General features: G+C 58.8%; 51 protein-coding genes and 2 tRNA genes (1 of these 53 running past the window's edge). 28 read left to right on the top strand and 25 right to left on the bottom strand.

What is annotated here, in order from left to right:
- From LKD23_RS07305 to LKD23_RS07275, 7 genes are all read right to left on the bottom strand, one after another.
- Positions 1-659, bottom strand: partial view of an SLC13 family permease gene (locus tag LKD23_RS07305; protein WP_227621075.1) — the 5' portion only. Its footprint begins 610 nt before the window's first position; 659 of the gene's 1,269 nt are visible here — the first part of the coding sequence; its start codon is at positions 657-659; its stop codon lies beyond the left edge, outside the window.
- Positions 660-1,087: 428 nt separating this feature from the next.
- A complete protein-coding gene (locus LKD23_RS07300; protein WP_143406171.1) occupies positions 1,088-1,708 on the bottom strand; it encodes a DUF1847 domain-containing protein in 621 nt (206 codons plus the stop codon).
- Between the two features lie 19 nt (positions 1,709-1,727).
- Entirely contained in the window at positions 1,728-2,372 is a 645-nt protein-coding gene (locus LKD23_RS07295) for a GntR family transcriptional regulator (RefSeq protein ID WP_227621074.1), read from the bottom strand.
- Positions 2,350-2,928, bottom strand: a complete 579-nt coding sequence (locus tag LKD23_RS07290; protein ID WP_227621073.1) for a GntR family transcriptional regulator — start codon at positions 2,926-2,928, stop codon at positions 2,350-2,352. The genes LKD23_RS07295 and LKD23_RS07290 overlap by 23 nt, the downstream gene beginning before the upstream one ends.
- 202 nt (positions 2,929-3,130) lie before the next feature.
- The gene (locus tag LKD23_RS07285) at positions 3,131-3,379 is read right to left on the bottom strand and encodes a DUF6061 family protein (RefSeq protein WP_227621072.1); all 249 of its coding nucleotides are present in this window, start codon (positions 3,377-3,379) and stop codon (positions 3,131-3,133) included.
- A gap of 559 nt (positions 3,380-3,938) precedes the next feature.
- Positions 3,939-4,154 (bottom strand): hypothetical protein, encoded by a 216-nt coding sequence (locus LKD23_RS07280; RefSeq protein WP_255668168.1) that lies wholly within the window; start codon positions 4,152-4,154, stop codon positions 3,939-3,941.
- 651 nt (positions 4,155-4,805) lie between these two features.
- Positions 4,806-6,071 (bottom strand): plasmid recombination protein, encoded by a 1,266-nt coding sequence (locus tag LKD23_RS07275; RefSeq protein ID WP_227621071.1) that lies wholly within the window; start codon positions 6,069-6,071, stop codon positions 4,806-4,808.
- A gap of 15 nt (positions 6,072-6,086) precedes the next feature.
- Here LKD23_RS07275 and LKD23_RS07270 point away from each other — a divergent pair, with 15 nt between their 5' ends.
- Positions 6,087-6,485: a sigma factor gene (locus tag LKD23_RS07270; RefSeq protein ID WP_227621070.1), complete on the top strand. Its 399-nt coding sequence runs from the start codon at positions 6,087-6,089 to the stop codon at positions 6,483-6,485.
- A gap of 53 nt (positions 6,486-6,538) precedes the next feature.
- Here LKD23_RS07270 and LKD23_RS07265 read toward each other — a convergent pair whose 3' ends face one another.
- Entirely contained in the window at positions 6,539-7,450 is a 912-nt protein-coding gene (locus tag LKD23_RS07265; protein ID WP_129872974.1) for a helix-turn-helix transcriptional regulator, read from the bottom strand.
- Positions 7,451-7,790: 340 nt separating this feature from the next.
- Between LKD23_RS07265 and LKD23_RS07260 the strand changes: the two genes are divergently transcribed.
- From LKD23_RS07260 to LKD23_RS07240, 5 genes are all read left to right on the top strand, one after another.
- Complete coding sequence (locus tag LKD23_RS07260) at positions 7,791-8,822, top strand: TRAP transporter substrate-binding protein (RefSeq protein WP_227621069.1); 1,032 nt, start codon at positions 7,791-7,793, stop codon at positions 8,820-8,822.
- A gap of 18 nt (positions 8,823-8,840) precedes the next feature.
- Complete coding sequence (locus LKD23_RS07255) at positions 8,841-9,350, top strand: TRAP transporter small permease (protein WP_005920182.1); 510 nt, start codon at positions 8,841-8,843, stop codon at positions 9,348-9,350.
- A 20-nt stretch (positions 9,351-9,370) separates the two neighbouring features.
- Entirely contained in the window at positions 9,371-10,672 is a 1,302-nt protein-coding gene (locus tag LKD23_RS07250) for a TRAP transporter large permease (RefSeq protein ID WP_005920183.1), read from the top strand.
- A 24-nt stretch (positions 10,673-10,696) separates the two neighbouring features.
- Positions 10,697-12,070 (top strand): glycoside hydrolase family 28 protein, encoded by a 1,374-nt coding sequence (locus tag LKD23_RS07245; protein ID WP_117930083.1) that lies wholly within the window; start codon positions 10,697-10,699, stop codon positions 12,068-12,070.
- A 92-nt stretch (positions 12,071-12,162) separates the two neighbouring features.
- Positions 12,163-13,332 carry an MFS transporter gene (locus LKD23_RS07240; protein ID WP_227621068.1) on the top strand — a complete coding sequence of 390 codons (1,170 nt, stop codon included), beginning with the start codon at positions 12,163-12,165 and terminating at the stop codon, positions 13,330-13,332.
- Positions 13,333-13,446: 114 nt separating this feature from the next.
- On the opposite strand, the gene LKD23_RS07235 is transcribed toward LKD23_RS07240, so the two are convergent.
- Positions 13,447-13,914 carry a MerR family transcriptional regulator gene (locus LKD23_RS07235; protein WP_227621067.1) on the bottom strand — a complete coding sequence of 156 codons (468 nt, stop codon included), beginning with the start codon at positions 13,912-13,914 and terminating at the stop codon, positions 13,447-13,449.
- 117 nt (positions 13,915-14,031) lie between these two features.
- Here LKD23_RS07235 and LKD23_RS07230 point away from each other — a divergent pair, with 117 nt between their 5' ends.
- From LKD23_RS07230 to LKD23_RS07175, 12 genes are all read left to right on the top strand, one after another.
- Entirely contained in the window at positions 14,032-14,571 is a 540-nt protein-coding gene (locus tag LKD23_RS07230; protein WP_207698025.1) for a flavodoxin family protein, read from the top strand.
- Entirely contained in the window at positions 14,571-15,323 is a 753-nt protein-coding gene (locus tag LKD23_RS07225; RefSeq protein WP_227621066.1) for a carboxymuconolactone decarboxylase family protein, read from the top strand. Before LKD23_RS07230 ends, LKD23_RS07225 begins: the two co-directional genes overlap by 1 nt.
- A gap of 410 nt (positions 15,324-15,733) precedes the next feature.
- On the top strand, positions 15,734-17,380 hold the full coding sequence (locus tag LKD23_RS07220; protein WP_227621065.1) for an efflux RND transporter periplasmic adaptor subunit: 1,647 nt from the start codon (positions 15,734-15,736) through the stop codon (positions 17,378-17,380).
- Positions 17,377-18,135, top strand: a complete 759-nt coding sequence (locus LKD23_RS07215) for an ABC transporter ATP-binding protein (protein WP_227621064.1) — start codon at positions 17,377-17,379, stop codon at positions 18,133-18,135. The genes LKD23_RS07220 and LKD23_RS07215 overlap by 4 nt, the downstream gene beginning before the upstream one ends.
- Entirely contained in the window at positions 18,132-19,334 is a 1,203-nt protein-coding gene (locus tag LKD23_RS07210) for an ABC transporter permease (RefSeq protein ID WP_227621063.1), read from the top strand. The genes LKD23_RS07215 and LKD23_RS07210 overlap by 4 nt, the downstream gene beginning before the upstream one ends.
- 169 nt (positions 19,335-19,503) lie before the next feature.
- Positions 19,504-21,651, top strand: coding sequence for an S-layer homology domain-containing protein (locus LKD23_RS07205; RefSeq protein ID WP_227621062.1), 2,148 nt, complete (start codon positions 19,504-19,506; stop codon positions 21,649-21,651).
- Positions 21,652-21,828: 177 nt separating this feature from the next.
- On the top strand, positions 21,829-22,539 hold the full coding sequence (locus LKD23_RS07200) for a LytR/AlgR family response regulator transcription factor (RefSeq protein WP_227621061.1): 711 nt from the start codon (positions 21,829-21,831) through the stop codon (positions 22,537-22,539).
- Positions 22,536-23,816, top strand: coding sequence for a GHKL domain-containing protein (locus tag LKD23_RS07195; protein WP_227621060.1), 1,281 nt, complete (start codon positions 22,536-22,538; stop codon positions 23,814-23,816). The genes LKD23_RS07200 and LKD23_RS07195 overlap by 4 nt, the downstream gene beginning before the upstream one ends.
- A gap of 249 nt (positions 23,817-24,065) precedes the next feature.
- Positions 24,066-27,011, top strand: coding sequence for a glycoside hydrolase family 3 N-terminal domain-containing protein (locus LKD23_RS07190; protein WP_227621059.1), 2,946 nt, complete (start codon positions 24,066-24,068; stop codon positions 27,009-27,011).
- 105 nt (positions 27,012-27,116) lie between these two features.
- Positions 27,117-29,540: a glycoside hydrolase family 3 C-terminal domain-containing protein gene (locus LKD23_RS07185; protein ID WP_227621058.1), complete on the top strand. Its 2,424-nt coding sequence runs from the start codon at positions 27,117-27,119 to the stop codon at positions 29,538-29,540.
- Positions 29,541-29,555: 15 nt separating this feature from the next.
- Entirely contained in the window at positions 29,556-30,107 is a 552-nt protein-coding gene (locus tag LKD23_RS07180) for a GtrA family protein (protein WP_227621057.1), read from the top strand.
- A gap of 216 nt (positions 30,108-30,323) precedes the next feature.
- On the top strand, positions 30,324-31,847 hold the full coding sequence (locus LKD23_RS07175) for a sodium/proline symporter (RefSeq protein WP_349138518.1): 1,524 nt from the start codon (positions 30,324-30,326) through the stop codon (positions 31,845-31,847).
- Positions 31,848-31,900: 53 nt separating this feature from the next.
- Here the strand turns inward: LKD23_RS07175 and LKD23_RS07170 are convergent, their stop codons facing one another.
- Both LKD23_RS07170 and pckA read right to left on the bottom strand, forming a co-directional pair.
- A complete protein-coding gene (locus tag LKD23_RS07170) occupies positions 31,901-33,526 on the bottom strand; it encodes an ABC transporter ATP-binding protein (protein WP_227621055.1) in 1,626 nt (541 codons plus the stop codon).
- Between the two features lie 423 nt (positions 33,527-33,949).
- A complete protein-coding gene (gene pckA / locus LKD23_RS07165; RefSeq protein WP_227621054.1) occupies positions 33,950-35,554 on the bottom strand; it encodes a phosphoenolpyruvate carboxykinase (ATP) in 1,605 nt (534 codons plus the stop codon).
- A gap of 487 nt (positions 35,555-36,041) precedes the next feature.
- On the opposite strand from pckA, the gene LKD23_RS07160 reads away from it, so the two are divergent.
- The 4 genes from LKD23_RS07160 to trpS all read left to right on the top strand — a co-directional run bounded on the left by LKD23_RS07160 (position 36,042) and on the right by trpS (position 38,215).
- Complete coding sequence (locus tag LKD23_RS07160) at positions 36,042-36,665, top strand: hypothetical protein (RefSeq protein ID WP_227621053.1); 624 nt, start codon at positions 36,042-36,044, stop codon at positions 36,663-36,665.
- Between the two features lie 105 nt (positions 36,666-36,770).
- Positions 36,771-36,845: transfer RNA gene (locus LKD23_RS07155), tRNA-Glu, on the top strand.
- A 40-nt stretch (positions 36,846-36,885) separates the two neighbouring features.
- Positions 36,886-36,962 (top strand) — tRNA-Asn (locus tag LKD23_RS07150).
- 191 nt (positions 36,963-37,153) lie between these two features.
- Positions 37,154-38,215 carry a tryptophan--tRNA ligase gene (gene trpS / locus LKD23_RS07145; RefSeq protein WP_227621052.1) on the top strand — a complete coding sequence of 354 codons (1,062 nt, stop codon included), beginning with the start codon at positions 37,154-37,156 and terminating at the stop codon, positions 38,213-38,215.
- A 66-nt stretch (positions 38,216-38,281) separates the two neighbouring features.
- On the opposite strand, the gene thrS is transcribed toward trpS, so the two are convergent.
- The 5 genes from thrS to LKD23_RS07120 form a co-directional block, all read right to left on the bottom strand.
- Positions 38,282-40,066: a threonine--tRNA ligase gene (gene thrS, locus LKD23_RS07140; RefSeq protein WP_227621051.1), complete on the bottom strand. Its 1,785-nt coding sequence runs from the start codon at positions 40,064-40,066 to the stop codon at positions 38,282-38,284.
- A 438-nt stretch (positions 40,067-40,504) separates the two neighbouring features.
- Entirely contained in the window at positions 40,505-41,776 is a 1,272-nt protein-coding gene (locus LKD23_RS07135; RefSeq protein ID WP_227621050.1) for a chloride channel protein, read from the bottom strand.
- 201 nt (positions 41,777-41,977) lie between these two features.
- Positions 41,978-43,720, bottom strand: a complete 1,743-nt coding sequence (locus LKD23_RS07130; RefSeq protein WP_227621049.1) for an ammonium transporter — start codon at positions 43,718-43,720, stop codon at positions 41,978-41,980.
- A gap of 315 nt (positions 43,721-44,035) precedes the next feature.
- A complete protein-coding gene (locus LKD23_RS07125) occupies positions 44,036-44,404 on the bottom strand; it encodes a DUF1622 domain-containing protein (RefSeq protein WP_227621048.1) in 369 nt (122 codons plus the stop codon).
- 14 nt (positions 44,405-44,418) lie between these two features.
- On the bottom strand, positions 44,419-45,057 hold the full coding sequence (locus tag LKD23_RS07120; protein WP_227621047.1) for an RpiB/LacA/LacB family sugar-phosphate isomerase: 639 nt from the start codon (positions 45,055-45,057) through the stop codon (positions 44,419-44,421).
- Positions 45,058-45,353: 296 nt separating this feature from the next.
- Between LKD23_RS07120 and LKD23_RS07115 the strand changes: the two genes are divergently transcribed.
- Both LKD23_RS07115 and LKD23_RS07110 read left to right on the top strand, forming a co-directional pair.
- Positions 45,354-45,599 carry a hypothetical protein gene (locus LKD23_RS07115; protein WP_227621046.1) on the top strand — a complete coding sequence of 82 codons (246 nt, stop codon included), beginning with the start codon at positions 45,354-45,356 and terminating at the stop codon, positions 45,597-45,599.
- A 683-nt stretch (positions 45,600-46,282) separates the two neighbouring features.
- A complete protein-coding gene (locus LKD23_RS07110; RefSeq protein WP_227621045.1) occupies positions 46,283-46,567 on the top strand; it encodes a helix-turn-helix domain-containing protein in 285 nt (94 codons plus the stop codon).
- Positions 46,568-46,664: 97 nt separating this feature from the next.
- Here the strand turns inward: LKD23_RS07110 and LKD23_RS07105 are convergent, their stop codons facing one another.
- From LKD23_RS07105 to LKD23_RS12880, 3 genes are all read right to left on the bottom strand, one after another.
- Complete coding sequence (locus tag LKD23_RS07105; RefSeq protein WP_227621044.1) at positions 46,665-47,474, bottom strand: gluconate 5-dehydrogenase; 810 nt, start codon at positions 47,472-47,474, stop codon at positions 46,665-46,667.
- A 273-nt stretch (positions 47,475-47,747) separates the two neighbouring features.
- Positions 47,748-48,521 (bottom strand): SDR family NAD(P)-dependent oxidoreductase, encoded by a 774-nt coding sequence (locus tag LKD23_RS07100; RefSeq protein WP_227621043.1) that lies wholly within the window; start codon positions 48,519-48,521, stop codon positions 47,748-47,750.
- A gap of 9 nt (positions 48,522-48,530) precedes the next feature.
- A complete protein-coding gene (locus LKD23_RS12880; RefSeq protein WP_255668161.1) occupies positions 48,531-48,662 on the bottom strand; it encodes a hypothetical protein in 132 nt (43 codons plus the stop codon).
- A gap of 153 nt (positions 48,663-48,815) precedes the next feature.
- On the opposite strand from LKD23_RS12880, the gene LKD23_RS07095 reads away from it, so the two are divergent.
- Positions 48,816-49,736, top strand: coding sequence for a nucleotidyltransferase family protein (locus LKD23_RS07095; RefSeq protein ID WP_227621042.1), 921 nt, complete (start codon positions 48,816-48,818; stop codon positions 49,734-49,736).
- 47 nt (positions 49,737-49,783) lie between these two features.
- Here LKD23_RS07095 and LKD23_RS07090 read toward each other — a convergent pair whose 3' ends face one another.
- Genes LKD23_RS07090 through LKD23_RS07075 form a run of 4 tightly spaced genes read right to left on the bottom strand, consistent with a single transcriptional unit; the run spans position 49,784 to position 53,042 of the window.
- The gene (locus LKD23_RS07090) at positions 49,784-50,869 is read right to left on the bottom strand and encodes a putative ABC transporter permease (protein WP_227621041.1); all 1,086 of its coding nucleotides are present in this window, start codon (positions 50,867-50,869) and stop codon (positions 49,784-49,786) included.
- Between the two features lie 14 nt (positions 50,870-50,883).
- Positions 50,884-51,063: a DUF6472 family protein gene (locus tag LKD23_RS07085; protein ID WP_227621040.1), complete on the bottom strand. Its 180-nt coding sequence runs from the start codon at positions 51,061-51,063 to the stop codon at positions 50,884-50,886.
- Positions 51,056-51,820: a tRNA (guanosine(46)-N7)-methyltransferase TrmB gene (gene trmB, locus LKD23_RS07080; RefSeq protein WP_227621039.1), complete on the bottom strand. Its 765-nt coding sequence runs from the start codon at positions 51,818-51,820 to the stop codon at positions 51,056-51,058. Before trmB ends, LKD23_RS07085 begins: the two co-directional genes overlap by 8 nt.
- Before the next feature lie 37 nt (positions 51,821-51,857).
- Positions 51,858-53,042, bottom strand: coding sequence for an alanyl-tRNA editing protein (locus LKD23_RS07075; RefSeq protein ID WP_227621038.1), 1,185 nt, complete (start codon positions 53,040-53,042; stop codon positions 51,858-51,860).
- Between the two features lie 399 nt (positions 53,043-53,441).
- Here LKD23_RS07075 and malQ point away from each other — a divergent pair, with 399 nt between their 5' ends.
- The 3 genes from malQ (at position 53,442) to LKD23_RS07060 (ending at position 56,466) form a co-directional block, all read left to right on the top strand.
- A complete protein-coding gene (gene malQ, locus LKD23_RS07070) occupies positions 53,442-55,019 on the top strand; it encodes a 4-alpha-glucanotransferase (protein ID WP_227621037.1) in 1,578 nt (525 codons plus the stop codon).
- A gap of 154 nt (positions 55,020-55,173) precedes the next feature.
- Complete coding sequence (locus LKD23_RS07065; RefSeq protein WP_227621036.1) at positions 55,174-55,971, top strand: GGDEF domain-containing protein; 798 nt, start codon at positions 55,174-55,176, stop codon at positions 55,969-55,971.
- A gap of 54 nt (positions 55,972-56,025) precedes the next feature.
- Complete coding sequence (locus tag LKD23_RS07060; protein ID WP_227621035.1) at positions 56,026-56,466, top strand: hypothetical protein; 441 nt, start codon at positions 56,026-56,028, stop codon at positions 56,464-56,466.
- A 78-nt stretch (positions 56,467-56,544) separates the two neighbouring features.
- Here the strand turns inward: LKD23_RS07060 and LKD23_RS07055 are convergent, their stop codons facing one another.
- A complete protein-coding gene (locus LKD23_RS07055) occupies positions 56,545-57,228 on the bottom strand; it encodes a 5'-methylthioadenosine/adenosylhomocysteine nucleosidase (RefSeq protein ID WP_227621034.1) in 684 nt (227 codons plus the stop codon).
- A 199-nt stretch (positions 57,229-57,427) separates the two neighbouring features.
- Positions 57,428-57,671 (bottom strand): hypothetical protein (locus LKD23_RS07050; RefSeq protein ID WP_227621033.1); only part of this gene is annotated, 244 nt, incomplete at its 5' end.

Below are 57,671 nucleotides of genomic sequence, written 5' to 3'. Positions count from 1 at the left end.
TTGGGAACATTGCTGAAGTCCTGCTCGCCGCTGAAGGAGTCATCATCGGAGACGGGGTGGTTGGGCAGCAGCTTCATGCCAAGGGTGGCATAGAAGAGGATGCCGACGGCGAGGATGGGCAGGCCCACGATAGCGTACTCGAAGAAGCCGAAGGACATCCCGATCTCACCCAGAGCGCTCTGGGCGATGAGGTTGCCCGGTGCGCCGATGAGGGAAAGGTTGCCGCCCATGGCCGCTGCAAATACCAGCGGCATCAGCAGCTTGGAGCGGGCATAGCCGGACTTTGCCGCAATGCCGATGACCACGGGGATCAGGACGGCGGCGGTGCCGGTGTTGGAGAGCACACCGCTCATCAGGCCAACGATGACCATGATAGCCACGATGAGGCTGCGTTCGGATCTGGCAAAGTGGGTGACGATGCCGCCGATCTTGTTGGCCATACCTGTTTCAAACAGGGCACCGCCGACGATGAACATGGCGACGAACAGGATGACGTTGCTGTCGATGAAGCCCGCAAAAGCAGTCTTGATGTCCAGAACGCCGGTGACGACCAGACCGATACAGACGATCATGGACGTTACGCCGAGGGGGATCTTCTCAAACACGAACATGACGACCGCGAAGAGAAGAAAGAGTAGGGTGATGGTTGCTGCTGACATACCGGGGAATCCTCCTTTGATGAAATATAATGTATCCATTTTATCAGAGCAAAACAGCCCTGACTTTCGGAACGCCCCAGCTGCACCTCATTGTGCAGAGTCTTTGCCGCCGTGCTGTGCCCTCACAGCCCTTCTTTGTTCTGGAAGGATCTGCCCGGAACCTTAGAATTCCGAGAGTCTCGGCAGCGTCTTTTTTGAATTTTTATATCTAATCTTTGATAATGTATCCACTTGACGACACGAGAATACACCCAAAACAAAGAATTGTCAATCCCTTTTTTCGAGTTTTGTCGCATTGCACGGATTATGTACCAATTTTTGTGCACGCCAGACAAACAGTAGGATACAAGAAGACCCTACGCTACCGCTTTCTGCAAAAAAACGCGCGTTCTCCATCTGTTTTGGAGAACGCACGGTTTATCCTTCTTTTATTCCAGCCGCTTTTTGAAATACCCCTCGGCACAGTAAATGGCACCGCAGGGATTATGCGCCAGAACGCGATCCTTGGCCACCAGCGTTGTGACCATGGCGTCCGAATACTTATAAAACATCGAGTCGTGTCCCACACAAAGTCCGACCTCAATGTTGAAATCGGTGTGCTGTTCGTTCAGAAGCTTTGCCTGTGCGATGGGGTTGCACATGGCCTCAAATTCGCCGGGGTGGATCTTGACCTCTTCCGGGATGCCCACTTCTTCTTTGGAGATGCCACCGGTCTTGCAGATGACCGACACCACCTCAAACCCCTGCGCACGGAGCAGGTCGGCCACGATGCGGGCTTCTTTCCGCAGACCTTTGCAGAATGCAAGACCCAGCTTGTGGTAGCCCATCCGCTTGCAGAACTCCACCGTCTCCTTCAGGCGGGGCCATTGACAGTAGCCAAGCCCCTCAATGGCCGAACAGTTGACGTAGAAATCGTGATTCTCGGGCAGATCATAGCCGGCGCGGGCGGCCTCCATCACCGAAGCATTCCGCATAGGGCAGTTTTTGGGCATCTTTTCTGGCGCGTTGTTGGCGCAGGCCAGAACCGTACAGTTCGCACAGGTATACACTGTCTTGTCCTCCTTGATCTCATAAATAATAGGTCAGCGCATCGTCCATGCTGCGCAGGATGTGCTTTTCCATTTCAGCCCGTGAGGCCATCGCATCCCGTGCTTCCAGCGCTGCATAGATCTTTTTATGCTCGCTCTGGGAGTTGAGGGCATAGTCCAACTCGCTCATTTCCACACCAACGGACAGACCGTTCCACAGCTCCGAGAGAAGATTGCGCATTTTTTCATTGCCGGAAGCTTCCCAGATCTCAAAATGGAAGGACTGGTTGTAGTCAGTATAATTTCCGGCCTGCTGATGAGAAAGAGCCTCCTCAGCAGTATCCACGCAGTTTTTGATCTTGGACAGGTCAGCGTTGTTCTGGCAGCAGAGCATACAGGCGGTGCCTTCCAGCGCAGCGCGCAGCTGGTAGTGCTCCCGAATCGTTTTTTCCGTCACGCCCAGCACAATGGCACACTTGTTTTGCTTGACTTCCAGCAGACCGTCACGGGCAAGGATCTGAAAGGCCTCCCGCACCGGCGTGACCGACACGCCGAGTTCCTGTGCGGTGTTTTCCAGCGTGAGTTCTGCGCCCTCCGGGATACTTTTTGAGATAATGGCTTTCCGCAAAGCGGAAGCTACCCGCTCGCGGGCAGGCAGCAGCTTAATGGGTTTCAGTCCCAGCATATTGACTCCTTATCGTTAAAATCAGATGCAGCAGTTCTTCTTCATAGGCATTCCATGCATCCGGCACATCAGGGGAGCCCTGACGGTCCAGCATCAGCAGGCGGGCAAGCCGGTCGTTCACCGGCGTAGGACGTGCGCTCACGGCAAAGGCAATGTAGGTCTCCTGGATGCTCTCCAGCAGCTTGCGATGCAGCGGATATGGCAGGACGGTCCGCAGGGTACGGTGCTGCAGCATCTCGCCGCCTGCCAACATCGCATCCTGCGGCAGCGTACGCATGGCCTGCCGTTCCAGCTGCGCACCTAACGCCAGAATCTGCCGCAGGGCATCTTCGTTCAAATCAGCAGCTTTTACATGGTTGTTGGGCAGGCGGATGATAAGACCCTGATATTCAAGGATCATCAAGGCCTCCCGCACCGGCATCCGAGAGACACCGAGACTCTCTGCCAGTTCATTCTGGGTCATTTCAGTGCCCGCCGGGATCTGCCCAGATAAAATGGCCTGCTGCAGGGCTTCCACCACACCGCCGTTTTTCTTCTGGATGCCGATATATTCCATAGAACCCTCCGTGCAAATGTCTTTTTTATATTGTATCCAATTTTGAAGTGAAAAGCAAGACTTCCTTCATGACAAACAAAAATATCCGGCAGATTCTTTATGAAAAATCTGCCGGATATAGACCAGATGCCCTTGGGGCGTTCCATTCTGAAAAATTGCAGGGCAAATGCAAGCTGTGTTAACTGTTATGTAACCTTGTCAATCAATCTTCCATTCTTCCATGGTCGCAGCCAAGTGACAGGTAGTGCTCAATCTCCCCTCTCAGCACAAGCTGTGCATATTCCAGCGGCTTATTGTACAGCAGCCAGTCCAGCTCTGCCCGCTGTGCCGGGGTGTTGCCGTACTCGTTCTCGACAGCGATGCAGTCGATGGCAAGGGTAGTGCCATCCTCGAACCGGGCTTCCACCCGGTTGGTGTCCATGTTGTAGCGGCAGGAAAGCAGTTTGTTCATAAGGAAACCTCTTTCTATATTAAGGTGATGTCTGTTCGATTGTCCAAATCCCTGCCATGAATCATAGTTGTGAATGTACATTTGATGCTTGGTCTAAACAGGCAAGATTTCAGCTGCTGTTTTGGGCTCGAACCTGACCGGTTTCCCGGCTTTGCATAAAAACTTAATGCCTGTTTAAGGGGCTGATTTTGGCTCTGCACATTTTTGCACACCGGAACAGCTGGATAACGGATGCAAGAGGGAATAACAGATGCAAAGGATGCAGCAGATGCAAAACTCAAATTTACGATAAAGCGATAAAAACAACGAATCTGCGTAATTCTAGAAATTGACAATTGTTGCACGTTGGTTTCTCTTAATCAGTGGGCCTAGGGTTCGAGTCCCTGGAGGTGCGCTCATAAAAGAGCGTTAAATCGTAAGATTTGACGCTCTTTTTCGTTTATGTACCCCGAAAAATCGGGGTCTGCACGGTCAGGGCACGGTTTTTGCACGGTTGGCTTTTTCGTAGGAATCCTTTGCATGGGCTGGAATTACTTTGAAATGCGTGGTAAATTTTGCATCAAGTCAACAGAGCCAGACGGAGCTGCGCCTTTACTTCGGGGTCTGCATTCTTCAGAAGCTCCAGCAGAGCGGTCATAGAGATGGTCGGTTCGCCTTCGGCGGGTACAGCCTGCGGGCTGGGGCTTTCCTGTTTGGCGTAGAAACCTTCCTCAAACTTCTTGCCCAGTTCTACACGGGAGGACTGCTGGATATGAGCGTAGGTGTTCATCAGCATATCTGCCGTAGCATGTCCTGTGGTGCCTTGAACGGCCTTCACATCGCCGCCGGAAATCATCAGCTGATAGGTGGCACTGGAATGCCGCAGGCCGTGGAATACGATACGCGGGAACTCTGGGTGTGCATCCTACCACTTGAGGAACTTTTTGCGGATCAGCACGGAAGGTTCCGATGCCATCCGTAGCATCAAAGTCGAGATCCTCTGGGGTCAGACCTACGATCTCGCCCTCTCGCAGTGCGCCCACCAATGTGAGGTGGACTGCCAGATGCAAGATGGGGTCCTCCATGCTGTCCAGTGCCGCTCGCATTTCCTCAACTGTCCAGATGGTGCGCTCCTGCGTGGACTTCTTGGGGCTGTCCACGGGAACAGGGCTTTTGACAAGGATGCCCTACTCTACGGCATACTGGAAGGCTGTACCCAGCAGCCGATGCATTTCGTGGATGGTGGTGCCGGAAAGGAACCGCTGCTTCTGCTTTTCGGAGACTTGACGGCATTGGTTTGAGTGACCACTTCCATTGTAGTGGGATTCGAGTCCTTTTGCAAGAACTTTTTCGTATAATCGGAAGATTGCACAGGGACGGTCATAGAATTACGGTCAAAATCCATAAGCATTTCTCCTTGTATTGTCATATCATCTAAAAATTCAGCTTAAAGTTCTACATCCTGCCCACGCTTGCGGTTTCGCTGCGGCGCATTCACAGTGCGCTCCTGCTTGGGGGCAAGAATTTTTTCCAGAAAGCTGCGCACCAGTTCAGGCGCACGGTGGAGCGCGTCCAGATAGGGCTTCACTTCATACCAGAGTTCATGATACTTTTGACCCCAATGAGCAGCTTCCTTCTTGGCGGTGGAAAGTTCTTCTTTCAGGCGGAGGTTCTCCACGTCCATCATATAGCCGTGGTCGGCTTGCTTTTTCAGCTTGGAAAATTCTTCTTCGGTCAGCGAGTAGTTACCGAGAAAGGTGCGCTTGCCGATATAATCCAGATCGCGCGCATGAATGAGGGCTTCTTTCGTGAGCGTGGCCTTTTTCTGCACAGCAGCAAGTTCCTTCTCCTTTTTGGAGAGGGTCTGACTGGTTTTGGCAAGCGACTGCGCCTTTTGGTCGGCTTGGGCGGTCAGGCTGTCCAGCCGCTCCTGCTCCCGCTGGACTTTGAACTGGGTGACGGTCAGGTGTTCTTCGGTGCTGCCACGCTCGCCGCGCTCCACATCGGTGTACCCGGCAGCGCGCATATAGTTGAAGAAATCGTCTTGCAGGACACTGTACGACTTCTTCAGGACTGGCTTGCCGTTCTTTTGCAGGACGGGCTTTCCGGCATCGTCCAGCAGAGGTTTGGATGCCCACTTCTTGCTCCGGCTGACCTGCATGACGGTCTCCTTGACGGTGCCGACCAGTGCCTTGTCTTTGCAGCGTTTCGACCACAGGATCTGCTTTTCCACCACAGGAACATAGACCACATGGAGGTGGTAATGGTAAACTTCCCGGCCTAGTACTTCGGTCATGGCACGGTTGATCTCATCGGCGTGCATGACGGCGGAGAGGATATACTGCTCACCGCCTATGATTTGCACAGCAGCTTTGTAGGCATCCGCATAGAACTGCTTGGCAAACTCGTAGCCGCCGTGGTTGTCGAAATAGGCAGAGTTGACATCAAAAATCAGCTCGCAATAATGGGTGGCATCCGGCTTCAGGCCGCGCGTGGAGATAGTTCCGTTAGCTTCCAGTTGGGCGAACAGGTCGGTATAACTGGCGGCAGGTTTCTTGAAATGGACGTTCCATGCAGCGCGCTGGGGGATAATATCGGGGTTCCGATAGCTGTCCTTTTCACGCTCATTGTGCTGCTGAGTGTTGCCAACGGCCTTGTCCGAAACGGCGAGATTTCGGGCACTGGTGCGGTCAATACCATCATTTCTTGCCAAGGGCATGCAACCGCGTTGGACAGCCTGATCGACAACAACAAGTCCTTTATCGGCAAGGTGGCAAATGACCTTTTCCGCAGCATGAATCTGGCACAGGCTGGCCTGAACCTTGACACAGACGATTTGAAACAAGCGGGCAATCTGGGCTTATGGAAAGCTGTGCCGAAGTTCGATGCAGCACGCGGCATGAAGTTCCTGACCTATGCGGCTCCTGCACTCCGCAACGCCATGATGGACATGGTGCGGGATGCCTTTACCGCTTTTGAGCAGCGGATGTTGACGGAGGGTAAGGACGGCGTCTGTTACCAGCGTGTTTTGCTGGATGATGTTCTGCCGGGAGAGGAACAGCTGCGGTGCATCGAAGCCATAGCCGACCCTTATGCCATGCAGCCGCAGAGCATTGTGGTGGTTTGACTGAAAAACAAAGGCTGCAATTTTATAAAAATGACGGAAATCAGCGGAACATATCAGGATTCTGTGCTCTGGTGGTCGATATCAAGGGATAATCCGCCAACTTCACCGTGGATGGCCTTCATGTGGTAAGCGACATATTCGCGCGGATTGACACCGTAATTCTTTTTAAAGGAGCGGTAAAAAGCGTTATAATCAGAAAAACCGCATTTGGCCGGGATGGAAGAGATCGGTTCTTTTTTCATGAGCAGCCGTTTAGCTTCCAGCAGCCGCTGCTGGATGACATACTGGTAAAAACTGATCTGCATATTCTGCTTGAACATGTGGGAAAAATTGTATTTATCGATGAAAAGCGCCTTTGCGACCGTGTCCAGTGAAAGATCGCCGCTGAGGTTCAGATCGATATAATGCAGGGCGTTGCTCAGGACGCTTGGCTTCTGCGCCTTGGCAAAAACGTGCTCCCGATTATATAAGGAACGGTTGATGCCAATGAGGATGCGGAGGATATCGGCCATGCCCTCGCTGTGGTAACACAGGCTTTCCTCCCGGTAAGCGTGGGTCAGGGCTTCAAACTGCCCGAACCGGGCGCGGGAACTGTCCACGCTATCCCGAATCAAAAATGTTTTTGCATGACCCGGACGGAGAAAGTAATCGATGTCCGGGTCGATTTTTTTCATGGTATCAAAAGCCGGAGGGCTGAGCCACAACACATACCGCTCGTAGGGGATCTCAAAGTCCCGGAAGATGGGATGGTGCATAATGGCAGGTGGGATGATCAGCAGGTCTCCCGGCTTGAGCCGGAACATTTTGTCGTGGACAACATAATCCGCATTTCCGCTGACAAAGAGAAAAATCTCATAGAACTCATGGTAATGAGAAGCGACCGGAGGATAGCTGGCGTCCTTGTAATGGTCGATTTCAAAATCCGGTTCGGCCATATAATGTTTATCGGTTTTGATGACTTTCACAGAAAAATACCTCCGGTCAAAAAATTCTTTTGGGCTAGTTCATCATAACATGATGTACCAATATATGCAATATTTTGACCAATAAATGCCAACAATTTTGCAAAAAAGGCTGGATTATACCAAGAAATGCAAGGTTTTTACCAAAAAAGGCCTATACATTACAACGTGTTTGCGATATTTTTATTGACAGAAAGCCTGTTGCACATGGCAGAACGGAAATGGTAGGGAATGCGCAGCCTGAAGCCCTTTGCGGAAGGGATAAGTTTCACTCTGACCGACAGGAGCTCAAAACCGGTTTTGTACGCAGTCAATCAAACAAAGAAAACTGGAGATGTCAATCATGATAGGAACAAGACGTATTACTCGCCGCAGCTTTCTGGCTGCTGCAGGTCTTGCTGCCGTAGGCGCAAGCCTGTCGCTCACCGGATGCGGCGGCTCGGTTTCAGACGGCCTGAGCTCCAAGCATCTGCTGGTGGCACACAGCCACAGCGAAGCGCACCCGGTCAATGTTGGACTGCAGAAGATGACGGAAGTTGCTTCTGCTGAATCCGACCTGACCTTCAGCGTTTACCCCAATGGTCAGCTGGGCGACAACGCAGCAATGATCCAGCTGGTCAAGGCTGGTGTTCTGGATATTGCAAAGGTCTCCGCTTCCAGCATGGAGCAGTTCAACAGCGCATACGCCATCTTCTCGATGCCGTATGTGTTCGAGAGCACCGAGCAGTATTTTGCCGTTATGAACCAGAGCGAAGCGGTGCAGGAGATCTTCAAGAGCACCTACGATCAGGGCTTCTTTGCCATCGGCTGGTTCGATTCCGGCTCCCGCAGCATCTACACCACCAAAGACGGCCCCTGTGAAGGCCCCGCAGACCTGAAGGGTCTGAAGATCCGCACCCAGGACAGCCCCACGTCCATTGCCATGATCCGTGCCATGGGCGGCAGTGCAACGCCCATGTCCAGCGGCGAGACCTACACCGGTCTGCAGCAGGGCATTATTGACGGCGCAGAGAACAACGAGACAGTTCTGGTGCAGGACGGCCACGGTGAAGTCTGCAAGAGCTACACCTACACCCAGCACCAGATGGTGCCCGATATCGTGATCATCTCCACCGAGACTTGGGAAAGTCTGGACGAGGCCGAGCAGAGTGCCATCGTAAACGGCATGACGCAGGGCAACGAAGCACACGAGGCCGTATGGCAGGATCTGGTGCAGGAGAACATCGACGGCGCCAAGGAGATGGGCGTCCAGTTCTACACCATCGACAAGACGGCCTTTATCGAGGCCACCCAGTCCCTGCGCGACGAGTTCTGTGCCAAGAGCGCCGACAATGCCCGTTATTACGAGGACTTCCTGTCCTATGTACAGGCTTGATGAGGAGGGGAGCATACCATGTTGATCGTTAAATTCCGCGGCCTGATCGATAAGATCATTCAGGTCCTCAGCACCATTATCATGGGTGTCATGGTCATTGCTGTCTGCTGGCAGGTCATCACCCGCTACATCCTGAACAACCCCAGCACCGTGACCGAAGAAGCGCTGCGGTATCTGCTGATCTGGGTGACCATGGTGGGCGGTGCTTACGCATACGGCCGCCGCAAGCATCTGGCAATCACCGCGCTGAGCAAGCGTCTGTCCTTCAAGGGCCAGAAGATTCTGGATATCTTTGTGCAGGCTATGGTCATCCTGTTCTGCGTTGTTGTCATGATCGGCGGCGGCACGCGCCTTGTCAACACCGCTGCGGATCAGCTGAGCGCTGCGCTGCAGCTGCCCATGCCCCTGATCTACGCCAGCGTCCCTGTGGGTGCCATCCTGTTCATCTTCTACGCGCTCATCTTCATCGGTGAGGATCTGCGCGATATGAAGCAGGGCCCCAAGGCAGAGTCTGCCAAAGAAGCATAAAAAAGGAGGACGAACCTAAAATGGGTACTTTTCAAGTCGGTCTGCTCCTGATCGGCACGTTTGCGCTGCTGCTGGCGCTGAGCGTCCCGGTCTCGGTCAGTATCATCATTTCGTCGGTCGTGACCATGGCCTCCACCCTGTCTCTGGATCTGGGCACTTTCGTTGCCAGCCAGCGCATGGTGGGCGGCGTTGACAGCTTCTCGCTGCTGGCTGTCCCGTTCTACATCCTTTGCGGTGTTCTGATGAACACCGGCGGCATTGCACAGAAACTGATCGATTTCGCAAAAATTCTGGTCGGCCGCATCCCCGGTGGTCTGGCGCACACCAATATTCTGGGCAACACGCTGTTCGGCTCTCTGTCCGGTTCCTCCGTTGCAGCTTCCGTTGCCATCGGCGGCGTTCTGATCCCCATGGAGGAGAAGGAAGGCTACGATAAAAAGTTTGCTGCTGCCGTCAACATCGCTTCCGCACCTACCGGTCTGATCATTCCTCCTTCCGGCATCCTGATCATCTATCCGGTGCTGGCTGGCTGCTCTGTGGTGGGCATGATCATGTCCGGCTACATCCCCGGCCTGATGTGGGCACTGGCCTGTATGGTGGTGGCGTATGTCATCGCAAAGAAGAACCACTATCCCACTGCTGGTAAGGTTCCGGCTTCCGTTTTCTTCAAGTACTTCGTGGACGCCATCCCCAGCCTGCTGCTGATCGTCATCATCGTCGGCGGCGTTATGTCCGGCATCTTCACTGCAACGGAGTCCGCTGCAGTGGCTGTTGCCTACACCCTGTTCCTGTCCATCGTTGTTTACCGCAGCATCAAGATCAAGGATCTGCCCAAGATCCTGCTGGACGCCTGCGAGACCACCGCTGTCATCATGTTCCTGATCGCCGGCTCCAACGTCATGAGCTTTGTTATGAGCTTCACCGGCCTGCCCAGCGCCATCGGCAACGCACTGATCAGCGTTTCCAGCAACAAGTACGTCATCCTGCTCATCATCAACCTTGTCCTGCTGGTGGTTGGCTGCTTCATGGACATCACCCCGGCTGTCCTGATCTTCACCCCGATCTTCCTGCCCGTTGTCCAGTCCTTCGGTATGGACCCCATCCACTTCGGTATCATGATGGTCATGAACCTCGGTATCGGCAACATCACCCCGCCCGTTGGCAGCGCACTGTTCAGCGGCTGCTCGGTAGCAGATATGGACATGGAGGACATGATCAAACCGATCCTGCCGTTCTATGCCGCGATCTTTGTAGCGCTGATGCTGGTAGCCTATGTGCCTTGGTTCTCCATGGCTCTGCCCACCCTGTTCGGCGCAGTCTGATAATGCGAAAAGGAGCAAGTTTTCATGGTTTATTCAGTCACCAAGTATGGCGCTGTCGGCGATGGCGCAACCAATGATGCCGCTGCAATCCAGTCTGCCATTGATGCCTGCAACGCAGCAGGCGGCGGCCGCGTTGTACTGGAGGGCGGTCATACCTACTATTCCAGTTCTATCGAGCTGAAAAGCAACGTAGAGCTGCATCTGGAACAGGGTGCCCTTCTGAAAGCGCACTCCGATATCTCCACCTATTTCAACCCCAACGGCGATGATGCTTCCGTGGCAGCAGTTTCCGGCGCAAAGGCCGTGGACCGCCCGGTGGCAAAGCCGGCCTACACCTTTATTCACGCCAAGGACGCAGACAACTTCTCCATCACGGGTCAGGGCGCAGTGGACGGCAATGTTTATGCCTTTATGAAGCGGGCAAGCCGTTACTACTTCAACGGTGATTTCTACCCCCGTCCCACCATGGTGTATGTGGAGCACTGCAACCACATCTCGTTCCATGACGTGACACTGCAGAACTCTCCGTTCTGGACGCTGCACCCTGCCGGATGCAACGATGTGCTGATCTCCAACATCCGGGTGCTGAACCCGCTGGACTGCACCAATTCCGACGGTATCGATCCGGATCACTCCACCAACGTGCGGATCATCGGCTGCCATGTCCAGTGTGCAGATGACTGCATCTGCCTCAAGACCACGGCGGGCAATAACGAGTACGGCCCCACCAAGAACGTCATCATCTCCAACTGCACGCTGACCTCTACCAGTGCCGCGATCAAAATCGGCACAGAGGGCGTGGCAGATTTCGAGAATATTCTGGTGGATAACTGCATCATCACCGGAACCAACCGCGGCCTGTCCATCCAGATCCGTGACGGCGGCTGTGTGCGGAACGTGAGCTTCTCCAACATCATGATCGAGACCCGCCGTTTTGCCGAGTGCTGGTGGGGCTGCGCGGAACCCATCGTGATGACGACCCACGACCGGAACGCCAACACCCACAGCGGCAGCATCGAGAATGTCCGCTTCTTCAACGTCACCTGCAAGGGTGAGAACGGTGTGTTCCTCTCCGGCAACGAGGAGAATCACATCAAGAATGTTCTGTTTGAAAATGTCAACGTCTGTCTGGAAGCTACCAGCAAGTGGGAGCGCGGAATGTACGACCTGCGTCCCATTCCGCCTGAAAAGGAAGGTATGCTGCATCAGAAGAGTGCAGCCATGTTCCTGCGCTGGGTAGATGGTGTCACCGTCCGGAACTCCACGCTGGGCTTTGCAGGCGAGGACCGTTCGGACTTCGCACAGGCGCTTCTTACTCAGAACTGCACCAACGTGCAGACCATGGGTCTGACTGCTGAGGCTGCCGCCCCGGAGTACCAGAGCATCGAGCTGGGCTGAGCCGCCTATCAATAATGAGCAAGCCGCCGCATCGGCGCTGGCCCCTTTTGCCGGGTCGGGCCGGGCGGCGGCTTCTTTTGAGGGATAAACCAATGAACAAGAAAAAGAACATCATCACGTTTGCCGCGTTCCTGATTCTGATGGTGGGTCTGGGCGCGAACGATGCCATGCGGGGCATTTTTTCCACCATCTTCTCTGCCCACTTCCAGCTGAGTACCGCCCAGTTGTCCCAAATCGTCACCGTAAGCTACATCGGTAACCTCGTGTTTCTGGCCGTCGGCGGCTTCGGGGTGGATATTCTGGGCCGTCGCAAGGCTATGCTGCTGTATACCTTTTTGTGGAGCGGGGCCATGCTGCTGTTCGCCACTACAGATTCCTATTTGCTGCTGTTGGTGGGGATGTTCTTCGCCATGGGTACGTCCACGCTGCTGAACACCAACATGAACCTGATCACCACCGGTATGTTTGCCGCTGCCCCCGGCTTTTTTGTGAACTTCCTGTTCTTCATTCAGGGCATCGGCACCAGCGGCAGCCAGAGCATCATTGGCAACTGGGCTACGGATATTTCCAGCTGGCACACCGTGGCGTGGGGGCTGCTGGCCATTGGCGCAGTGGCCATGGTGCTGTTCGTGCTGTTCCCCATGCCGGAGGTGCAGGAGCAGAAAACCGGGGACAAGGCATCCCCCAAGGAGATCATGGCCTGCCCGGCATTTCTGCCGCTGGTGCTGATCATCGGGCTGTACTTCATTGCAGAACATGGCATTATGAACTGGCTGGTGAGCTATGCCACCAATGCACTGGAAGTGCCCATGGGACAGGCGGCAAACTTTACCGCTGTTTTCTTTGGCTGTGTGATGGTGGGGCGTCTGGTGCTGAGCAGTCTGGTGGATAAGCTTGGCATCTACCGCTGCCTGCGGCTCTTCGCCACCAGCTCCGCCGTGCTGTACACGGTGGGCGTGCTGCTGGGGGCACCGGGCCTGTGGCTCTTGGCGGTCAGCGGCCTGCTGTTCTCCATCCTGTATCCGACCCTTGTCATGCTGATCCCGCGATACTGGCCTAGCCATGCGGCTTCCTCTGCATCGGGTTTAGTGCTGAGTGTGGCTTCGCTGGCGGACATTCTCTTCAACGCCGTGTTTGGCAGCTTGGTGGACGCCGTAGGTTACCGGACTTCCTTCCTCATCATGCCTGCCTGCATGGTGGGATGCACGGCCCTTCTGTGGGGGTTCTTTGCAAAGGCAAAGAAGCTGGAATGGTGTGATTAACGGACGGATACGGTCACTCAAACCAATGCCGTCAAGTTTGAAAACCGTAACCGGGAGCCATGGGTTAGAAGATTAAGAGAAATGCCGTTCCAAAAGCAACTGGAACGGCATTTCTTATTTTTCGATATTCGGCATCTTCTGTCCCCGAAGCTCCTGCCGGATGGCACGGAACTGCTCCGGCACATCCGCATCGGTCATCGCACCGGGGACATCCACTGTCCCAGCGGCTTTGGCGGCTTCATAGAACCAGCATTTATACTCCACGGTCTCCAGCGTGTGCTGTAACTGCTGGATCTGCTGGGTGAGTACCTCCCGCTGATGCCGGAACATTTCCAGCCGGGTGTCAATGGTGTCGTCTCCCTGCATGGAAAGCTCAATATACTGCCGGATATCCTTGATGGACATTCCGGCTTTTTTCATGCAGCGGATGACCTGCAGCCACTCGAAGTCGTTTTCCCGGAACATCCGAATGCCGCCGGAGGAACGCTCCACAAAGGGAAGTAACCCTTCTTTGTCGTAGTAGCGCAGGGTGGAGGCAGGTACGCCCAGCGTTTGTGCCATTTCGCCTACGGTATAGATCATCTGAAACCTCCGTTTTTTCAAAAAGCCCTTGACTTAAAGTGCGCTTTAAGTTGTATGATAAAATCAAACTTTATCAACATCATAATGCGGATGCACTTTGCTGTCAAGGAGGTCCCTATGAGCAAGAAGGTATTGATTTTGTCTGGCAGTCCCCGGAAGGGCGGTAACTCTGATATTCTATGCGATGAATTTCTGCGTGGAGCGCAGGATGCCGGGCACAAAGCAGAAAAGATCCGGGTCGCTGAGAAAAAGGTGGCTCCCTGTTCCGGCTGCTACTACTGCAGCACCCACGGTGGAGCCTGCGTCCACAAGGATGATATGGCAGACATCCTGCAAAAGATGATCGATGCCGATGTCATTGTGCTGGCAAGTCCGGTATATTTCTACTCCATCAGTGCCCAGTTGAAGGCAGTGATCGACCGTACCGTGGCACGGTGGCTTGAGGTCAAAGACAAGGAATTCTACTACATCACCACCATGGCAGACGAGGAAAAAGCCTCTGCGGACACTACGCTGGCCTGCTTCCGGGGCTATGCAGACTGCGTGGAAGGAGCCGTGGAAAAGGGAGTCCTTGTAGCAGGTGGTGTTTACGAGCCGGGTGCGGTGCGAAACACCTCTGCAATGGCACAGGCTTACGAGATGGGGAGGAACGTATAATGGCAGTGAAACAGACAGCAGGGCGGGATGCTCTGGGCGAATTTGCACCAAAATTTGCAGAACTTAACGATGAGGTACTATTCGGGCAGGTGTGGAGCCGAGAGGATAAACTCTCCCTCCGGGACCGCAGCCTTGTGACGGTGGTAGCACTGATGGCGCAGGGACTGACGGACTCCTCGTTTCGGTATCACCTGACGGCAGCGAAAAACAACGGCATTACCCGGACTGAGATTGCAGAGATCCTGACCCATGCGGCATTTTATGCAGGCTGGCCCAAGGCGTGGGCGGCTTTCCGCATGGCAAAGGAAGTCTGGGCAGAGGACGCTGCGGAGGATGCCAAAGCACAGCACCAGAGTGAAATGGTGTTCCCCATCGGCGCGCCCAACGACGGTTTTGCACAATATTTCAGCGGAAAAAGCTATCTGGCACCCCTGTCCACCGCACAGGCTGGCATTTACAACGTCACCTTTGAACCGGGCTGCCGGAACAACTGGCACATCCACCATGCCGCAAAGGGTGGCGGGCAGATCCTTGTCTGCGTGGCAGGCCGGGGCTACTATCAGGAATGGGGCAAAGTGCCACGGGAGCTGCATCCGGGCGATGTGGTGAACATTCCCCCGGAGGTCAAGCACTGGCACGGTGCTGCACCCGATTGCTGGTTCTCTCATCTGGCCGTGGAAGTGCCCGGCGAAGGCACCTCTAACGAGTGGTGCGAGCCGGTGGCGGAGAAAACCTATGGGATACTGCGGTAACCTCTACGATATGTACAACAGGGAGTTCCCCGGCGGGAGCTTCCTGTTTTTCATTTCCTGCAAGATGAGCCTGTTCCGCCTGCCATGCGGCTGTCTGTAAGCAGACGTAAAAAACAGCAAGGCTCCCGCCCGGAGGATCTGCCCCGGGTGGGAGCCTTTATTTCCCGGGATATTCAGGACAGTGGAAAAATTTTCAAAAAAGTTGCAAATCGTGCAGGAAATCTTCCTTGTAGTCCGTTTTATAAGATGGTATCATGACATTGATTTGCGCAGCTGACCCGGAGCAGGAACTCGCAGGTGGGATGATTTTTGCGGGTGCGGCGGGAAGGGCGCAGAGCGATGAACGCAGGAGGAATGCATTCTTCTTTTTCACAGGTCTACAGGAAAAATCACAGGAGGTCAGGCTTTTCATGCTAGGTTTCAACAAAAAGACACAGGACGCCTCTCCGCAGGAGAATACCGGCGGGGAAAATAAGGTGCTCCACTTTATCAGGACCCACAAAAAGCGCTGCATCGCGGCGGTCGTGGCCGTGGCAGTGCTGGCGGTGGTGGTCATCCCCCGCAGGAGCCGCAGTGCATCGGCAGACATGGCGTATGTGCAGGAGGCGCTGGGACGCCGCGACATCGTGAACGTCTACGACGGCAGCGGAACCATCAATGCCGCCGATTCCTACACCGTCAAGTCCCTCGTCACCGGCACGGTGCTCACCGCCGACTTCGAGCTGGGCGACACCATCCAGAAGGGCGATGTCCTCTACGTCATCGACAGCTCGGATGTGGAGGGCGACCTCGAGAGCGCACAGCTTTCGGTGTCTCAGGCCCAGCGCAGCTACGATGACGCGGCCGACGCCCGGAACGTCCGCACGAAGATCAGCGGCGAGGTCAGCTCCTTTGCCGTGGCCGCGGGCGATGCGGTGCAGGCCGGTCAGACCGTCGCCACTGTCCGCGACACCTCTGTGATGCTGCTGGCCGTGGATTTCCCCGCCGCCGAGGCCCAGAGCTTCGCCGTCGGTCAGGCCGCGCAGGTCATGCCGGACACCACCTTTGAGGTGCTGAACGGCACCATCCGCTCGGTATCGGGCGCAGACCCCTCCGGTGACGCCAGCCTCATGACCTGCACCGTCACCATCGCGGTGCCCAACACGGGCAGCCTGACCACCGCGCAGGCCGCAGTGGCGCAGGTGAACGGCGTCAGCTCCCTCAACTCGGCCCACTTTGCCTACCAGCGCGAGGAGACCGTCGTGGCCGCTGCCTCCGGCACCGTGTCCGAGCTTTGCGTCAGGGAGGGCAGCACCGTCCGTCAGGACGACGTGCTCCTCCGCATCACCGGCAAGGATCTGGACAAGCAGGCCCAGAACGCCGCCGACAATCTTCGCTCCGCCGAGCTGCGGATGTCTTCCGCAGAGCGGAACATCAGCCACTACACTATCGATGCGCCCATCAGCGGCACCATCGTGGACAAAAAGGTCAAAGCCGGCGATAAGCTCAGCGCCAACGACGCAGCCATGCAGAACCTCTGCACCATCTACGATATGAGCTATCTGGAACTGAAGCTCAACGTGGATGAGTTGAAGATCCGCTCGCTCAAGGTCGGGCAGGAGGTGGAGATCACCGCCGACGCCGTCCCGGGCGAGACCTACAAGGGCACCATCAGCAGCATCCTCGTGGCCGGAACCACTGCCAACGGCTCCACCAGCTACCCCGTCACCGTCCGCATCGACGAGATGGGCGATCTGCTGCCCGGCATGAATGCCTCGGCCAAGATCACCACCGCCAGCGTCAAGGATGTTCTGGCCCTGCCCAACGCCGCCCTCGTCCGGGGCAGCTATGTGCTGGTGACGAAGGATTCGCCCAGCGCTGCAAATGCCGAGGCCTCCATGACCGCCCCTGACGGCTATGTTTACGTCAAAGTGACCACCGGCATCAGCGACGATGATTACATCGAGGTGAAGAGCGGCCTGCAGGAGGGCGACACTATCGCTTACGACACCTCGACGGTCAGCGCGACCGACTTCTACAGCAACATGATGGTGTCTGCCGAAGGAGGCGACGAATGAGCGCCCTGATCGAGTTTGACGAGGTCTGCAAATACTACCAGATGGGTGACACCCTCGTCAAAGCGGCAGACCACATCTCCATGAAGATAGACCGGGGCGAGTTCGTGGCCATCGTGGGCCAGTCCGGCTCCGGCAAATCCACCTGTATGAACATCATCGGCTGTCTGGATGTGCCCACCCACGGCCGGTATCTGCTGGACGGCAGCGACGTCGGCAAGATGAACCGCCGTGAGCTGGCGGCCATCCGGAACGAGAAGCTGGGCTTCATCTTCCAGCAGTATAATCTGCTGCCCAAGCTGACCCTGCTGGAAAACGTGGAAGTCCCCCTCATCTACGCAGGCGTGGGCGGCAGCGAGCGCCGCCGCCGCGCCATCGCAGCGCTGGAACAGGTGGGTCTGGGCAGCAAGCTCCGGAACAAGCCCAACCAGCTCTCCGGCGGCCAGCAGCAGCGTGTGTCCATCGCCCGCGCCCTTGTCCGCAACCCGCCCATCATTCTGGCCGACGAGCCGACGGGTGCGCTGGACTCCCATACCGGCCGGGAGGTGCTGGGGATGCTTCAGGAGCTGCACAAACAGGGACACACCGTGGTCCTCATCACCCACGACAACTCCATCGCCGTGCAGGCAGAGCGCATCATCCGGTTGGAGGACGGTGTCGTCGTCTACGACGGCGATGCCCACGCCCCCGAGGCGGTCGTGCAGCCGAACCTCATGATGTCGGCCCCGAAAGCCGGAGAGGAGGGAACGCACGCATGATAAAGGAGACCTTCAAGCAGGCCATCCAGAACGTGTGGAGCAACAAAGTCCGCACCTTCCTCACCATGCTGGGCATCATCATCGGCGTTATGGCCGTCATCGTCATCGTCGGCCTCGGCAACGGCATGACCCACATGATGCAGGACTTCTACTCCGATATGGGCAGCGATATTCTGTCGGTCAACGTCATGACCGCCAGCACCCGCACGGTGGAGGTCAGCGATGTGTATAACATCATCAACCAGAAGCCGGAGTATTACAGGGGCCTTTCGCCCATCGCCAGCGCCGGGACAGACCCGCTGCGGGTGGCAGGGGAGAAGTACCGCCGCACCAACATCAGCGGCGTCAATGAGGATTATCTGACCATCAACAACTATAAGGTGGCCAAGGGCCGGGGCATCCAGTACGCCGACCTGATGGACAACAAGAACATCTGCGTCATCGGCGACTATGTGGACCGCAAGATCTTCGGCGGCAACGGCCTCGGCAGCACCCTCAAGGTGGGTGCAAACGAGTTTCGCATCGTGGGCGTGCTGGAAGGCCGCTCCAAGCCCGCCGCCCAGTACGAGGGCGGCAACGACGACGTTGTCCTTGTCCCCTACACCACCCTGCTGAGCCTCAGCAGCGGAAGCAGCGTCAGCCAGTATTACGTCGTGCTGCAGGATGCAGACCACTCGGACGAGGCACAGGAGTTTTTGCAGTCGCGGCTCAAGAAGCTGGTCAGTAAGGATGACTACGTCTTCGTCATGAGCCTGAGTGCGGCAATGTCGCAGATGTCCTCTATGATCAATATTATGGTGGGCGTCCTGACGGCCATCGCAGGCATCTCGCTTCTGGTGGGCGGCATCGGCATCATGAACATCATGCTGGTGTCTGTCACCGAGCGCACCCGCGAGATCGGCATCCGGAAGGCGCTGGGCGCACAGGAGAGCACCATCCTGACCCAGTTCGTCGTGGAGGCCGGCGTCACGTCGGCGCTGGGCGGCTGCTTCGGCATCGTGCTGGGCTACATCGTCTCGGCCATCATCAACCAGATCCTTCCGTTCGTCCTGACGGACATCACCCTGAACGTCACCCCCTCGGCGGACGCAGCGGCCATCGCCGTGGGCATCTCCTGCGGCATCGGCGTCCTGTTCGGCTTCCTGCCTGCCCGCCGTGCCGCCCGCCTGAACCCCATCGAGGCGTTGAGGTATGATTAACCTCTCGGGAATGCTTCTGGCTCTCCCTTTGGGAGAGCTGTCACCGAAGGTGACTGAGAGGGCAAGGATGCTCCTCCTTTGTCAGGCGGCTTGCCCTCTCCGTCTCGCATTCGCTCGCCACCTCTCCCAAAGGGAGAGGCGATGGCGTTGATTCTATAAGGAGTTTACCATGAAAAAAAGATTCCTCGCATTCCTGCTGGCCGTCTGCGTGGCGGTTTCCATGCTGGTGCTGCCCGCCTCGGCGGTCGGCTCCAACGCGGCAGTCCAGACGGCGACGGCGCTGGGCGGTCTGACCGCAGAGCAGTCCGCTTCTCTGGGCGCGCCCCTCACCCGTGGGCAGGCGGCCCGTCTCCTGACGGCTTTCTCGGCCTACCGCGACACCGCCGCAGCACAGGGCCGCACCGGCCGTCTGTACAGCGATGTGGACAGCGATTCGCCCTACGCCGTCTACATCCGCACTGCCGTCCAGAACGGCTGGATGACCGGCTACTCCGATGGCAGCTTCCGCCCGGACAATGCCGTTACGCTGGAGGAGGCCTGCACCATGGCCCTCCGCCTGCTGGGCTACGATGTGGCGAGCCTCGGCGGCACCTTCCCCTCGGCCCAGCTCAATAAGGCAAGCGCACTGGGCCTGCGCAATGACATCAGCGCCCGTCAGGGCGAGGTGCTGACCCTCGAGCAGGGCACCGTGCTCTTCTACAATGCCCTCACTGCCATGAACGGCAGCGGTCAGGTCTACGCCTCCACGCTGGGCTTTGCGGTGAGCAACGGTCAGGTGGACATCTCCTCCGTCCTGCTGGACAACGTCAAAGGCCCCTTCGTGGCCGATGCGGCCACGGCCCTGCCCTTTGCCCCGGCGGCCATCTACCGCAACGACGAAGTCACCACCTCTGCGGCCCTCTCGCCCTATGATGTCTACTATTATAATGAGAGCGCCCGCACCCTGTGGATCTACAATAAGCGTGCCGCAGGCCGTGTGACGGCGGTCTCGCCCTCGGCCAGCGCCCCGACCTCTGTGACTGTGGCTGGGGTCAGCTACACCATCGCCTCGCCCTCTGTGGCCTACCAGCTGTCCTCCCTGTCCGGCGGCGGCGTGGGTCAGGTGGTCACGCTGCTGCTTGGTATGAATGACGCCGCAGTCTCCGTCCTCACCGGAGACGAGGCCGACGCCGTCTTTTACGGCGTGGTGCAGTCCTCATCCCGCACCCTCGTGGAGACCAACAGCGCCGAGGTGCAGCAGGCCGTCTCCATCATGTGCACCGACGGCACGGCCCGCACCGTCAACGTAAACAATAAGCTCAATTTCCCGGCGGGTAAGCTGGTGGAGATCTGCGTGGACGAGGGCGGCGAGAGCGTTAAGTCCATCTCGCCCCGCCCGGTCAGCGGCACCATCCGCGCCGACGGCACCGCACTGGGCGACACCCCGTTTGCAGACAACGTGCAGATCCTTGATACGACGTCGGAGGGTGTGGCTGGGGCAGTTCGCCCCAGCCGCCTATCGGGGGTAACGCTGAGTGAGAACGACGTCCGCTACTACACCACCAACGCCGCCGGTGAGATCGACCGGGTCATCCTCAACGATGTGACCGGCGACCTGTGGGAGTATGCCGCGCTGGATTCCGTCCGCCGCCTGACGGACGAAGCCGCCAAGAAGATCGACAAGAAGATCAGCGAGAAGGCGCAGGACGCCGCAAAGGAGGCCGCAGGCCTCCCCACGACGACAACGACCACCACCACGGTGAAGAAGACCGACGAGGAGACCTTTCAGGACGTGAAGAACATTCTGGTGCCCAGCACCAGCGATGTGCTCTACGGCCTCATCGACGGCAGCATCGTCAGCTCTACCTGGAACACCCTCACCGGCAAGACGGACCAGCTCTTCAGCTATGTGCTCCGCCGCACCGGCGACAGTGTGGGCGGCACGCTGGGTGATTTCCTCAACTATCTGGGTGAGGGCGCCACCTACGTCTGCTACACCGGCGGCAAGCAGGTGGCCTACAGCACCTCCACCAAGTATCCCATCGTGGCGGGCGGCATCGCCATCGGCCGCTCTGCCGACGGCAAGGCCATCAACCGGATGCTCCAGCTCTCGCCGGTGGTCATCGACAGGCTGGGCGCGGCTTCGGTCATGAGCGGGGACAAGCGGTATGAGACCGCCGACGATATGCAGGTCTATCTGTGGTCGAACGGCCAGTATTTCGCCACCTCGCTGCCCAAGGTCAACACCGAGGACTACAAGCTCATCGGCTGGTACGACAACTTTGGCTGCGCAGGCGGAAAGAAGATCCGCATCCTCGTGGCCGTCAAGACGAACTGAGATCTTCCCTGAAAGAACAAAGCAGCAGCCTCACCGAACGCAGAGTGAGGCTGCTGCTTTTTTCGTTTAGCTGTTGGACTGGGGGACGCGGCAGAAAAAGGGCCTTCCCATTTGCCACCGGCCCGGTTTCGTGTTACAATAAAAACCAGAGAAATTGCGGAAAAAGGAGGTGCGGCAATGATACGCATCGCTCTTGTGGAGGATGAGGCAGAGGTACGGGCGCAGCTGCAAGGCTATGTGCAGCGGCACACCCGGCAGTATGGTACCGAGTTTGCTGTGACGGAGTTCGCCGACGGGATGGAGCTGCTGGATGATTACCGCCCGGTGTACGATGTCCTGTTTCTGGACGTGGAGATGAAGCATCTGGACGGGATGGAGACGGCCCGGCGGGTGCGGGAGCTGGACAAGGACGTCATCATCGTCTTCATCACGAATATGGCCCAGTACGCCATCGGCGGGTACGCGGTGGGTGCGCTGGACTATGTGCTCAAACCGGTGCCCTACTTTGCTTTTTCGCAGCAGCTCCGGAAGGTGGAGGAGCAGCTGCGCCGCCGGGTGCGGCACTATCTGGCCCTGCCGGTGGAGGGCGGGCTGCGGCGGCTGGACTCTGCCCTCATCTATTATCTGGAAAGCGAGGGCCACCGCGTCCGCTTCTACACCGAGGAGGGGGACTTCGCGGCGGCGGGCACCCTGAAAGCCTTCGAGGAGAAGCTGGCTGAGCGGCCCTTTGCCCGCTGCAACAGCGGCTACCTCGTCAATCTGGCGCAGGTGAAGGGGGTGCAGCAGGGGATGGTGCAGGTAGGACCTTATGAATTGCAGCTGAGCCGGCCCCGGCGGAAAGCTTTCCTCGCGGCGCTGGCCGACCACATCGGAGGTGGAGGCGCATGACGGCGCTGCCCAATATCCCGCGCCTTTACACGGCGCTGGCCGAGTGTCTGGCCGTGGGCATCTACGCCCTGCCGCTGGGCCTCCGCTTCGGCCCGAAAGCTACTCTCGCCGTCAGCGCGGCGTGGGCGCTGGTCCTCTGCGCTTTTTTGCAGGCCACGGGCAGCGTCCCGCTGGCGTGGTGGATCCCCTGCATGGCGGCGGCGGTGGCGATGCAGTACCTCTACCTTTGGCTCACCCGCACCATCTCGCTGCTGGAGGCCGGGTATGTCTGCGCCCGGGCCTTTGTTCTGGCCGAGCTGGCCGCCAGCGCCGAGTGGCAGCTGCACTGTTTCCTCTGGCCCCAGCGCAGCGGGGCCGATGGCCTGTCGCTGGCGCTGCTGGCGGTGGTCTACAGCGGGGTCTTTGGCTGCATCTGGCTGCTGGAGCACAAGCACGCCAGCCCCAAGGGCCGCATCGTCATCAGCGGAAAAGCGGCCCTCGTGGCCGTCGTCATGGCGGCGATGGTCTTCGCGGTGAGCAACCTGCTGTTCTTGGGTGACCGCGAGGTGGACATGAGCGTCTACTACATCCGCACGCTGGTGGACATCTGCGGCGTCCTCATCCTGACCGTCCAGCACGAGCAGCTGCGAGAGGCGGCCCTCCACAGTGAGCTTGCGGCGATGGACGAGGTGCTCCACCGCCAGTATGAGCAGTACAAGCGGAGCAAAGAGGGCATCCGGCTCATCAACAGCCGCTACCATGAGTTGAAAATTCAGATCGCAGACATCCGTGCCGAGCGCGACCGGGCCAAGCAGGACGCCGCGCTGGCCCGGATGGAAAGCGGCATCCGCCGGTATGAGGCCGAGAACAAGACCGGCAATCCGGTGCTGGACACCCTGCTCACCGCAAAGAGCATGGACTGCCAGCAGCGGGGCATCAACATGACCAGCGTGGCCGATGGCAGCAAGCTGGGGTTCCTGACGACCCGTGAGCTGTGCACCCTCGTGGGCGCGCCGCTGGACAACGCCATCGAGTGTGTCACGGCCGAGCCGGACCCCGAAAAGCGGCTGCTGCGGGTGGCCGTCTATGACCAGAGCGGCTGTGTGATGCTCCGCTTCGAGAATTACTGCGCCCAGCCCGTGGAACTGGGCGCAGACGGCCTGCCCCGCCACAACACCCACGGCGGCTACGACCTGCGGGGCGTGCAGGCGGCAGCGCAGGACCACGACGGCACCATGACCCTTCACTGGGCCGACGGCTGGTTCACGCTGCGGATCCTGCTGCCGATCCCGGAATAAAGAAAAACCTCTCCGGCATTGCGAAGCAATGACGGAGAGGTTTTTCTGTTTTGCACAATAAAGCTGGGCCTGTATTTGTGAATAAGCACAATAAAATTTGAAACCAAAATGAAACTTCTGCAAAATATGCCTCGGAAATGACAGGTTGTGAAAATCTTTGTAAATTTTCATTGAATTCCTTTATAATGGATGCCGACAGTCCGGGAGCTGTGCCCGGGAAATATGAATTCAGAATAAGGAGGAAGAATTATGTTGTCCGTCAATATGGATGATGTAATGCAGGTAGTTTCCAACATCCAGAACTACCTGATCGCCTTCGGCGTCGTGGTCGTGGTCGCACTCGTTGCGATGTTTGCGGCCAAGAAGCTGCCGAAAGCCAAGAAGAAGATGGTCCGTGCGCAGTCTGGTGTCGCCATTCTGCTGGCACTGGTCATCGTTGTCAACCTCATCTGCACCGGCCCCATGTCCACCATGCTGGATCTGGTCTCCGGTGAAGGCTCCATCAGCGAGGAGACCTCCGCAGAGGCGACCGAGCTGGTGAACGAGATCACGCAGGAGGGCATCGTTCTGGCACAGAACGATGACAACATCCTGCCTGTGGCCTCCGGCTCCAAGCTGAACGTCTTTGGCTGGGCCTCCACCAGCCCCTGCTACGGCGGCACCGGCTCCGGCGCACTGAACGACGCCTATCCCGTCACCGATCTGCTCACCGGCCTGCACGATGCGGGCATTGAGACCAACGACGAGCTGAGCAAGTTCTACACCGACTACTGCGCTACCCGTCCCAGCGTCGGCATGGCACAGCAGGACTGGACCCTGCCTGAGCCGAATGTCAGCCTGTACACCGACGAGATGATGGCAAACGCCAAGGAATACTCTGACACCGCTATGGTGGTCATCACCCGCGTCGGCGGCGAGGGCGCAGACCTTCCCACCGATATGGCTGCTGTCGTGGACGGCAGCTGGGTCCGCCGTGTGGCAGACTACCGCGGCTCTCAGCGCGGCGCTGGCTATTACAACGGCTCTTATGACGACAGCCTGAACGAGGGCAACGACTGGGATGCAGGCGACCACTTCCTGCAGCTGTCCAACCGCGAGGAAGAGCTGATCGATCTGGTCACTTCCAACTTCGACAACGTCATCGTCGTCTACAACGGCGCAAACGCATTCGAGATGGGCTGGGTCAAGGATTACCCCCAGATCAAGGGCGTTCTGCTCTGCCCCGGCACCGGCCAGTCCGGCTTTGAGGGCTTTGGCCGCGTGGTCGCCGGTGAGGTCAACCCCTCCGGCCGCACCGCAGATACCTATGTCACCGACCTGACCGCCTCTCCGTGGTGGAACAACTTCGGCGACTTCAAGTACACCAACGCTTCCGAGTTCAACTCCAATGCAAGTATGTTCGACCCCGAGGGCACCACTCCCTCCTTCGTCAACTACGTCGAGGGCATCTACGTCGGCTACAAGTTCTATGAGACGGCTGCCGATGAGGGCCTCATCGACTACGACAAGGAAGTGGTCTATCCCTTCGGCTACGGCCTGAGCTACACCACCTTCACCCAGAAGATGAGCGACATCACCAACGATGGCGCAGACCTGAAGTTCTCCGTCACTGTCACCAACACCGGCTCTGTTGCCGGCAAGGATGTTGTCGAGATCTACAGCGATCCTCCGTATACCAACGGCGGCATCGAGAAGGCCTCCGCAAACCTGCTGGACTTCGCCAAGACCGGCGAGCTGGCTCCCGGCGAGAGCGAGACCATCGACTTCACCATCCCGGTGGAGGAGCTGGCTTCCTACGATTACCAGAACAACGGCTGCTATGTGCTGGAGGCTGGCGATTACGTCATCAGCACCAACGCAGACTCCCACACCGCTCTGGATTCCAAGACCTGCACCTTCGCTTCGGACATCGTCTACAACGAATCCAACAAGCGCGAGAGCGATGAGGTCGTGGCCACCAACCAGTTCGATTTCGCTGAGGGCGAGATCACCTATCTGTCCCGTGCAGACGGCTTCGCAAACTACGATGAAGCCACTGCCGCTCCTGCTACCTACGAGATGAGCGACGAGGTCAAGGCTGGCTTCGAGAACTGCTTCACCTACACCGAGTCCGGCTACGAGAAGGACGAGGACCCCAACGCAGAGGACATTACCACCGGCGCAAAGAACGGCCTCAAGCTGGCTGACCTGCGCGGCGTGGATTACAACGACTCCAAGTGGGATGACCTGCTGGACGAGATGAGCATCGACGACCTGCAGCAGACCATCGGCTTCGGTGGCTATCAGACCGCAGCGGTGGACAGCGTCGGCAAGGTGCGCACCAACGACTGCGATGGCCCCGCCTCCATCAACAACAACTTCACCGGCGTCGGCTCGGTCGGCTTCCCGGCTGCTACCCTCATCGGCATGACCTGGAGCAAGGATCTGGCCCATGACTTCGGCGACAGCATCGGCAAGATGGCCAACGAGATGAACACCTCCGGCTGGTACGGCCCGGCCATGAACATCCACCGCACCGCATTCTCCGGCCGCAACTTCGAGTATTACTCGGAGGACGGCGTTCTGTCCGGCGAAATGGCCGCAAGCGCCATCGCAGGCGCACAGGAGCACGGCGTCTACGCTTACATGAAGCACTTTGCCCTGAACGATCAGGAGGGCAACCGCAACTGCATGGCGGCCACCTGGTCCAACGAGCAGGCCATCCGTGAGATCTACCTCAAGCCCTTCGAAATGTCGGTCAAGGATGCAGACTGCCACGCAGTCATGTCCTCTTTCAACTACATCGGCAATCGCTGGGCCGGCGGCTGCTCCGAGCTGCTGCAGAACGTCCTGCGCGGCGAGTGGGGTTTCCTCGGCTTCGTCGAGACCGACTACTTCGGCGTCTACGGCTACATGACCGCCGATCAGGCTGTCCGCAACGGCGGCGACCTGATGCTCTGCACCACGGGCAACGATTACAACAACGTGACCGTCCTGACCAACAGCAGCAAGCAGGCCATGCGCACCGCTGCCAAGAACATCCTCTACACCGTGGTCAACAGCCGCGCTTACGATGAGGAGAACCTGAACCCCGGTATGGCAAAGTGGAAGATCGTCCTGATCGGTGCAGACGTCGTCGCCGCACTGCTCATCGTCGGTCTGGAGTACACCGCCATCAAGAACTACAAAAAGCGCAAGGAAGAGGAAGAAGTCTAAGACGTAAGCACTCTCCGTGCAGCACCTGAACAAAACCGATGGCAAAGGCCCGCTGCAGCGAACAGCGGGCCTTTGCCCCGCTCAGGGATCAATGAGGAAAATGCGATGAAGCACACTGACATCATCCGGAAACTGAACCTAGAACAGAAATGTGCCCTGCTCTCGGGCGAGACGGTCTTCACCACCCGCGCTCTGCCGGGCAAGGGCATCCCGTCCATTACCCTGTCGGACGGCCCCAACGGCGTCCGCAAGCAGGCGGGGGCGGCCGACCATCTGGGCCTGAACCCCAGCGTCCCGGCCACCTGCTTCCCGACCTCCTCCGCCACGGCGTGCAGCTGGGACGAGGCCCTCGGCGAGGCCGTGGGCGAGGCGATGGGCGAGGAGGCCGCCGCACAGGAGGTGGCTGTCCTCCTCGGCCCCGGCCTGAACATCCAGCGCAGCCCCCTCTGCGGCCGTGACTTCGAGTATTTTTCGGAGGACCCCATCCTTGCGGGCAAAATGGCTGCGGCCTATGTGCGGGGCATCCAGAAAAAAGGCATCGCGGCCTGCCCCAAGCACTTCGCGGTCAACAGTCAGGAGCTGCGCCGGATGGCCTCCGACTCGGTGGTGGACGAGCGCACCCTGCGGGAGCTGTACCTGACCGGCTTCGAGATCGTGGTCAAGGAGGCCCGGCCCAAGACCATCATGACCTCCTACAACCTCATCAACGGCACCTACGCCAACGAGAACGCCCATCTCCTGCAGGACATCCTGCGGAAGGATTGGGGCTTCGACGGGGCGGTCGTCACCGACTGGGGCGGCTCCAACGACCACGCCCTCGGCGTGAAGAACGGCTCCACCCTCGAGATGCCCTGCCCCGGCGGCGACTCCATCCGGGAGCTGATGAAGGCCGTGAAGGACGGCAAAGTCACCGAGGCCGACCTCGACGCCCGCCTCGACGAGCTGCTGGAGCTGGTGCTCTCCACCCACGCGGCAGTGGAGAAAGCCCCCCGCACCTTTGACGCGGCTGCCCACCACGCACTGGCCCGCCGCGCCGCCGCCGAGAGCATCGTCCTGCTCAAGAACGAGGACGGCATCCTGCCCCTGAAGGCGGGCGAAAAGCTGGCCGTCATCGGCGACTTTGCCCAGACGCCCCGCTATCAGGGCGCAGGCTCCAGCGCCGTCAATGCGCTCCAAGTAGATGCTCTGCTGGACTGCATCAAAGCCGACGACAGCGGCATCGCCTTTGTGGGCTACGCCTCCGGCTTCGACCGTCAGGGAGCCGCAGACCCCAAAAAGCAGGAGGAGGCCGTCTCCCTCGCAAAGCAGGCCGACACCGTCCTGCTCTGCCTCGGCCTCGATGAGCTGCGGGAGAGCGAAGGTCTCGACCGCGCCGATATGGCGCTGGCCGAGAACCAGCAGCAGCTTCTGGACGCAGTGGCCGCCGTCAACCCGAATGTCGTCGTCCTGCTGAGCGCCGGTGCGCCGGTGGAGACCCCGTGGGTGGGCCGGTGCAAGGCGCTGGTCTACGGCGCGCTGGGCGGACAGGCGGGTGCCGGTGCGGCAGCGGACATCCTCACCGGAAAGCTCTGCCCCTGCGGCAAGCTGTCCCAGACGTGGGCAAAGGCCTACGACGACACCCCCGCCAAGGCAAACTTCGGCGGCGAGGGCCGGAACGTGGAGTACCGCGAGGGCCTGTATGTGGGCTACCGCTACTATCAGACCGCCGGTGTGAAGCCTGCCTTCCCCTTCGGCTACGGCCTGAGCTACACCACCTTCGAATACAGCGGCCTCAAGGCCGACGAAACGGGTGTGAGCCTTACCGTCACCAACACCGGCAGCGCCGCCGGTGCCGAGATCGTCCAGCTCTACGTCGCAAAGCCGGATGCGAAGGTCTTCCGCCCCGAGCAGGAGCTGAAGGGCTTTGCAAAGGTCTCTCTCGCCCCCGGCGAGAGCAAGACCGTGGCCATCGCGCTGGACGATAAGGCGTTCCGCTACTGGAACGTCAAGACCAACGCATGGGAGGTCGAGGGCGGCAGCTACCAGCTCCGGGTGGGCGCGTCCAGCGTGGACATCCGCCTGACGGCAGACATCACCGTCAAGGGCACCAATGCCCCCGACCCCTACGCGGGCCTGAGCCTGACCCACTACGTCTCCGGTCAGATCACCTATGTGACCGACGCCGAGTTCGAGGCCCTGCTGGGCCATCCCATCCCGGAGGACGTCGTCCGCATCGACCGGAACATGACGCTGGGCGAGATGGATCATGGCCGCAGCCCGCTGGGCTGGCTGGCCCAGAAGGTGCTGCGCAGCCGTCTTGACGCCAGCTTTGCAAAGGGCAAGCCTGACCTGAACACCGTCTTCCAGTACAATATGCCCCTCCGTGCGCTGGCCAAGATGACCAACGGCATGGTCAGCATGGGGATGGTGGACGGCCTCGTCTGGGAACTGAAGGGCTTCTGGCTGGTGGGCATCGTCCGGGTCATCTACGAATTTATCAAGAACGCCATCCTGAACGCTCAGCTGAAAAAGCGGCTGCGTCAGGGCTGAGAAGGAGGAACGACCGTGAATTTCTGGAATATCTTTGCCCAAAAGCATCCGGCTGCGGCCAAATGGGTGCGGGAGGGCGGACTGTTCGTTATCGTGTCCAACCTCATCACCGTGTTCAAGTACCTGCTGCTGCAATTTCTGCCCAAAGCTTTTGCCGGTCTGCCGGTGGTGGACTTCGGCTGGCCGGGCATCGACATCACCCTCTTCGGGGAGACCTTCAAGTGGAACATCCTCGGCTACGATGCGGCCCACGGCGGCCTGCCCTACTTCTGCGCCTACATGGTGGCCATGATCATCGGCGAGTGCATCAATTTCCCCATCCAGCGCAGCCTCGTCTTCCGCAGCAAGGGCAATCTGGCAAAACAGATCGGCTGGTACCTGCTGGCCTTCTGTCTCATCACCTGCATCGTCAACTCCATCAACTGCATCTGGGTGGCGGTGGCCGGTCTGCTGGTGCCCGACTTCATCTACAACATCGGCACCACCGTGCTCAACGGCGGCATCTCGATGGTGATCTTCTTCTTCGTGAACAAGATCATCTTCCCCGAGGGCGAGGCCGCAAAATAAACTGACATTCTCTCTATTTTCATCATTTTCTTCATCCAAACCAACAGGCCGTCCCCTGAAAAGGGGGCGGCCTGTTGGCATATTGAGCGATTTTGGACGCTGGAAAGGACGAATTTTCGGTCATAGGGGAAGAATCTGTCGGAGAGGGTTGTACTTTGCTGCTTTAGTGTGGTAAAATCGTGCCATGCTTTTATAGAGAAAGCAGCAAAGGGGGAAATGTATATGAGTGAGATCTGTATCATCGTCACCATCGTCGTCTATCTTGCGGCCATGCTGCTGGTGGGTTTCGCCTACAGCAAGACCAACAACGACAGCACCGACTTCTACCTCGGCGGGCGGAAGATGGGCCCGCTGGTCACGGCCATGAGCGCCGAGGCCAGCGATATGTCCAGCTGGCTTCTGATGGGTATGCCGGGTCTGGCCTACCTGAGCGGCATCGCCTCGCCGGGCTGGACGGCCATCGGTCTTGCGCTGGGCACATGGCTCAACTGGCTCATCGTAGCCCGGCGTCTGCGCCGCTACTCGGCCAACCTCGACGCCATCACCGTGCCGCAGTTCTTGTCGCTCCGCTTCCATGACCAGCGCAACCTGCTGAACGCTCTGGGCGCGGTCATCATCATCGTCTTTTTCGTGCCCTACACGGCTTCGGGCTTTGCGGCCTGCGGCAAGCTGTTCCACAGCCTTTTCGGGGTGGACTACATGGCCGCCATGCTGGTGTCGGCCCTCGTCATCGTGGGCTATACCATTCTGGGCGGCTTCCGGGCCGTCACCACCACCGACCTCATCCAGTCGGTGGTCATGTCGCTGGCCCTCGTGGCCGTTCTGGGCTATGGCATCGTCGTGGCCGGAGGCTGGGGCGCTGTGGTGGAGAACGCCCAGAGCCTTTCCGGCTACCTGACCATGACCGCCAGCCACGACGCCGTGACAGGCGGAGCGACGTCCTACAGCCTGCTGGACATCGTCTCTACGATGGCGTGGGGCCTCGGCTACTTTGGAATGCCCCATATTCTGCTCCGCTTCATGGCCATCGAGGACGAGAAGAAGCTGGTGCTCAGCCGTCGCATTGCGACCGTCTGGGTGGTCATCGCCATGGCAGCGTCCATCCTCATCGGCATGGTGGGCCTCGGCATGACCAAGGCCGGTGCGCTGGAATTCCTCAGCGGCTCCACCAGTGAGACCCTCATCGTCCGCGTCGCCAGCCTCATCAGCCAGCACGGCGTGCTGGCGGCCATTCTGGCCGGACTCATCCTTGCAGGCATCCTCGCGGCCACCATGTCCACGGCGGACAGCCAGATGCTGGCCGCTGCGTCCAGCGTGTCCCAGAACATCCTGCAGGAGTTCGCCCACCTCAAGCTGAGCGAGAAGCAGAGCCTCTTCGCCGCCCGCCTGACCATCGTCTGCGTCAGCGTGGTGGGTGTGGTGCTGGCCCGCGACCCCAACTCCAGCGTCTTCGGCATCGTCAGCTTCGCGTGGGCCGGCTTCGGCGGCGCCTTCGGCGCGGTCGTCCTCTGCGCTCTGTTCTGGAAGCGCTGCAACTGGCAGGGTGCGCTGGCCGGTATGCTTTCCGGCGGCCTGATGGTCTTCGTCTGGAAGTACCTCGTCAGCCCGCTGGGCGGCGTCTTCGGCATCTATGAGCTGCTGCCCGCCTTCCTCGTCTCGCTGGCTGTCTGCGTGGTGGTCAGCCTTGTGACCCCGGCCCCGGAGGCCGACATCCTCGCCGAGTTCGACGCGGCAAAATAACCGGTAAAAACAAGAGGAGGGCCTGTGCTGAAACCCGGCACAGGCCCTCCTTTTTATGCTTGTGTGACGCTTCCGTGCTCCACCCGGTATACCTTGTCAAACTGCTTCATGAACGCCCCCGAGACGTCGTGGGTGATGGCCACCACCATGCAGGGGAGGGCGAGCAGATTTTCCATGACCTGTCCGCTGGTGTCGGGGTCGAGGCTGGCGGTGATCTCGTCGGCGATGATGAGGTCGTACCGGCGAAGCGCCAGCCGTGCAATGCCGATGCGCTGGCGCTGCCCGCCCGAGAGATTCTTGCCGTTCTCGCTGATGAGGGTGTCGAGGCCGTCGGGCAGGGTGCTCACCCAGTCGGTGAGGCCCGCCGTCCCGATGGAGTGGGAAAGCTGAGCCTCGGGGAAGTCCGCGCCGAGGCAGATGTTGCTGCGGAGGGTGTCATTGAAGAGATAGGTTGTCTGGGCAATGTAGCCTACCCGCTGGTAGAGGCTCTGACGGTCGATGTCCCGCAGCTGCTGGCCGTTGAAGAGGATGCTGCCGGTATAGTCTGGGTAGTACTGGAACAGCAGCTTTGCCAGTGTAGACTTGCCGCAGCCGCTTTCGCCCACGAGGACGGCTTTTTCCTGCCCGGAGACCGTCAGCCGGACGCCGCGCAGCACCGGTGCAGCGGCTCCGGGGTAGGCAAAGCCGGTGTCCTTGCACTCGATGTGCTCGAGTTTACCGATGGCCCGGCCCGCAGAGACTTTTTCCGGGCCGGACATGGCTGCTTCCAGCCGCTGACGGATGCCCTTCGAGGATCTGACCTTGGCCCAGCACTGGGCGATCTGATTACAGGGCGTGATGACGAAGTTCGCCATGCTGGCGGCGGTGGAGACGGTGCCCATCGTCAGCCGCCCGTCGAAAGCGAGAAAAAGGCCCACCAGCATGACGATGGGGAAGATGAGGTTGCTGATGAGAGAGGTGTTGACCACCATGGCGTTGAGGCTCTGCTGGTAGGCCTGCTCGCTGTCGCGAGCCTGCCGGGCAGCATCCCGGTGGCGGGCGGCATAGGCGTCCTCCCGCAGAAAGCCCCGGATGACCTCGAACCCGCCCAGAAGCTCCTTGAGCTGCTGGGTGTAGCCCGCCATCTGGAGCGAAAAAGCGTCTCGGGAGGCTTTGAGCTGTTCATTCATCTTCCGGGGCAGGACCAGCGGCGGCACGGTCACAAGCAGGATGGCCGCCAGCATCACCGGGCTGATGTAAAGGTACATCCCCAGCGCACAGAGCATGATGCCGCCCCAGAACGCGATGTTGAAGAGGGACATATAATAGTCGTCGTAGAGAGTGCGCAGGTCGGTGGTCAGCAGGGAGAGATAGGCTGCATCGCCCTCCCGCTGATATTGGGACACCGGGCGGCGCAGCACCCGCTCCATGACCTGCCCCCGTACCTGCTCCACTGCGCCGCAGGCGAGTTTTGTAAAGGAGCGGCGGCTCAGCCGTTCGAAAAACCAGCTAGTGAAGGTGATGAGGAACACCAGCCCCATATAGCCCAGCGCCTCCTGCTTGCTTCTAGAATCGATGAGCCACTTGAGCTGGAAGTTTTTCAGCGGCGCGAAAAAGGATACCGCCGCCGTAAAGAGCGCGAAGAGCATGAGCTTCATCCAGTGATGTCGGAAGTAGTCGTTGACCGTTGCTTTTTTCATATGCAATATCCCCCTCTATGCTTCCTGCCGCAGGGCAGAAGCTGGGTTCAGTATAACAGATTTTTGCAAAAAAAAAATAGGATCGGTCATTTTTTGGAGAAGAGAGATGCTTGACAAAAAGGGGAGATGCCACTATACTAAAAATAAGGAAAAGGCACTGCCTGCAAAATGGTCAGCTCCTTACCGGCATCTAGTTAAAAAAGATTGACCGATCCGTTGGGGAACAGAGGCGGTCAATCTTTTTTGTTGCTGGAATAATGTTTTGCTCGAGGTCTGTCCCGAAAGACATCCCGTGAGATCATTCACATCGCATTAGAGTACCATAAAACGAGATGAATTACAAGAAAAACCCATCCGACTTCCTTTTTGCGGGAAATCGGATGGGTTTTGATTTTATGGCCTTATGTAAGAGGCGCTGTCAGCTTACAGCTGAGGGCCGGCAGAGACCAGAGCCTTGCCGTGCTCGTTGCCCTCGTACTTTGCGAAGTTCTTGATGAAGCGGCCAGCCAGATCCTTGGCCTTCTCTTCCCACTGAGCGGCATCTGCGTAGGTGTCGCGGGGGTCGAGGATGGCGGGGTCAACACCGGGCAGAGCGGTGGGGACCTCAAAGTCGAAGTAGGGGATCTTCTTGGTGGGAGCCTCGTTGATGGCACCGCTCAGGATGGCGTCGATGATGCCGCGGGTGTCCTTGATGGAGATGCGCTTGCCGGTGCCGTTCCAGCCGGTGTTGACCAGATAAGCCTTGGCACCGCTCTTCTGCATCTTCTTGACCAGCTCCTCAGCGTACTTGGTGGGGTGCAGCTCGAGGAAGGCCTGACCGAAGCAGGCAGAGAAGGTGGGGGTAGGCTCGGTGATGCCGCGCTCGGTGCCGGCCAGCTTTGCGGTAAAGCCGGACAGGAAGTAGTACTGGGTCTGCTCCGGGGTCAGGATGGAGACCGGGGGCAGGACGCCGAATGCATCCGCAGACAGGAAGATGACGTTCTTGGCAGCGGGAGCAGAAGAGATGGGGCGCACGATGTTCTGGATGTGGTCGATGGGGTAGGAGACGCGGGTGTTCTCGGTCACGCTCTTGTCGGCGAAATCGATGTGGCCCTCGGCGTCCAGAGTGACGTTCTCCAGCAGAGCGTTGCGCTTGATGGCGTTGTAGATGTCAGGCTCGGAGTCCTTGTCCAGATTGATGACCTTTGCATAGCAGCCGCCCTCGAAGTTGAAGACGCCGTTGTCGTCCCAGCCGTGCTCGTCATCGCCGATGAGCAGACGCTTGGGGTCGGTGGACAGGGTGGTCTTGCCGGTGCCGGACAGACCGAAGAAGATGGCAGTGTTCTTGCCCTCCATATCGGTGTTGGCAGAGCAGTGCATGGAAGCAATGCCCTTCAGCGGCAGGAAGTAGTTCATCATGGAGAACATACCCTTCTTCATCTCGCCGCCGTACCAGGTGTTGACGATGACCTGCTCCTTGCTGGTGATGTTGAACAGGACAGCAGTCTCGGAGTTCAGGCCCAGCTCCTTGTAGTTCTCGACCTTGGCCTTGGAAGCGTTGTAGACCACGAAATCAGGCTCGAAGTTTGCCAGCTCCTCAGCGGTGGGCTTGATGAACATATTGGTGACGAAATGTGCCTGCCAGGCCACTTCCATGATGAAGCGGACGGCCATGCGGGTGTCCTTGTTGGCACCGCAGAAAGCATCGACGACGTACAGGCGCTTGTTGGAAAGCTCCTTCTTGGCGATCTCCTTCACGGCCTCCCATGCTTCCTGAGAAGCGGGGTGGTTGTCGTTCTTGTACTCGTCGGAAGTCCACCACACGGTGTCCTTGGAGTTCTCGTCCATGACGATGAACTTATCCTTGGGGGAGCGGCCGGTGTAGATGCCGGTCATGACGTTGACAGCGCCCAGCTCGCTGACCTGACCCTTCTCGTAGCCTTCCAGCTCGGGCTTGGTCTCCTCGTTGAACAGCTGCTCATAAGAGGGGTTGTACACGATCTCGGTCGTGCCGGTGATACCATACTTGCTCAGATCTAACTTTGCCATGATACTTATACCTCTTCTTTCGTTCAGGTCATTGCCCCGCGCGCCTGCGGCAAGCCGCCCTCAGCCAAAAGGGCACCGCAGCGGGACGATGAAAGAAATACAGATGCGTATTCTCCTGTATACCATTATACATAAATCGGGTCTAAAATCAACCGGCAGAGTGATTTCCTTCGGGTAAAAGCAACAAATCTTATTAAGAATCTTTTCCATTTGAGGCGATTTCGTAAAAAATCCGGCCCCGTTTGGCCGCACAAATTAAAGAAAACCGGCCAAAAACGAGTCTTTGATAAAATTTTATCGATTTGGGATACAAGGGCGGGAAATGAGAGGGCAGCGCGGTGCAATTTTTGGCGGCGGAAGGCCGTATTATAAATAGAGACACAAATATTGTGTATATTCTGCGATGCATCTGGAAAAAAGACGCAGCCTATGGTATACTGAGCAGACTTGACTCACGGCCATGAGCCGCCAGCATGGAGAAACAACGATGAAGACGCTTTACATATTCCTCACCCGCTCCGGGACCCTGCTCTCGAACCTCGTGTACCGCCTTACCGGGGCGCAGTACACCCACATCTCTCTCGCCTTCGACGAGGATCTGAGCACCCTCTACAGCTCTACCCGGAAGAACGGCTACACCATGTTCCCCGCAGGCCCCAGCCGGGAGTACCTGAACCGGGGCGTGTTCCTCATGCGGGAGAACATCCCCTGCGCCCTCTATGCGCTGGAAGTGACCGACGAGGCCTACATCCGGGCCAAGCGCCGCACCCAGCACATGATGCACCACGGCGAGCTGTACCGCTTCAATTCGCTGGGCCTGCTGCTCTGCTGGATGCATATCCGCTGGCAGCGCCGCCGGCATTATTTCTGCTCCCAGTTCGTCAGCGAGGTGCTCCAGAAGAGCGGCGCGCTGGACCTGCCCAAGCCCAGCACCCTTATGCACCCCAGCGATTACGCCGAGCTGCCTCAGCTGCGCTGTCTCTACCGGGGCACGCTGGCCGACCTGCCCCAGCGCCAGAGCATGGAGATGGGCGAGGTGGAGAGTGTCATGGGCCTCTACCTGAGCGTCCTTCTGGGGGCTGTCAGGGGCGGCGTGCGGCATCTGTTCTGATTTTTGAAGAAATTGCCGAAAAAATTGAAAATATCTGTTGACAAAGCGGGGAGGCTGTGCTAAAATAATCGAGTCGGGAACAACACCCGATGCAAATGGTAGTATGGCCCGTTGGTCAAGCGGTTAAGACAGAGGCCTCTCACGCCTTTAACATCGGTTCGATTCCGGTACGGGTCACCATTTTTAGTAATAAAACGGCTGTATGCCGTTTTATATAGATGCCTCTTTAGCTCAGTCGGTTAGAGCACCTGACTGTTAATCAGGGTGTCGCCTGTTCGAGTCAGGCAAGAGGCGCCAGCAAAGCGATGGAAATTTTCCATCGCTTTTTTCTTTTTCCTGTTCCGGCGCGGCTTTTGTTGACAGAAAATGCGGCGGGGGATATACTTATAAAAACGAACTGCTCAGGCCGCCTGCGGCGTCCAGCTCTCCGGATGGGAGAGCCTTTGGAAAACCGAGAAAAGATAAGCCTGATGAAAAAGGAGAAACGTATGAAACAGATCATTCTGACGGGCGACCGCCCAACGGGCCGTCTCCATGTCGGCCACTATGTCGGCTCTCTGAAGGAGCGTGTCCGGCTGCAGAACTCCGGCAAGTTCGACGAGATCTTTATCATGATCGCCGACGCGCAGGCTCTGACGGACAACGCCGATAACCCGGAGAAGGTGCGCCAGAACGTGCTGCAGGTGGCGCTGGACTATCTGGCTGTGGGCATCGACCCGGCCAAGGCACACATCTTCATCCAGTCGATGGTGCCCCAGCTGACCGAGCTGAGCTTCTATTATATGAACCTTGTCACCGTCTCCCGCCTGCAGCGCAACCCGACCGTCAAGGCCGAGATCCAGCAGAAGAATTTTGAGTCCAGCATCCCGGTGGGCTTCTTCACCTACCCCATCAGTCAGGCCGCCGACATCACCGCCTTCAAGGCGACCACCGTCCCCGCAGGCGAGGATCAGCGTCCCATGATCGAGCAGTGCTGCGAGATCGTCCGCAAGTTCAACTCGGTCTACGGTGAGACACTGGTGGAGCCAGAGATCGTCCTGCCCCAGAACGCCGCCTGCCTGCGTCTGCCCGGCACCGACGGCAAGGCCAAGATGAGCAAGAGCCTCGGCAACTGCATCTACCTCTCCGATGAGCCGGAGGACATCAAGAAGAAGATCATGTCCATGTACACCGACCCGAACCACCTGCGGGTGCAGGACCCCGGTAAGGTGGAGGGCAACCCCGTCTTCATCTATCTGGACGCATTCAGCCGCCCGGAGCACTTTGCGGAGTTCCTGCCCGAGTACCAGAACCTCGACGAGTTGAAGGCACACTATCAGCGCGGTGGTCTGGGCGATGTGAAGGTGAAAAAGTTCCTGAACGCCGTCATGCAGGCCGAGCTGGAGCCGATCCGCACCCGCCGCAAAGAGTGGGAGCAGCGCCTGCCCGAGGTGGTCGAAATTCTGAAGGAGGGCAGCGCTGTGGCCGAGAAGACCGCCGCCGCCACCCTCGCCGAGGTGCGTAAGTCCATGAAGATCGATTACTTTACGGACGGAAATCTCCTGAAATAACGATTGGTAAATAAAAATCCCCTCAGCCAAACGGCTGAGGGGATTTTTTGCAGTTCGTATTACAGCTTACAGGCTGCGGTTCTTGATCTCGGCAGTGACCTTTGCGATGAACTCATCCACTTCCATCGTGGTGGTCTCGCCCTTGCGGTCACGGACGGAGACGTTGCCGGCCTCGGCTTCCTTGGCGCCCAGCACCAGCATATAAGGCACGCGATCCACCTGCTGTGCGGCGCGGATCTTGTAGCCGATCTTCTGGTTGTCGTCGTCCAGAGCCACGCGGACACCGGCCTCCACCAGCTTCTCGGTGATGGCCTCGGCGTACTCGAGGGTCTTCTCGGAGACGGGCAGGACCTTGACCTGCACGGGAGCCAGCCAGGTGGGGAACTTGCCCTTGGTCTCCTCGATGAGGTAGGCCATGAAGCGGTCGAGAGAACCCAGAATTGCGCGGTGCAGGACCACGGGGGTCTTCTCGGTGCCGTCCTTGTCCACATAGGTCAGGTGGAACTTTGCGGGCAGGCAGAAGTCCAGCTGGCAGGTGGACAGGGTGTACTCTGCGCCGACGGCGGGCTTGACGTTGACGTCCAGCTTCGGGCCGTAGAAGGCGGCCTCGCCGATCTCCTCGGTGAAGTGGATGCCCAGCTCGGTCAGCACCTCGCGCAGAGCGTTCTCGGCGTGGTTCCACATGGCGTCGTCGTCATGGTACTTCTTCTTGTCGGCGGGGTCGCGCAGGCTCAGCACGCAGCGGTAGTCGGTGATGTTGAAGTCCTTGTAGGTCTCAAAGATGAGGTTGCAGACGTCGGCGACCTCGCTCTTGATCTGCTCGGGGGTGCAGAACAGGTGGGCGTCGTTCTGGCAGAAGTGACGGCCGCGCTCGATGCCCTTCAGGGTGCCGGAGGACTCATAGCGGAAGTCGTGTGCGATCTCGCCGATGCGCATGGGCAGGTCGCGGTAGGAGTGGGGACGGTTGGCGTAGATCATCATGTGGTGGGGGCAGTTCATCGGGCGCAGGACATAGCTCTCACCCTCCATCTCCATGGCGGGGAACATATTCTCGCGGTAGTGGTCCCAGTGGCCGGAGGTCTTGTAGAGGTTCACGGTGCCGATGCAGGGGGTCATGACGTGCAGGTAGCCGCGGGCACGCTCCTTCTCCTTGATATAGTTCTCCAGCTCCTGCCAGACGGTGTAGCCTGCGGGCAGGAACATGGGCAGGCCGCGGCCCACGAGGTCGTCGGTCATGAACAGGCCCATCTCTTTGCCGATCTTGCGGTGGTCGCGCTCACGGGCCTCCTGCTGCTCCTTCTCCCAAGCGTCCAGCTCTTCCTGATTACGGAAAGCCACGCCGTTGATGCGGGTCAGCATCTTGTTTTCCTTGTCGTTCTTCCAGTATGCACCGGACTGCTGGGTGATCTTGAAGGCCTTCAGAGCCTTGGTGTAGGTCAGGTGGGGTCCGATGCACATATCGACATATTCGCCCTGCTGGAAGAAGCTGAACTCGGTCTCGTCAGCCAGATCGGCCATATGCTCGATCTTGTAGTTCTCGTGGCGCTCCTCCATCAGCTTGACGGCCTCGGCGCGGGGCAGGATGAAGGGTTTGATGGCCAGATTCTCCTTGGTGATCTTGCGCATCTCCTTCTCGATGCTGGCAAGATCTTCGTCGGTCAGCTTGGTGTCGCCGAGGTCAACGTCGTAGTAGAAGCCGTTCTCGGTGGCGGGGCCGAAGGCAAAGTCAGCCTCGGGGTAGAGGCGCTTGATGGCCTGCGCCATGACATGGGCTGCAGTGTGACGGATAACGTGCAGTTCCTGATCCTGCGGGCACTCGTCCACATGACCGTCCTTATAGATGATCTTCATGATATTGCTCCTTTTTGAGATGAAAAATGCGTTTGGGTACGACAAAAAAGACGCTTCACCCCGTATATGCTCTACGGGATGAAGCGCCTTTGAAAGACTCAACTGCGTTCCACGGTTCCACCCGAATTGCGCGCTGCTGCACGCCACTCGCTGTGCTGTAACGGGCGCACCCGGCAGAGGTTCACCTCTGCACTCTGCGGTGGTAGAAGTCCGGCACATGGCAGGCTGCTTGCAGCGCGTCCTTCCGGACGGCAGCCCTCTCTGCGGCATGGAGAAACGGGACCTCGGTTTGTCCGCATCATCGTTTTAGGACATTTGATTTTGACGCACTGGCGGCAGAAATGCCGCACGCTGTGTGCATCACAGGATGAAACTACGAGTAATTGTAGCACGGAGCGCAGAAAAAATCAAGGCCTCATCGCTGGAAAATGAAAGAGGTCAATGATGGCGAAGCCGCTCTCCCCAGCTGGCGGTGTACTCCGACAGCAGCTTCTCAGTGACGAAGAGCTGGCTGCTGTAGAGCCCGTGGGTGCCCGAGAGCATATAGCAGACGCCGCAGCCCAGCGCGATCAGCTCGAGGCCCACCCCGCCGAACAGCTCATAGGCCAGCAGGATGGAGGGAATGAGGGTGTTGGTCGCGCCGCAGAAGACCGAGATGAGGCCGACCGCCGCCGCAAACCCGGCGGGCAGGCCCAGCAGCGGGCCGAACACACAGCCGAAGGTCGCGCCGATGTAGAAGCTGGGTACGACCTCGCCGCCCTTGAAGCCCGCGGAGAGGGTCAGGGCCGTCAGCAGCATCTTGCAGAGAAAGTCCCACGGCAGGGCCTGCCCCTGCTCGATGGCAGCGGTGATGACGCCCATGCCCGCGCCGTTGTACCGCCCTACTCCCATCAGGTAGGACAGGGCCACCACGGCCACGCCGCCCACGACGGCCCGCACCCACGGGTTGGGCAGACGGCGGGGCATTTCGTGCTCCATTGTGTGGAGGAGCCAGCAGAACCCCCGGGACACCAGCGCACAGGCTGCGCCCAGCACCGCCGCCAGAAGGGCCGTGTCGAGGGAGAGAGCCGGTGCGGTCAGCCCGAAGTGGGTGGGGGCGATGCCGCAGGCCAGCGAGACGCCGTAGGCGATGAGGGCGGCGGCGAAGCCGGGCACAAAGGCCACCGAGAACGCAAGGCCCACGTCCTCCACCATGATGCCGAAGAGGGTCGCCGCCAGCGGCGTGCCGAACAGCGCCGAGAAGAACGCCGCCATGCCGCAGGCCGTGGCCGTGCGGCGGTCATGGTCGGAGAAGCGGAAGAGCTTGGCGATGTTGTAGCCGATGCTGCCGCCCATCTGGAGCGCCGCGCCCTCGCGGCCGGCCGAGCCGCCGCAGAGGTGGGTGAGCACGGTGCCCAGAAAGATGGCCGGAACCAGCAGCGGGCTGACGCTCTCACCACTGTGGACGGCCCGGATGACATTGTTGGTGCCCATCCCCTCACAGCCGGTCAGCTTATAAAGGGCCACGATGGCGAGGCCCGCCAGCGGCAGCAGCCAGAGCAGCCAGACGTGTTCGCCCCGCCACTCGGTGACGTGTTCGACCGCAAGATGGAACGCCGTGCCCACTGCGCCGCAGACGAGGCCGGTGGGGACGGCCAGCAGCAGCCAGCGGGCCAGAATGGCCGTCACGGCCCGAAGGGAATAAAGCTCCTTTTTCAGAAAATCTTTCATATTGACACTCCTGTATTTTGTTCCTGCTCCCCCAAAGATAGCACGGAGACCGGACGCTGTCAAGAAACGCCAAAGCCCCGCTCCCTTGTGCGAAGGAGCGGGGCTTTGAGCTGTGTTTGGAATTATCAGAAAAAAGGAAAAAGGAGAACAATATCGTCACGCCTCACGGCGGGACAGCGTATGAAGTTTGGGGCAGAACGCTTACTCCACGTCCTGCAGGGCGGCGAAGTCTTCCTCGCCGGTGCGGATCTTGACCACGCGGGTCACATTGTAGACGAAGATCTTGCCGTCGCCGATGTGGCCGGTGTAAAGAGCCTTCTTTGCGGCCTCCACCACGGAGTCCACAGAGAGCTTGGAGACGATGACCTCCACCTTGATCTTGGGCAGCAGGGTGCTGTCCACCGGCACGCCGCGGTATTTCTCGGGGGTGCCCTTCTGGATGCCGCAGCCCATGACCTGCGTGACCGTCATGCCGGTGACGCCCAGATCGTTCAGGGCGCTCTTGAGCTGGTCGAACTTGGAAAGCTTGGCGATGATGGACACCTTGTGCATACCGGTGTCGTAGATGCCGTCGTGGATGACCGCAGCCTCACGTACCACTGGCACGGCGGCGTCGATCTGCTTGGCGGAAGCCTTGGAGGCATCGTCCTCGCCGAGGTCGGTGTTCTCGTTGGGGACCATGGCGGCGGAGTTTGCATCGGAGATAGCGAAGCCTGCGTAGGCGGAAGCCAGACCGTGCTCGTGGATGTCCAGACCGTCGATCTCCACCTCAGCGGGGACGCGGAGGCCGATGGTCTTGTCGATGATCTTGAAGATGAGGAACATGACGATGAGGACGTAGGCATCCACCACGACGAGGCCCAGCAGCTGGATACCCAGCTGGCTCAGACCGCCGCCGTAGAACAGGCCCTTGCCGACGCCGTTGCCGCCGTCAGAGAAGAGGCCGACGGCGATGGTGCCCCAGACGCCGTTTGCAAAGTGGACGGAGACAGCGCCCACGGGGTCGTCGATCTTTGCGACCTTATCGAAGAACTCGACGCTCAGCACCACGAGGATGCCGGCCACAAAGCCGATGAAGAAAGCGCCAAAGGGAGAAACGGTGTCGCAGCCTGCGGTGATGGCGACCAGGCCGGCCAGAGAGCCGTTCAGGGTCATGGAGACATCCGGCTTGCCGTACCGCTTCCAAGTGAAGAGCATGGTCACGCAGGTGGCCACAGCCGCCGCAAGGTTGGTGTTGAAGCAGACCAGACCGGTCAGGGTCATGGTCTCATCGGTGGAGAGGCTCAGGGAAGAGCCGCCGTTGAAGCCGAACCAGCAGAACCAGAGGATGAACACGCCCAGAGCACCGGCGGTCAGGTTGTGGCCGGGAATGGCGTGGGGCTTGCCGTCCTTGTCGTACTTGCCGATGCGGGGTCCCAGCAGGGCAGCGCCCAGCATGGCGATGACGCCGCCGACGTTGTGGACGGCTGCGGAACCGGCAAAGTCATGGAAACCCATGCTCTGCAGCCAGCCGCCGCCCCACATCCAGTGGCCGCAGATGGGGTAGACCACCAGCGAGATGGCTGCGGAGTAGACGCAGTAGGCTTTGAAGTTGGTGCGCTCAGCCATCGAACCGGAAACGATGGTGGCGGCCGTTGCGCAGAAGACGGTCTGGAACACGATGTACACCCACAGCGGGATGTCGAGGCCCAGATGGGAATAATCGCCCTGAATGAAGGGGTCGAACCCGCCGATGAGAGCGCCGGTGCCGCCGAACATCAGGCCGAAGCCGATGAGCCAGTAGCAGGGCGTGCCGATGCAAAAATCCATCATATTTTTCATGAGGATATTGCCGGTGTTCTTGGCGCGGGTGAAGCCTGCCTCGCAGAGCGCGAAGCCGGCCTGCATGAAGTAGACGAGGAACGCTCCCACGAGCGTCCAACAGGTGTTGATGGAGCTGAACATAACGCAGATACCTCCCCACATATTTTGCCGCCGGGTGCCAGCCCGGCAGCGCGTGCACACCCGGCTGCTGCGTCCCTCTATCTGCGCAGCAGCGCGGAAAATCCGGAAAAGGAAGCCCTCTATCTCTTCCTTGGCCGCAGGGGACAAGCCTCCCCCGGAAATACAAAAGGCGCTGACCGGATCTTCATCCGTCAGCGCCTTTGCTTTCGATGGCAAAAGTATAGAGCGGTTTGGTCAAAGTGTCAAGAGCAGAACGCTATTTTTGACATTTTACACAAACCGAAAAAGAAGGGGCAAAGAAAACTTTGGCAGACATCATTTTTCCTCGGTGTGGCCCGCCCGCATCTCGACATGGAGCAGCAGGCTCATCAGCGCCCGCAGCGCGAAGGTCGCGGCCAGCGGCACGACCGACTCGAGGTTCTGCAAAAGAAAGGTCTTGGCAATCTCTGCCGACATGAGGAACTCCAGCGCCGTCGTCAGGCCGGTGCTCATCTCGTGGTGGAAGTCGTACCGGTCGTGGAAGAAGGTCGTCCGCACATAGTGATAGGTGGCCCGGGCCAGACTCGTCACGATGATGAACAGGCCGATGGCCTCCGCCAGTCCTGCGATGAGGGGGACGGCGGATTCCAGAAAGCCCTCCAGCAGATGGGCGATGTTCTCGTTCAGGTGATACAGGGCAGTCATCTTCACGTCACCGCTCAGACCAGCAGGCTCTTGACATAGGCGGCCAGCTCCTCGTCCTTGCAGGAGGCAAAGAACAGCTCGCGGAACTTCTCACCGGCGATGGCACCCTTCAGCAGATCCTGATCGATGCTCTTGAGACACTCGATGAGGGGCTTGAAGGTGGCGGCGCGGACGCCGTCGAGGATCTTCTTATTCCGCTGCTCCGGCTCGACCCGCTCCTTGGGGTAGCCCTGACCGTGGCCGAAGCCGAACAGCTTCTCAAAGCAGTACTCAAGGTTCAGCTCGCCGCCCCAGCCGAAGCCCTTGGCAAAGGGCATGGCGACCGCGTTGCCGTCGTTGACGTGGGCGAAGGTGTAAGCATCCACAGGGTCCTCCACATGGCCGCAGATGACGCCGGGGAAGCTGTTCAGGGCCAGCATGGCGCCCTCGCCGGTGCCGCAGCCGGTGATGACGTAGTCGGCAGCGCCGCTGTTCAGCAGGATGGCGGCGAGGATGCCGCACTGCACATAGGTCAGCTGGGCGGCGTCATCGGCGGCATACATACCGTAGTTGACCACCTCGTGGCCCATCGGCTCCACGACCTTCTTCAGAGCGGCCTCGATGATGCCGTTCTTTGCGGCCTGACTGTTCTCGTTGATGAGTGCGATCTTCATGGGGAAAATCCTCCTGTAAGCGTAAATTTGTATGTCCTTTTCCGAAAATGCGGAAAAGACGCATTTTATATAACATCAGTGTATCCTGTTGGAGAAGAAAAGTCAATCATCCAGTAAAATAATGGAATTATAGGACAATTAAAGATGAAAAATACAACAAAGAATATAAATTTAAACTTAGTTGACATTTATCAAATACCGTGATAATATATAGCCATACTAATTTCTTGCTCTTTGACAATCGAATACATCGCAGAGCTTTCTGGCTGATGCAAAAAATAGTCAGGAGGCCAGCTATGAAAAAACGTACATGGAAACAGAAATTGAAGCAATGTCTTTTAAAGAAATGGAAGAAGGCAGCAGGTGCTTGTACGAAAGTGAGAGAAAATCCTTCGTTCAAGGGTGCAATCTGGATGAGTATTCTCCTCATCAACCTTTTGCTGGAAACAACGCTTTCAAACATTGCGAATCAATTTACTATGGAGCTAATCAGTATCTTGAAGATGTTCTTTAAGATACTCTTCTCCCATCGGAAACTCTGAGTTGAACAGGCTGTCCTCAGACGCGGATGCGTCGGGCATCCGCGTCTGAGGACGGCGTTTTTATAAAGGCTTCTGAAAGAAATGTATAGTAGCTGGGACTGAACTGTTTTTGCACTATTTATATTATGGATTTTAAATATATAAACCATGAATGCCTTGATTTGAAAGGATTGAATAATTATGAGAAAATATTTTGATTTGATTAGACAACGGCCAATGTGTGCTTTAAGACTATGAATTTCTTTTATATTTATTATAAAATCTATAAATCGAAATTTATAAAATGTTTCGAGGCATATGATTTGTCATGATGAATAGAAGTGACTTTTTACAATGAGGATTTCATCATATTATATAGTTTTTGGCGTTATTGATTAGTTTGATTTATTTGAATACTCCGAAACTGTAGATATTAGGAAGGACGGATGTTTTTAGTGGAAAGACAAGGATATTGCAAGTTATCCTCACGGCGAAGGTGCCAAAAGGCACCGCATATACGATAAGAAATCCGATTGAGATGTATTGGCGAATCAAAGGAGGTTTATTAATGGATACTAAAAAATCAAAATGAAAATTTGAAAAGAAATCAATTAAAGGAGAAATATTAAAAACAATGCGTTTTTGACTTAGCCGGAAAGCTTTGCAATGTATTCGATTGCCATCTTATGATGAGGAACTTTACTATGGCCAAAGCAGAACGTAACACAAACATATTCCATCTTTTGAGAATAGGAAAAGGACTGAGTATTAAAGAACTGGCAGAACAGCTCAGCATTACCCCCGCATACATCCATGCTATCGAAAACGGCGAAAAGTTTCCGTCGGACAGACTCTTAAGAGACTATGCAAAGGCTCTGGAGGTGGACGAGAGTATTATCCGAAATTTCAGAGAAGAAAATTGTAAGGACAAAAAGTTTGAGCAAATCCTTCTTTCTGTTTTGCGGATGATATGTGATATGCCAGATTGAAAAAACAAAGGACGGTTGCTCAGATGTTTAAAATAAGAAAAGCACCCGCAGTGCTCCCCCGAAAGGGGCGCTGCGGGTGCAATTTGCATATTGGAAATTACTGCGGCTGCTTGCCGATGTAAGCCAGAATGCCGCCGTCAACGTACAGGATGAGGCCGTTGACGAAGTCGGAAGCGGCAGAGGCGAGGAAGACGGCGGGGCCGCCCAGATCCTCAGCCTCGCCCCAGCGGCCTGCGGGGGTCTTGGCGACGATGAAGCTGTCGAAGGGGTGACGGCTGCCGTCGGGCTGACGCTCGCGCAGAGGTGCGGTCTGCGGGGTGGCGATGTAGCCGGGTCCGATGCCGTTGCACTGGATGTTGTACTCGCCGTACTCGGAGGCGATGTTCTTGGTCAGCATCTTCAGGCCGCCCTTGGCAGCAGCGTAGGCGGAGACGGTCTCACGGCCCAGCTCGCTCATCATGGAGCAGATGTTGATGATCTTGCCGCCGCCCTGAGCGATCATGTCGGGGATGACAGCCTTGGAGACGATGAAGGGGGCGTTCAGGTCAACGTCCACCACCTGACGGAACTCGGCAGCGGTCATCTCGGTCATGGGAATGCGCTTGATGATGCCGGCATTGTTGACCAGAATGTTGATGTGGCCGACTTCCTCGGTGATCTTTGCGACCATTGCGTTGACGGCGTCCTCGTCGCAGACGTTGCAGACGTAGCCGTGGGCCTTGATGCCAGCCTCGGCGTAGGCGGCCAGACCCTTATCGACCAGCTCCTGCTTGAGGTCGTTGAAGACGATGGTAGCGCCGTTTGCGGCCATTGCCTTGGCGATCGCCATGCCGATGCCGTAGGATGCGCCGGTGATGAGCGCGACCTTGCCGGTCAGGTCAAAGGATTTGGGAGTACACTGTGCCATGATAAAGTCCTCCAATCAAAATTTTGCTTTGCAGGGCGCTGCGCTGCCGGGCTATACCAATGGCCCATACCTGCCGTCACGGGAAGCGGCGGCGGGCCGTCCGGCCATGCGCCCTCTTGTATACTAGAGTAGCATTTTTTATTCCGACTGTCAAGGCATTTTCTTGGTACAATTACTGCAAATTTTTACGCATTTTGCTGCGTTTTCGTGAAATCGTCATAAAAAGGCGGGCTACAAAGGCTGAGATTGCTGCTTGTTGCACACAATGATCCCTCAGCCCAGTTTTTTCTTCTGCTGGCGGGCGACGATGGGCATGAGAAGGGGCATCGGCACGAGCCGCTGGGCCGCTGTCGCGGCCTGCATGAGGGCCGAGGGCACGATGATGGTCCTGTGGCGGAGCATCCCCCGCATGGCCTCCTCGACGCAGAACTCCGGACGGATGCCCCGCAGCGCAAAGACCACGTCGGCCCGGTCGTTGAACTCCGTGTCCACCGGGCCGGGGCAGAGAGCGCAGACGTAGACGGGGCTGTGCTGCTCCCGCAGCTCTTCCGCCACGCCCCGGGTCAGGCTGACGACGTAGGCCTTGGTGGCATAGTAGCCCGCCATATACGGCCCGCCCGGCAGCAGCCCGGCGGAGGATGCCACATTCAGCACGGTGCCGAAGCCCTGCGCCTCCATCTTCTTCACGGCGAACTTGAACAGCTGGTGCATGGCCAGCACATTGACCTTCGCCATGGAAAGCTCTTTTTCGCCGCTGGTCTCAAGAAAGCTGCCGCAGACGCCGAAGCCTGCGTTGTTGATGAAAATATCCAGCCGCTCGTCGGCCAGCGCCTCGCAGAGGCGGGCGCACGCGCTCTCCTGCTCGAGGTCGGCGGGCAGGATGCGGCAGAAGGTGTTGTATTTGACGGTCAGCTCTGCGGCCAGCGCCTCGAGCCGGTCGGTGCGGCGGGCGGTGAGGATGAGCCGGAAGCCGAGGCGCGCATACCGGCGGGCGAACTCCCGGCCGATGCCGGAGGATGCGCCGGTGATCCATACAGTTTTAGACATGGTTCCTCCTTATTCTGCAAAGCCGGAGACCTGGTCGATGGCGTTCAGCTCTTCGTCGGTGAAGCGGGTGTTGTTGAGGGCGGCGGTGTCGCCGAAGTGGTAGGGCAGGGTGGAACAGCGTGCAGAGGATGCAGTGTACATGGCGGGGACTTCCTTTCTTTTGTTTTACCCCATTGTAGCACGGAGGCGCACCGGAATCCATAGAAAAGCACAGCTCTGTCTTGTTGTCCGGCGGGATTTGGAGTATAATAGAGCCGTATTTTGCAAGACACCCTTCGGAGGAGGAGAGAACATATGAACAAACCGGTTCTGGTGGTCATGGCGGCCGGCATGGGCAGCCGCTACGGCGGGATGAAGCAGATCGACCCGGTGGGGCCCTGCGGTCAGGTCATCGTGGACTATTCCCTGTATGACGCCCGCCGCGCAGGCTTTGAGACGGTCATCTTCGTCATCAAGCACGAGATCGAGGACGCCTTCAAAGCCGCCATCGGCGAGCGGGTCTCCAAGGCGATGGACGTGAAGTATGCGTTCCAGCAGCTGGACGAGCTGCCCGAGGGCTACACCATCCCCGAGGGCCGCGTCAAGCCATGGGGCACCTGCCACGCCGTGCTGGCGGCAAAGCCCTATCTTCACGGCCCCTTCGCCGTCATCAATGCGGACGATTACTACGGCCCCGAGGCCTTCAAGGTCATCTACGACTATCTTTCCACCCACACCGACGGCGAGGTCTACGACTACTGCATGGTGAGCTACCTGCTCCGGAACACCGTCTCGGAGAACGGCAGCGTGGCCCGGGGCATCTGTGCCCTCAACGAGGACAGCACCCTCCGCAGCGTCACCGAGCACACCCGCATCGAGACTTACGCCGACGGCATCCACTACACCGAGGACGGCGGCGAGAGCTGGGCCGACCTGCCCGGCGACACCCCCGTGAGCATGAACCTCTGGGGCTTCGGCGAAAGTTTCGTGCAGGAGGCCGACCGGCGCTTCGCCCGCTGGCTGGACGAGAATCTGGAAAAGAACCCGCTCAAGTGCGAGTATTTCCTGCCGCTGGTGGTCAGCGAGCTTATCGGCGAAAAGAAAGCCGCTGTCAAGGTGCTGCGCAGCACCGACCAGTGGTACGGCGTCACCTACCGCGAGGATAAGCCTGTGGTGGTGGAGGCCATCGCCCGAAAGACAGCGGACGGGCTCTACCCGGAAAACCTCTGGGCCTGAATAGAAAAACGGCTGGGACAGCGTGCTTCCCAGCCGTTTTTTGTTGTTTATTGGATGCCGAAGGTGTTGTTGTGGTCGAAATAATCCGGGTATTCCTTCTCAAGCTGCTCGAGGAGGCTGTTGAGGGAGCGGTTGTTCTGGCCATGCTTCAGCTTGGGGTAGGCGCGGAGCATACGGCCCTTGCCCAGCAGATGGGTGCTGCGGCGGGTGCGGGCCTGCATGACCTGCGCCCGTGCGGCCAGCTCGTCCTTGAGCTGCTCCAGCTGCAGCAGCGAGGCGGTCTGCTCGGCTTTGCCCTGTGCGGCCAGTTTGACGGCCTTAGCGGCCTCGGCAGCGTTGAGGCGGGCGGTCTGGGAGGCGCGGCGGGCGGCCTCCATCGCTTCGTCGGCGCGGGCACGCATGGTGGAAGCGGCCTCACGGGGCGACAGCTTGTTGTAGTTGTCCCGGGCCTCGGCGGCGGCCAGCTTGAGCTGCAGCCGGCTCTCGTCCATCTTCTGGTCCATGTCCATCGCGGTGGTGCCGAGGATCTCGGTCATGGCGTCGCTGACAGCGTGCATACTGTCGGCCACCTTTTCGAGGGCGTCCAGCTCCCGGGCCAGATCGGAGGCAGAAATGCCGGTGGCGACCACGTCGGCGGCATACACGGCGTAGAGCAGACACATGAGGATGAAGCCCACCAGCGGCGGCACGATGTCCACCAGCGCGGCGATGGCGGGGTGGACGGCCTTGACCATCAGGAGGGCACCTACGCCCCACAGCAGCGAAAACTCGAGGCAGATATAGCCCCCGATGTTGAAGGGCCTATCGCTGTAATCCCACCACCGGGTGCGGTAGAGCTTATACAGCACCCAGCCGCCCACCAGCTCCAGCACGCTGGGAAGGAGGACGCCGCCGAGATACAGCAAGAGCAGATTGTCCTCCAGCGGCGTGAGGAAGAAGAGCACTAAAATCATGCCGAAGCCGTAGATGGGGCAGACCGGGCCGTTGAGAAAGCCGCGGTTGACCAGCTGGCCGGTGGTGGCGGCGGCATACACCACCTCGAGGCACCAGCCCAGACAGGAGTAGATGAGGAAAAATGCGAGGATGTGGTAGAGCGAAAAGCCACAGATGGCCGTGTTGAGGAAAAACGACAAGGGAACACCTCCATTCAATTCTGCCTGCGGACGATCTTGTACTCATCGCCCGGCTCGAAATAAGGACAGGCCGACGTGGTGCGGGAGAGATAGCGGGCCATCTCATCCTCGTCCAGTGCGCCGCCCACGGCGCAGTAATAGCTGCCGTACTCGTCCTGCTGGTTGTTCAGGCAGGCTTCACAGGGGTCAGACATTGGCTTCTCCCTCGGCGGCCTTGGCTTCGGCCTCCGCCTGTGCGGCCAGCTTCTTGAGCACCTTCGGCTCCACCCACGTCACAGAGTCGTCGCCTGCCTTCTTGCGGGCGATGAGGGCCTTGATTTTAATGCCCATCTCGGTGAACATCCCCTCGTGCTCGGTGCGGATGTTCCACTCCGGCTCATTCTCGTGGAGGTCGTAGGTCTGCCAGATGATGTCGTAGCCGGAGGCGGGGAAATAGCTCAGGCTGTCCCGGAACAGGTCGTCGTCGTCGGTCTTGAAGTAGATGTCGCCGCCGTCCTTGAGGAAATCGCGGTACTGGATGAGCTGGCGGGGGTAGGTGAGGCGGTGCTTGTTGGAGGAGGCGTTCTTGCTCCAGGGGTTGCAGAAGTTGATGTAGATGCGGCTGACGGTGTCCTCCGGGGTGATGACGCCCTTGATGCGCTCGATGTCGGTGCTCATGATCTTCACGTTGTCGATGGGGCGGCCTGCGGCGGCGTAGGCCGCTTCGATCTTCCGCTTGGCGAGGATGAGCACCTTGTCGGTGATGTCGATGCCCAGATAGTTGTTCTCCGGGTGGGCAGAGGCCAGCTGGGAGAGGAAGCCGCCCTTGCCGCAGCCCAGCTCCAGCACGAAGGGCTGCTCCGGGCGGGCATACTGGCTGTGCCATTTGCCGCCCCAGACAAAGGGGTCGTGGACGTGAAAATCGGCGGCCATCAGTTCGTCGTGGGCATAGGGCTTGAAACGCATTCTCATAAGATCGTATTCTCCTTGTGACGTAAAAAGTTTGTGCTTACAGAGCTTTCCTCAAAAATTCCTCCACCTGTTCGGGTGTGGCGGTGCAGCTGCCCTGACAGATGCCGGGCTTGCCGCCGCCGCGGCCATTGAGGGCGGCGTTGAGGGCTTTGGTGAGGGGGCGGACATCGCCGCCGGAGCGTGCGATGCAGTAGCCGGTGCCCTTCTCGTTGGGGGTCAGGGCGGCGCACAGGCCGGTGGTGGCCTCGCTCAGCCGCGCAGCCAGACGGTGCAGGCCGTCCGGGTCGAGGCCGGGAACGATCCGGATGGCGGTCTCGTCGGGGCCGAGCTGTGCGGCCATGGCGTCGAACAGCTGCTGACAGAGGCCAAAATGGGCAAATTTCAGGGCCATGTACTCGTCGTACACCCGGTGGACGGCCACGGCGGTCTGGTCGGCCTTGGCCGAGAGGAGGGCGCCGATGTCGGCCTGACGGCTCCGCATGGCCTGCGCCTCCCGCAAGGCCCGCCCGCCGCAGACCACGCTGAGCCGGACGCCGCCCTTGTAGTTCTCGGAGGCCAGGATCTTGATCTGGCCCACCTGACCGGTGGTGGCGGTGTGGGTGCCGCAGCAGGCGCAGACGTCCGCGCCCGGGATGGTCACGATGCGCACCTGCCCGGCGATCTCCTTCTTGCTGCGGTAGGTCAGAGCCGCCAGCTCTTCGGAGGTGGGGTAGGTGATGACCACCGGCACATCCTCCCAGATGACCCGGTTGGCGGCAGTCTCGGCCTCCCGCAGGCCCTCGGCAGAGATGGGCACGCTGGTGTCCATCCGCACGGCGTCAGAGCCGATGTGGAAGCCGACGTTTTCGGCCCCGAACATCTGGTGCAGGATGCCGGAGAGGATGTGCTCGCCGGTGTGCTGCTGCATCTTGTCGAAGCGCCACGCCCAGTCGATGGCTCCGGTGACGGCGGTGCCGGGCTGTGCCGCCTCGGGCAGGGCATCTACTGTGTGCCAGATGACGCCGCCCGTCTCGTGGACATCGGTGACGTGCAGCACCGTGCCGTCGGCGAGGGTCAGAGTGCCCCGGTCGGCAGGCTGTCCGCCGCCCTCGGGGTAGAACACCGTGCCGTCCAGAGCGATGCGCCCGCCGCCGGTCTTTGCGTCCGCCTCTGCCGCAAGGATGACCCCGGCGGCACTTTTGCGGAATGCGTCTTTCTCGAAATATTTTTCCGTGCGCTGCATGGCACGATACCTCCTGAATCTAAGAACTATCGGCCGGTAAGCGGCTTGCCCTCTCAGGCCGCTTCGCGTCCAGCTCTCCCAAAGGGAGAGCCTTTAACCTGCCGGGGAGCTTCTGCCTCTCCCCTTGGGAGCAACAATGATGACCGCCGCCAGTGGCGGAAACAAGGAATCATTGTTGGGGCCGCGGCCAGCAAGACGCAAGTGCTTTTTAAAGCACGAAGCGGATGCTGGGTGCCGCAACCCGGGCAGTGGCACGGCGTCAGCCGTGACGGAGAGGGCAAGCCGCCTTCCCGATAAAATCAAGTATACCACGTTTTTTGCCTGTGGAAAATAGTCTTGGCTTATGTTATGATAGAAAACAGCGAAACCGGAAATTTGAAAAACGAGGAAGGTATCATCATGCGTGAAAGTGGAATCCTGATGCCGGTGTCCAGCCTGCCCGGCCCTTATGGTATTGGCTGCTTTGGCGCCGAGGCGCTCAAGTTCGTGGACTTTCTGGCCGCTGCGGGCCAGCACATCTGGCAGCTGCTGCCCCTCAGCCCTACCGGCTACGGCGACAGCCCCTACCAGAGCTGCTCCGCCTTTGCGGGCAACCCCTATTTTATCGACCTCGACGCGCTCAAGGCCGACGGCCTGATGACCGCTGCCCAGCTCAAGGCAGAGCCGTGGGGCACCGACCCGCTCTCGGTGGATTACGGCACCCTCTACACCAGCCGCTACAAGGTCCTGCGGGCGGCCTATGCCGCATGGCGGGAGAAGTACGCCGGACGCTTCGGCTGTGCCTACTATTACCCCGACGACTACTATGCGTTCACCCTCACGAATGAGAGCTGGCTGAACGATTACGCGCTGTACATGGCCCTCAAGACCGCCAACGGGATGAAGAGCTGGGCCGAGTGGCCCCGGGAGTACCGTCTGCGGGACGCCGGAGCGCTGGCAGAGTTCGCCGCCGGGCAGGAAGAGGAGATCGGTTTCTGGAAATTCTTGCAGTATGAGTTTGCAGTCCAGTGGAAGAAGGTCAAGGACTACGCAAACAAAAAGGGCATAAAGATCCTCGGCGACATCCCCATCTATGTCTCCGCCGACTCGGTGGACGCATGGGTGGGCGGCGAGCTGTTCGAGCTGGACGCGCAGGGCGGCTTTGCCCGCGTGGCCGGGTGCCCGCCGGATTACTTCTCCGCCGACGGCCAGCTCTGGGGCAACCCGCTGTATAACTGGCCATATCATAAACAGACCGGATATGCATGGTGGGTGCGCCGCGTCCGCCATGCCCTCGGGATCTACGACCTGCTCCGCATCGACCACTTCCGAGGCTTTGACACCTACTGGGCCATCCCGGCAGGCAGCTCCACCGCCCGTACCGGCAAGTGGGAGAACGGCCCCGGCATGGACCTGTTCCGTGCGCTGGAAGCGGCCCTCGGCAAGCTGCCCATCATCGCCGAAGATCTGGGCGACCTCGTGCCCAGTGTCCGCAAGCTGCTGGCCGACAGCACTTTCCCGGGCATGAAGGTCCTTCAGTTCGCCTTTGGCGGCGGCGACAACGAGTATCTGCCCCACAACCACGTCAAGAACAGCGTGGTCTACCCGGGTACTCACGACAACACCACCCTCACCGACTGGTGGGTGAACGCCGCCCCCGCCAAGGAGAAGGCCAACGCTGCCGCCTACCTCCACCTGACCCCCTGCAAGCCCACCGCCAAGGAGGTGGCAGCCGTCAGGACGGATGCCGCCCGCATCGCCCTTCTCCGCGCCGCCCTCGGCTCGGTGGCCGACCGGGCCATCATCCCCATGGCAGATTGGCTGGGGCTGGGCGCGGAGGCCCATCTGAACACCCCCGGCAAGCTGGGCGGCAACTGGGCATGGCGTGCCGCAGAGGGCTTCGATACGGCCCTGCTGGCCGGCCGCATTGAGGCCGAGTGTGCGGTCTACTGCCGCGCCAAGGAGCCGGTCGAAAAAGAAGAGAAGACCTCAAATTGACGGAATTGTAAAAAATCTTTTTGAAAATTGTGCGTTTTGCTGGTAAGCGCCCCGCCATCGTGCTATAATCGAAAGAGACACAGTCGGGCATAAGAACTGTGCAAAGGCAGAGCGCCGGGAAGGAGAACCCGGCACGGAAGATGGGGAGAAACGCATGAAAAAGGAATGGACGGAACAGGACCTGCGGCAATTCGTCGAAAGTTCGCAGCCTGTGTTTCAGGATGTGAGCCTGACGCAGGTGGACGAGGATGCCGCACGCTGCTGGCAGGACGATGGTCTGATGGTGGACTACGAGCTGCGCGGCGGTCAGGTGGACTGTGTGCTGCGCCGCTGCGTCGTGGCAGACGGCAAGGTATGGCAGCTGCAGATGACTGCGCCGCTGGCAGGCAGCGACCTGCCCGAAGACCGGATGACCCCGCGGGAGCGGGAACTGTGCCGCGACGATATGAACCACGATTTCTTGTCGGGGGTGTTCAACCGCCGCTACTATGAGACGGAGTTCTGCACCAAGCTCGACGAATGGACCGACCGCCACCGCTGTGCGGCGTTGGCGCTGGTGTCCATCGACGACGCAGCAGCCCTTTCCGCCCGGGAGAACGACGCGGTCATGGGCCAGCTGGTCTGCTTCGTGGCGAACCAGTGGAAAAAGCACTTCGACCAGCCTGCCGAGCGGGTGGTCTGCCGCCTGAGCGACACCCTGTTTGCCATCGGCTGCGCCGACCGCACCCGCCGCGAGCTGGAAGAGGAGCTGAAAGCCATCTACGCCGGGATGCCCAAGGAGTGTGTGGCCTCGGTGGGACTGATGCGCCGGGTGCCCTTCACCCAGTCCATTGGCGTGGCCGGTACCCGCGAGGTGCGCTGCAAGAACTGGGACGCCCTCTATGACCTGTGCCAAAAGCGGCTGGCCGCTGCGCAGGCCGCAGGCGGCGACCGGGTCTACGACGGCGAATAAGATGCATAAGATCCCCCTTTTGAGAGAGAATAGACTCAAAAGGGGGATTTTTGTATGGAAAACCAGAAAAACGACAACCTCAATATGCTGGAAGCCATCGTGCAGAACACCGAGATGGGAAAGAACACGCTCGACCAGCTGGTGCCGATGGCAGACAACGAGCAGTTCAAGGCGGAGCTTCTGCGCCAGCGCAACATCTACCGCCAGCTCAATCAGGAGGCCCACGCGGCCATCGACGCCTGCGGCGGCTCGGCACAGGGCCAGAGCGCCATGGCGAAGCTCAACACCAAGGTGAGCATCGGCATGAAGACCATCACCGACAAATCCACCCGCAACCTCGCCGAGATGCTCACGCAGGGCAGCAGCATGGGGGTCATGGACTGCATCAAATCCCAGAAGGACTATCCCGACGCCGCGCCCGGGTCGAAGCGGCTGATGCAGAAGCTGCAGGATTTTGAGGAGGACAACCGGCTGAAGCTGGAACAGTATCTTTGAGGTTTTGCTGAAACTTCTGGTGCGGCGATAGAAAAAGCTCCTGCCGGACAATGCGGCAGGAGCTTTTTGCAGGTGCAGTTAGAGGGACTCGACCATTGCGGCGACGATTTTGGTCGCGGTAGCGACATACTCGCCGATGCTGAACTTCTTGACGACCAGCACTTCGTGGCCGTCTTCGTCAGCGTTGTCGCTCATGGCGCGGAGGATGACGCAGGGGACGCCGTTCTTGGCGGCGATCTGACTCACGGCTGCGCCCTCCATCTCCACGCAGTCGGGGGCGCATTTGGCCTCAATGGCGGCCTTGGTGGCACTGTCGCCCACGAACAGGTCGCCGGTGGCGATCTTGCCCATCAGAGCCTTGACGCCTGCATCGGCGCAGGCTTTCTCGGCGGCAGCGATGAGAGTGGCGTCGCCGGTGTACTCCTTCAGGAAGGGCGGGTTCTGGCAGATCATATCCAGCTGGGCGTCGTGATAGAGCACCGTCTTGCCGATGACCACATCACCGATGCCGATCTTGCTGGTCATGTTGCCTGCAATGCCGGAGAAGATGATCTTCTCGGCCCCGAACTTGGTGATGAGCACCTGCGTGGTGGCGGCGGCGTTGGCCTTGCCCATGCCTGCGCAGCAGACCACCACCTGCTTGCCGGCCAGTGTGCCCTTATGATATTCCACGCCGCCGTAGGGCTCTACAGTGACGTTTTCCAGCTTGGCACAGAGCTGGTCTACTTCGTCGGGCATGGCGCCCATAATACCTAAAATCATATCAGACCTCATTGTTTTGAATCGTGGTTGACGATCGAAGAAATAAGAAAAAGGGGGGACGGTGTGGTGCGCTTGTGGCGCGGGTATAGAGCGCTCTTTCGGTAAGGCTAAGTTCTCTTTTGCGTGCCAAAAGAGAACCAGAAAAGCACCCGCTACTTTCGAGGCGCGGGAGGCACGAGAAAGGGGCTGCTCGCCCCTTTCAGACCCCGAAGGAGAGGTCGAAACGGAAAAAAGCTGGCCGCTGCGCTAAACGCTTTTTTCTCGTTTCTCCGACTTGCTGCTTCGCAGCGGGTGTTACGCCCTTGCAGGACGTGAAGTTCAGTAGAAAGGTGAAATCTTCGGCGGAGCCGTAAATGGGAGAAGCACAAAAAATGCGCAACAGCGACGACCGCCGCCTGCGGCGGATACAGGGAGGAGCTGTTGGGGCCGCGGTCAGCAGGACA

Origin of the sequence: Faecalibacterium butyricigenerans, assembly GCF_020687345.1 — a bacterium.
Taxonomy (GTDB): domain Bacteria; phylum Bacillota; class Clostridia; order Oscillospirales; family Ruminococcaceae; genus Faecalibacterium; species Faecalibacterium butyricigenerans.
Note: the sequence above shows the minus strand (reverse complement) of the source record. Positions and strands in the feature narration are given on the sequence as shown.

Coding starts and splice junctions, on each gene's coding strand:
- LKD23_RS07295 (WP_227621074.1), bottom strand. CDS start 2,372: ATGCTGGGACTGAAACCCATTAAGCTGCTGCCTGCCCGCGAGCGGGTA.
- LKD23_RS07290 (WP_227621073.1), bottom strand. CDS start 2,928: ATGGAATATATCGGCATCCAGAAGAAAAACGGCGGTGTGGTGGAAGCC.
- LKD23_RS07285 (WP_227621072.1), bottom strand. CDS start 3,379: ATGAACAAACTGCTTTCCTGCCGCTACAACATGGACACCAACCGGGTG.
- LKD23_RS07280 (WP_255668168.1), bottom strand. CDS start 4,154: ATGCTGATGAACACCTACGCTCATATCCAGCAGTCCTCCCGTGTAGAA.
- LKD23_RS07260 (WP_227621069.1), top strand. CDS start 7,791: ATGATAGGAACAAGACGTATTACTCGCCGCAGCTTTCTGGCTGCTGCA.
- LKD23_RS07255 (WP_005920182.1), top strand. CDS start 8,841: ATGTTGATCGTTAAATTCCGCGGCCTGATCGATAAGATCATTCAGGTC.
- LKD23_RS07250 (WP_005920183.1), top strand. CDS start 9,371: ATGGGTACTTTTCAAGTCGGTCTGCTCCTGATCGGCACGTTTGCGCTG.
- LKD23_RS07245 (WP_117930083.1), top strand. CDS start 10,697: ATGGTTTATTCAGTCACCAAGTATGGCGCTGTCGGCGATGGCGCAACC.
- LKD23_RS07240 (WP_227621068.1), top strand. CDS start 12,163: ATGAACAAGAAAAAGAACATCATCACGTTTGCCGCGTTCCTGATTCTG.
- LKD23_RS07235 (WP_227621067.1), bottom strand. CDS start 13,914: ATGATCTATACCGTAGGCGAAATGGCACAAACGCTGGGCGTACCTGCC.
- LKD23_RS07230 (WP_207698025.1), top strand. CDS start 14,032: ATGAGCAAGAAGGTATTGATTTTGTCTGGCAGTCCCCGGAAGGGCGGT.
- LKD23_RS07225 (WP_227621066.1), top strand. CDS start 14,571: ATGGCAGTGAAACAGACAGCAGGGCGGGATGCTCTGGGCGAATTTGCA.
- LKD23_RS07220 (WP_227621065.1), top strand. CDS start 15,734: ATGCTAGGTTTCAACAAAAAGACACAGGACGCCTCTCCGCAGGAGAAT.
- LKD23_RS07215 (WP_227621064.1), top strand. CDS start 17,377: ATGAGCGCCCTGATCGAGTTTGACGAGGTCTGCAAATACTACCAGATG.
- LKD23_RS07210 (WP_227621063.1), top strand. CDS start 18,132: ATGATAAAGGAGACCTTCAAGCAGGCCATCCAGAACGTGTGGAGCAAC.
- LKD23_RS07205 (WP_227621062.1), top strand. CDS start 19,504: ATGAAAAAAAGATTCCTCGCATTCCTGCTGGCCGTCTGCGTGGCGGTT.
- LKD23_RS07200 (WP_227621061.1), top strand. CDS start 21,829: ATGATACGCATCGCTCTTGTGGAGGATGAGGCAGAGGTACGGGCGCAG.
- LKD23_RS07195 (WP_227621060.1), top strand. CDS start 22,536: ATGACGGCGCTGCCCAATATCCCGCGCCTTTACACGGCGCTGGCCGAG.
- LKD23_RS07190 (WP_227621059.1), top strand. CDS start 24,066: ATGTTGTCCGTCAATATGGATGATGTAATGCAGGTAGTTTCCAACATC.
- LKD23_RS07185 (WP_227621058.1), top strand. CDS start 27,117: ATGAAGCACACTGACATCATCCGGAAACTGAACCTAGAACAGAAATGT.
- LKD23_RS07175 (WP_349138518.1), top strand. CDS start 30,324: ATGTATATGAGTGAGATCTGTATCATCGTCACCATCGTCGTCTATCTT.
- LKD23_RS07170 (WP_227621055.1), bottom strand. CDS start 33,526: ATGAAAAAAGCAACGGTCAACGACTACTTCCGACATCACTGGATGAAG.
- pckA (WP_227621054.1), bottom strand. CDS start 35,554: ATGGCAAAGTTAGATCTGAGCAAGTATGGTATCACCGGCACGACCGAG.
- LKD23_RS07160 (WP_227621053.1), top strand. CDS start 36,042: ATGAAGACGCTTTACATATTCCTCACCCGCTCCGGGACCCTGCTCTCG.
- trpS (WP_227621052.1), top strand. CDS start 37,154: ATGAAACAGATCATTCTGACGGGCGACCGCCCAACGGGCCGTCTCCAT.
- thrS (WP_227621051.1), bottom strand. CDS start 40,066: ATGAAGATCATCTATAAGGACGGTCATGTGGACGAGTGCCCGCAGGAT.
- LKD23_RS07135 (WP_227621050.1), bottom strand. CDS start 41,776: ATGAAAGATTTTCTGAAAAAGGAGCTTTATTCCCTTCGGGCCGTGACG.
- LKD23_RS07130 (WP_227621049.1), bottom strand. CDS start 43,720: ATGTTCAGCTCCATCAACACCTGTTGGACGCTCGTGGGAGCGTTCCTC.
- LKD23_RS07125 (WP_227621048.1), bottom strand. CDS start 44,404: ATGACTGCCCTGTATCACCTGAACGAGAACATCGCCCATCTGCTGGAG.
- LKD23_RS07120 (WP_227621047.1), bottom strand. CDS start 45,057: ATGAAGATCGCACTCATCAACGAGAACAGTCAGGCCGCAAAGAACGGC.
- LKD23_RS07115 (WP_227621046.1), top strand. CDS start 45,354: ATGAAAAAACGTACATGGAAACAGAAATTGAAGCAATGTCTTTTAAAG.
- LKD23_RS07110 (WP_227621045.1), top strand. CDS start 46,283: ATGGCCAAAGCAGAACGTAACACAAACATATTCCATCTTTTGAGAATA.
- LKD23_RS07105 (WP_227621044.1), bottom strand. CDS start 47,474: ATGGCACAGTGTACTCCCAAATCCTTTGACCTGACCGGCAAGGTCGCG.
- LKD23_RS07100 (WP_227621043.1), bottom strand. CDS start 48,521: ATGTCTAAAACTGTATGGATCACCGGCGCATCCTCCGGCATCGGCCGG.
- LKD23_RS12880 (WP_255668161.1), bottom strand. CDS start 48,662: ATGTACACTGCATCCTCTGCACGCTGTTCCACCCTGCCCTACCACTTC.
- LKD23_RS07095 (WP_227621042.1), top strand. CDS start 48,816: ATGAACAAACCGGTTCTGGTGGTCATGGCGGCCGGCATGGGCAGCCGC.
- LKD23_RS07085 (WP_227621040.1), bottom strand. CDS start 51,063: ATGTCTGACCCCTGTGAAGCCTGCCTGAACAACCAGCAGGACGAGTAC.
- trmB (WP_227621039.1), bottom strand. CDS start 51,820: ATGAGAATGCGTTTCAAGCCCTATGCCCACGACGAACTGATGGCCGCC.
- LKD23_RS07075 (WP_227621038.1), bottom strand. CDS start 53,042: ATGCAGCGCACGGAAAAATATTTCGAGAAAGACGCATTCCGCAAAAGT.
- malQ (WP_227621037.1), top strand. CDS start 53,442: ATGCGTGAAAGTGGAATCCTGATGCCGGTGTCCAGCCTGCCCGGCCCT.
- LKD23_RS07065 (WP_227621036.1), top strand. CDS start 55,174: ATGAAAAAGGAATGGACGGAACAGGACCTGCGGCAATTCGTCGAAAGT.
- LKD23_RS07060 (WP_227621035.1), top strand. CDS start 56,026: ATGGAAAACCAGAAAAACGACAACCTCAATATGCTGGAAGCCATCGTG.
- LKD23_RS07055 (WP_227621034.1), bottom strand. CDS start 57,228: ATGATTTTAGGTATTATGGGCGCCATGCCCGACGAAGTAGACCAGCTC.